Source organism: Pseudomonas sp. BP11-1-1, from assembly GCF_052112105.1.
Taxonomy (GTDB): domain Bacteria; phylum Pseudomonadota; class Gammaproteobacteria; order Pseudomonadales; family Pseudomonadaceae; genus Aquipseudomonas; species Aquipseudomonas alvandae.
This window is the reverse complement of the sequence record NZ_JAUTYU010000003.1, coordinates 631,868-682,083: the sequence shown is the minus strand read 5'-3', so window position 1 is coordinate 682,083 and position 50,216 is coordinate 631,868. Positions and strand designations below refer to the sequence as shown.

Here is a 50,216-nt window from a genome sequence, read left to right as displayed (position 1 = left end):
CCTTCGGCCCGGCGCGAATCGAAACCTTGCTGAACCTGGAAGAAACCCCGCCCACCTGAACCCACAGACTCTTCTGTGGGAACGAGCTTGCTCGCGAATGCGTCGGCACATCTGGCATTGATGCAAGCTGACCCACCACTTTCGCGAGCAGGCTCGCTCCCACAGGGATTTGAGGCGGACTTTTGAACTTTGCAGGCATCGCAGACCCCATGTGGGAGCGAGCTTGCTCGCGATGGCGGCGTGACAGACAGCACATTTTCGACTGACACTGCGCCATCGCTCCCACACAAAAGACGACGCCGGTCATGCACCCCTCGCTCACCTCCCTCGCCCCCTGCGACCTCGACACCCTGCTGCGCAGCCTGCAAGCCATCGCGCCGTTGCTCGATACCCTCTCCGACACCGTGTTTTTCATCAAGGACAATCAAGCCCGCTACGCCTTCGTCAACCAGACCCTCGCCCGGCGTTGCGGCTTCAAGCACTGCAATGACCTTGTGGGCCTCACCGCCGAGCAGGTATTCCCCGAACGCTTCGGCCCGCTGTACACCGAACAGGATCGACGCGTGCTCGCCAGCGGACGGGAGCTGGCCGACCAGCTCGAATTGCACCTTTATTACGGCAACCAGCCGGTGTGGTGCCTGACCCACAAGCTCGCCTTGCGCGAGCCCTCGGGCCGGATCGTTGGCCTGGCCGGGATCTCCCGTGATTTGCAATCGCCACAAGCCAGCCATCCAGCCTTCCAGAAACTGGCGGCGGTGGATGCGCATATCAAGCTGCACTTCGCCCGTCCCATCAGCCTGGCGGAACTCACCGCCATTGCCGGCTTGTCGGTGGCGCAATTGGAGCGGCACTGCAAGCGCATCTTCCAACTCACGCCCCGCCAGATGATTCACAAGGCGCGCCTGGAAGAAGCCTCGCGACTGTTACTGGAACCGGATTTACCCATCACCGAAATCGCCCTGCGCTGCGGCTACACCGATCACAGTGCGTTCAGCCGCCAGTTCCGCGCGCTGACGAGCCTTTCCCCCAGCCAGTACCGAGAAAACCAGCGCTGACGTTGTTCCTTTACAGGGCAGCCTCTCACGCACTGCTCCCATCTGTAACACCGTCATTCTGCCCCGCTCGCCTGGCACCACCGGAGCAGTTCCAACAATCGCCCAATTATCAAAGCCTTACCTGAAACCGAGCTTGCAGCATAAAACAGGCACGTCGATTGCTTATCTAATATCGTATACGAAATCCTCAATACGATATCTCACCGCATTTATTCGACAGCGAGGCCTTTATGAAAAACCGTGCATTAGCCGCAGCCCTCAGCGTTGTCCTCTTTCCCCTGATTGCCCTTCCCGCCCATGCCGACAAGCTCGACGACATCATCGGCTCGGGCAAGCTGCGTTGCGCCGTCACACTGGATTTTCCGCCCATGGGCTTTCGTGATGAAAGCAACAAGCCGGCGGGGTTCGACGTCGACTATTGCAACGACCTGGCGAAAATCCTTGGCGTAGACGCCGAAGTGGTGGAAACACCGTTCTCCGACCGCATCCCCGCGCTGCTTTCCGGCCGCGCCGATGTCATCGTTGCCTCCACGTCCGACACCCTGGAGCGGGCCAAGACCGTCGGCCTGACCGTGCCCTACTTCGCCTTCCAGATGGTGGTATTGACCCGCGACGACACCGGCATCAACAGCTACGCCGACCTCAAGGGCAAGAAACTCGGCAACACCAGCAGCACCTACGAAGCGATCGCCCTGGAGAAGGACCAGAAGAGTTGGGGCAGCGGCAGTTTCCGTGCCTACCAATCCCAGAACGACACACTGCTGGCCGTGGCCCAAGGGCACATCGATGCCACCGTGGTCACCAACACCGTCGCCGCCGCCACCATCAAGTCGGGCAAATACAAGGGGCTGAAAATCGCCGGTAATGCACCTTACGTCATCGACTACGTGTCCCTCGGCGCCAAGCGCAGCGAGTATGGCCTCATCAACTACCTCAACCTGTTCGTCAACCAGCAAGTGCGCACCGGTCGGTACAACGAGCTGTTCGTCAAATGGGTCGGCACGGAAATCCCACCGGCCAACCTGACCGTGCCGCAGGTCTACTACTGAGGAGCGCGGTATGCCAAGCACGCCTATCTGCTTGCAAGGTCGTAGCCTGGTGGAGGGTGCCGCCCAGGGCACCCTGCTGTTCGCTGACGTTGGCCTGAGCTTTTGGGGCGGAGTCGATCCGGCCTCGGGCGAAGTCATCGATCGCCATCACCCCCTCAGCGGCCAGCGCCTTGCGGGTCGGGTGCTGGCGATTCCCAGCGGACGCGGTTCCTGCACCGGCAGCAGCGTGCTGATGGAGCTCATCAGCAACGGCCATGCGCCAGCCGCCCTGGTGCTGGCCGAGGCTGATGAAATCCTTGTTCTGGGCGTGCTGGTGGCCGAGGTGATTTTCCAACGTTCGCTGCCAGTGTTGTGCATCGGCCGCGAGGCATTCGAGGGCTTGCGAGGTCAAGGATTCGCGCGCATCGAGGGAAGTTGCCTGACGTTGTCCGGGCGCCGGCCCAACGATCAATGGTACGCGGCGGATATCCCCTCGCAACCGATAGCACCCTCCACCGTCCGTCTGAACGAACGGGACCAGGCGTTGCTTGACGGTGCATACGGCAAGGCTGCAAAAGTGGCAATGGGAATCGTCCTGCGAATGGCCGAGATCCAGGGCGCCGATGAACTGCTGGACATCACCCAGGCGCACATCGACGGCTGCATCTATACCGGCCCGGCCAGCCTGCGGTTTGCCGAACAGTTGGTGCAGTGGGGGGCGAAAGTGAGCGTGCCCACGACACTCAATTCGATTTCCGTGGACCAACGTCGCTGGCGCGAATTGGGTGTCGACCCGGCATTGGGCGAACCCGCCAGCGCCCTGGGCGACGCTTATATGGCCATGGGCGCGCAGTTGAGCTTCACCTGCGCGCCCTACCTGCTGAACACCGCACCCACCGTCGGCGAGCAGATCGTCTGGGCCGAATCCAACGCAGTGGTCTACGCCAACAGCGTGCTAGGTGCCCGAACGCAGAAGTACCCGGATTTTCTCGACATCTGCATCGCCCTGTGTGGCCGCGCGCCGTTGGCCGGTTGTCATCTCGATGATCAGCGCAAGGCCGGGCTGATCGTCAAAGTCCCCAGGCTCGATTCAATGGATGACAGCTTCTACCCGCTGCTGGGCTATCACATCGGCAGCCTGACGGGCCGACGCATCCCGCTGATCCAGGGGCTGGAAAACACCGCGCCCAACCTCGACGACCTGAAGGCTTTTGGCGCGGCGTTCGCCACCACCAGCGCGGCGCCGCTGTTCCACATCGCCGGGGTGACGCCGGAGGCCATGGACCCGGCCGCGGTGCTGGATCGCGACGCCGTGTTACCCACGGAAACCGTCGACATGGCGGGATTGCTCGCCAGCTGGCGCGAGCTCAACAGCGCCCGGCACAGGCACGTGGACGTGGTGTCCCTGGGCAATCCGCACTTTTCCCTCAGTGAATTCGCCGCCTTGGCAGGATTGTGTGCGGGACGGATCAAACACCCCGACGTGGTCCTCGCGATCACCTGCGGCCGGGCCGTGCTGGAGCAGGCGTGCCAGGCCGGGTACCTGGAGGCGATCCAGGCCTTCGGCGCAACGCTGGTTACCGACACCTGCTGGTGCATGCTGGGCGAGCCGGTGATCCCGCCGGCCGCTACCACCTTGATGACCAACTCCGGCAAATACGCGCACTACGCACCAGGCCTGGTGGGACGTGGCGTGCATTTTGCCAGTTTGGCCGAATGCGTCGAGGCCGCCTGCACCGCCACGGCCAGCGGCGAGCCACCGCAATGGCTGCAACCCTCCGCGGCCAAGGGGAACCCGAGCCATGTTTGACTACACGTTCCAATGGCGCCCGGCGCTACGCGCCCTGCCCGATATGTTCGCCGGCGCCTGGGTCACCTTCGAGACCGCCGCGTTGTCGATGATCTTCGGCGTGCTGATCGCCCTGGTCCTGACGGTGATGCGCCAGGCACGTCATCCGCTGCTACGCGGTGTCGGCAACGGCTGGGTATCGATCGCCCGTAACACGCCGTCGTTGTTCCAGATCTACATCCTCTACTTCGGCCTCGGCTCCCTCGGGCTGCACGTCAGTTCATGGTTCGCCCTGCTGGCGGGCATTACCTTCAACAACGCCGGCTACCTGGCGGAGAACTTTCGCGGCGGCCTCAAGGCCGTGCCGGGCACGCAGATGCGCGCCGCTCGCTCCTTGGGCATGAGCGCGTTCCAGGCCTACCGGATGATCATCGTCCCGCAACTGCTGCGCATCGTTTTCTACCCGCTGACCAACCAGATGGTCTGGGCGGTGCTGATGACGTCCCTCGGCGTGGTGGTCGGCCTGAACAACGACCTCACCGGGGTGACGCAGGAATACAACGTCAAGACATTCCGCACCTTCGAATATTTCGCCCTCGCGGCGGTGCTCTATTACCTGATCGCCAAGCTGATCGTCGGGCTGGCCCGACTGTTGTCCTGGCGCTTGTTTCGTTATTGAGGAGGGCTGGTCATGTTTTCTACAAGCCTTACCGTCAACGACCTGTTGTATCTGCTCGAAGGTGCCTGGGTCACGGTGCAGTTGACCGCCTGGTCGATCCTGCTCGGCACCCTCGCCGGCTTGCTGTTCGGCCTGTTGCGGGCGCTGTTGCCCCGGGCGAGCCTGCCGCTCGCGTGGGTGTTGGATGCGTTTCGCAGCGTGCCGCTGCTGATCCAGTTCGTGCTGTTCAACTCCCTGAAGAGCATCGTCGGCCTGGACCTCAGTGCCTTTGCCGTCGGTTGCATCGTGCTCGGCGTCTACGCCGCCGCGTATTTCACCGAGATCGTCCGGGGCGGCGTGCTGGCGGTGCCGCTGAGCACCCGGCGGGCCAGCCGGTCATTGGGACTGAGCTATTTGCAGGACCTGCGTTTCATCGTCCTGCCGATTGCCACCCGCGTTGCCTTTCCCGGTTGGCTGAACCTGGTCCTCGGGGTGATGAAAGACACCGCGCTGGTGATGTGGATCGGCATCGTCGAGCTGCTGCGGGCTTCGCAAACCATCGTCACGCGTATTCAGGAACCCCTGCTGGTGCTGTGCATCGCGGGCCTCATCTACTACGTCATGAGCCTGGTGGTCGCCCGCCTCGGCGCTCGCCTGGAAAGAAGGTGGCAGGAAAATGATTGAGATCGAAAACGTGCATAAATCCTTCGGCAACCTCGAAGTGGTCAAGGGCGTCAGCCTGACGGTGGACAAGGGCGAGGTCGTGTCGATCATCGGTGGCTCCGGTTCCGGTAAATCGACCCTGCTGATGTGCATCAACGGCCTGGAGCCGATCCAGAAAGGCAGCATCCGCGTAGACGGCGTGGAGGTCCACGACAGCGCCACCGACCTCAACCGGCTGCGGCAGAAAATCGGCATCGTCTTCCAGCAATGGAACGCCTTCCCCCACCTGACCGTGCTGGAAAACGTCATGCTGGCGCCGCGCAAGGTGCTGGGCAAGAGCAAGCAGGACGCCGAGGCGCTGGCGGTCAGGCAGCTCGAGCACGTGGGCCTCGGGGACAAGCTCAAGGCCTTCCCCGGCAAGCTCTCCGGCGGACAGCAGCAGCGCATGGCCATCGCCCGGGCGCTGGCGATGTCGCCGGACTACATGCTGTTCGACGAAGCCACCTCGGCCCTCGATCCGCAACTGGTCGGCGAAGTGCTCGACACCATGCGCATGCTCGCCGAAGACGGCATGACCATGGTCCTGGTGACCCACGAGATCCGCTTCGCCCGGGACGTGTCCGACCGGGTGGCGTTCTTCTGCAATGGGCGGGTCCATGAGATCGGGCCGCCGGACCAAGTGATTGGCAATCCGGTGCAGCCGGAGACGGCGGTGTTCCTTAAATCGGTGAAATAGCCGATGGCCTCATCGCGAGCAAGCTCGCTCCCACACTGTTTCGTGTGCACCACAAAACCCTTTGTGGGAGCGAGCTTGCTCCGGGCGGCGATCCGACGATGAGGCCCAACCAGACAACACAAGGATTTGACCCATGCGCTCATCCAGAATCATCCACATAGTCAGCTGCCACGCCGAAGGCGAAGTCGGCGATGTCATCGTCGGCGGCGTCGCCCCGCCACCCGGTGATACGGTCTGGGACCAGTCCCGCTGGATCGCCCAGGACCAGACCCTGCGCAACTTCGTCCTCAACGAACCCCGGGGCGGGGTGTTCCGCCACGTCAACCTGCTGGTGCCGGCCAAGGACCCGCGGGCACAGATGGCCTGGATCATCATGGAGCCCGCCGACACCCCACCGATGTCCGGCTCCAACTCGCTGTGCGTCGCCACCGTGCTGCTGGACAGCGGCATCCTGCCGATGACCGAACCGCAGACGCGATTGGTCCTGGAGGCCCCGGGCGGCTTGATCGAAGCCGTGGCCGACTGCCGCGACGGCAAGGTGCAACGGGTCGAGATCAAGAACGTCCCGTCGTTTGCCGACCGCCTCGATGCCTGGATCGAAGTCGAGGGCCTGGGCTCGCTGCAAGTGGACACCGCCTATGGTGGCGACAGTTTTGTCATCGTCGACGCCCAGCGCCTGGGCTTTGCCATTCGCCCTGACGAAGCCGCCGACCTGGTGGCCTTGGGACTGAAAATCACCCGGGCCGCCAACGAACAACTGGGCTTCGTTCATCCGCTGAATCCCGACTGGTCGCACATCTCGTTCTGCCAGGTCGCCGCGCCCATTGTCCGGGAGAACGGCATCGCCACCGGGGCCAACGCTGTCGTCATCCAGCCCGGCAAGATCGACCGTTCCCCCACTGGCACCGGTTGCTCGGCACGCATGGCGGTACTGCACGCCAAGGGCCTGATGCAGGTGGGCGAGCGTTTTGTCGGCCGCTCGATCATTGGCTCCGAATTCCACTGCCGGATCGACTCACTGACCGACGTGGCCGGCCGCCCGGCGATCTACCCGTGCATCGCCGGGCGAGCGTGGATCACCGGCACGCACCAATTGCTGCTCGACCCGGCCGATCCATGGCCCCAGGGCTATCGGCTCTCGGATACCTGGCCCGGCGCATGACTTTTACCCACAACCCTCCGTGGCGAGGGGATTTATCCCCGCTGGGCTGCGCAGCAGCCCCCTGGCCCTGACTGACACACCTAATTGCCTATACCGGGGCCGCTTCGCGCCCCAACGGGGCGATGTGACGTTTCGCTAAATCCCCTCGCCACAAACCAAAAGGAGACACCCATGAGCAAACGCATCAACTGGAGCGGCGTATTCCCCGCCGTCACCACCCAATTCAACGATGACTTTTCCATCAACCTGGAAAAAACCCACCAAGTCATTTCCAACGTCATTCGTGATGGCGTGTCGGGCCTGGTGGTCTGCGGCTCGGTGGGGGAAAACACCTCCCTGAGCGCCGAGGAAAAAATCGCCGTGACCGAAGTCGCGGTGGACGCCTCCCGGGGCCGGGTGCCGGTGATCTGCGGCGTGGCCGAGTTCACCAGTGTGCAAGCCGCCAAGGTTGCCAACGCCGTGCGCAAGGTCGGTGTCGACGGCGTGATGCTGATGCCGGCGCTGGTCTACGGCTCCAAGCCGTTCGAGACCGCCGAGCATTTCCGCTACGTCGCCCGGCATGCCGACGTGCCGCTGATGGTCTACAACAACCCGCCGATCTACAAGAACGACGTCACCCCGGACATTCTCATCTCGCTGGCTGATTGCGACAACGTGGTGTGTTTCAAGGATTCGTCCGGCGACACCCGCCGATTTATCGACGTGCGCAATGAAGTCGGCGATCGCTTCGTGCTGTTCGCCGGTCTTGACGATGTGGTGCTCGAAAGCCTGGCCGTGGGCGCCGAAGGTTGGGTGTCTGGCATGTCCAACGTGTTTCCCAAGGAAGGTGAAACCATCTTCCGCCTGGCCCACGCCGGACGTTTCGCCGAAGCCATGCCGATCTACGAATGGCTGATGCCGATCCTGCACCTCGACGCCCGCGCCGACCTGGTGCAGTGCATCAAGCTGTGCGAAGCCATCGCCGGCCGCGGCAGCGCCCTCACCCGCCCACCGCGCCTGGCCCTGCCGGAAGAAGACCGGGTGTATGTGGAGCAGATCATGGCCAAGGCGCTGGCCAACCGGCCGATGCTGCCGGATGTGGGGCTTTAAGCTCGGGCGCAGAGGTTCGGGCATGTAAGAAATCCTGTGGAAGCGAGCTTGCTCGCGATAGCGGTTGTCCAGCTTGCATCCCTATTGGATGTCCCGACGCTATCGCGAGCAAGCTCGCTCCCACATGGGGTTGTGGTGCAAACGCGGGACCAACCGACCAGCAACACGGCGCCATCGCCAGTCTTTGCTACGCTTCCCCCGGCGAAACGACGCGCACGGGAGGCGTCCCATGAATTATTTCCTGGCCCAGGCCCTGAACAACCAATGGGCCAACCACAGGCTGCTGGACGCCTGCGCGCAGTTGAATACGGTGGAATACGAGGCCTACCGCACCAGTTTTTTTCCCTCCATCCAGGCCACGTTGTGCCATATCCTCGAAGTCGACCGTTATTACCTCACCGCCCTGGAAGGTGACGTGGCGGGTCAGGAACAGGATTTTTCCGCGACGCTCGCATTCGCCCAACTCAGGGAAAGCCAGGACCGCACCGACCGGCAGCTGGCGACATTCTGCGAAAACCTGAGGCACGAGGACCTCGCCCGTGCCGTTGATCTGCTGCGCGCCGACGGCCGGGTTCGCGAACGGATCGACCGTTTGCTGCTGCACCTGTTCGAGCACCAGATCCATCACCGCGGCCAGGTCCACACCATGCTCAGCGCCACCCACATCGACCCGCCGCAGCTCGACGAGTTTTTTCTCGATTGCGATCGAGCGTTTCGTCGACAAGAGGAAGCGCTGCTGCAGCTGGATGAAACCCGCGTCTGGCGGGACTATCGAGCCGACTGAAAAAACGAAAAAATGCGATGGTCGCTGCCGACCATCGCCAAATCGCCCACCTCAGGCGCTCTCAGATCCGTGCGGGTGACACGATGATCTTCACGTTGTGTTCCTTGTTGTTCACCAACTCCTCAAAGCCCTGCCCGACGATCTCTTCCAACTGGATACGCCCGGTCACCAGCGGCGAGATGTCCAGGCGTCCATCAGCGATGAAGGCAATCACGTCGGCGAACTCACCGTTGTAGGCCAGCGCGCCAAGCACTTGCTTCTCGGTGGAAACCAGCTCGAAGAAGTTGAATTCGCTGGGCTCTTCGAAGATGCCCACCAACACGCATTTGCCGGCCTTGCGGATCAGGTCGATGGCGAACTTGGCGGTGTGCTTGTTGCCGATGCACTCGAAGCTGACATCGGCGCCCAGACCACCGGTCAGGCGCCGAACCTCAGCCAGGGCGTCACATTCATTCGGATCGAGCACATGGCTGGCCCCGACTTCCAGGGCCTTGGCCTTGCGTGCGCCGGACATCTCCAGAGCAATGACCTGGGCCGCGCCGGCCGCCTTGGCGCACATGATCGTGCACAGGCCGATGGTCCCGGCCCCCACCACGACGACGTTCTGGCCCAACAGGCTGCCCGCTTTTTTCACCGCGTGCATGCCCACCGCCAGCGGTTCGATCAACGCGCCAGCCTCGGCGGGAAAATTGGCTGGCAGTTTGTAGAGCAAATTCGCCGGGACGTTGACCAACTCGGCGAACGCGCCGTTGTTCATCAGCCCGGTAAAGGCCAGGTTCTCGCAAATGTTGTAGAGCCCATGGGTGCAGTAATAGCAGGTGCCGCAATGTTGACAGGCATCGGCGGCCACCGGCTCGCCGACGCTGAAGCCTTCGACGCCCTCGCCCAGCTCGACGATTTCGCCGCAGAACTCATGGCCGAGGATGCACTGGCCCTTGATCCCGGTCAGCGGGTGTGGCGCCTCCACCGGGATGAACACCGGCCCGGCCACGTATTCGTGCAGGTCGGAGCCGCAGATGCCGCACCATTGCACGCGGATCTGCACCCAACCGGCGGGCGGCGATACCGGCAGCGGCACGTCTTCGACGCGGATGTCGTTGCGGCCGTGCCAGACGGCGGCGCGCATGCTGCGGGTCGGCTTGATTGAAACGTTCATAGCGTTGCCTCCAGATATTTTTGTAGGGCGACGGTTCAATCGCCGCCCGCTGGGTCAGTGCTGTCCGATGAATTCAAGGATCAATCGATTGACCTGCTCGGCCGCTTCCATCTGCACCATGTGGCCCTGGCCAGGCAGCACTTCGACCTGGGCACTCAACCCTTCGGCGTGGGCCGCCGGGATGATCGCGTCGTCGCTACCCCAGATGACCAGCGTCGGGACGTGACCGGCCTGCACGACTTCGCGCAGGTCCGCCTGCTGGCGGCCGTCCTTGAACAGGCTCCCTGCCAGTTGGCGCAGGGCCGCGTCCACGCCTTCCAGGCGCTTGTACTTGAGCATGTCGTCGAGCATCTGCCGGTTGACCAGCTCGGCATTCGAGAACAGTTGCACCAGCTGCGGCTTGAGCGCATTGCGGTTGGCCGCGTCGACGAAACCTTGCAAGTAGCTGCCGTTGATCTCCGCACCGAGGCCGGCGCTGCCGATCAAAGTCAGGGAGCGGAACCGTTGCGGCATCAAGCGCGCGGCATTCAGCGACACCGCCCCGCCCATGGAATGCCCCACCACATGAGCCGTGTTGACGTCCAGGTGATCGAGCAACGCCAGCACCACGCCGCTCAGCTCGTCCAGGTCGCCGCGTTGCAGGGCCTTCGACGATTCGCCATGGCCCGGCAGGTCCAGGGCAATCACCCGGCGCCCGGCGGCCAGCGCTTCGTGGTTGAACAGCCAGTTGTTCAGGTCACCGCCAAAACCGTGCACCAGCACCAGCGGCGTACCGCCCTCGCCGCGCTCGAAATAGCGGATCACCCGGCCGTCCACCTCGACTTTCTGTGGTTTCGGGCCACTGTCCTCATCAGCCGCGTCGCCGGGCACGAAGCTGGATTGGAACTGCTCGATGACCGCGTCGATCTCGGCATCGCTGGCCTCGCCTTCGACGACGATGCCGAGCAAGGCGCCAACCGCCAGGGTTTCATCCTGGCGAGCCACTTGCCGGCGCAACACACCGGAAAACGGCGCCTCGACGCTGCTGGAGATCTTGTCGGTCTCGACGTCCATCACCTCATCACCCTTGGTGATGGCCTGGCCCTCCTCCTTGAGCCAGGCATCGACCCGGCCCTCGGTCATCGACAAGCCCCACTTGGGCATGGTCAGGGTAAAAATCTGGCTCATCAGCGCTTGCTCCACTCGATCACGTTGAGCACGGCTTGTTCGATTTTGGCCGCGTCAGGGATGTACAGGTCTTCCAGGGAATCGGAGAACGGCACCGGCGTGTGCGGCGCGGTCACCATTTCGATCGGTGCCTTGAGCGCGCCGAAGGCTTTTTGCGCCACCAGCGCCGAGATGTCGGTGGCCATGGAACAGCGCGGGTTGGCCTCGTCGATCACCACCAGGCGTCCGGTCTTCTCGACACTTTCCAGGATGCTGTCCTCGTCCAGCGGACTGGTGGTGCGCAGGTCGATGACTTCACAATCGATGCCACGTCCGGCCAGGTTGCGCGCCGCATCCATCGCCGTATTGACCAGTCGCCCGTAGGACACCAGGGTCACGTCCTTGCCATCGCGCAGGAAGTTGGCCTCGCCGAACGGCACGGTGTAGAGCTCTTCCGGCACCTCGCCCTGCATGCTGTAGAGCAATTTGTGCTCGCAGAAGATCACCGGGTCGTTGTCGCGGATCGCCTGGATCAACAGGCCCTTGGCGTCGTAGGGCGATGACGGGCAGACCACTTTCAAGCCCGGGATATGCGTCCACAACGAGGTGAGCATTTGTGAATGCTGGGCCGCGGCGCGCAGGCCGGCGCCGACCATGGTGCGGATGACCAGGGGCGTGGAGGCCTTGCCGCCGAACATGTAGCGGAATTTCGCCGCCTGGTTGAGGATCTGGTCCAGGCAGCAGCCGGCGAAGTCGACGAACATCAGTTCGCACACTGGCCGCACGCCGCAGGTGGCGGCGCCGACCGCTGCGCCGACATAACCGATTTCCGACAACGGCGTGTCCAGCACGCGCCCCGGGAATTGATCGTAAAGTCCCTTGGTGACGCCGAGCACGCCGCCCCAGGCATCGTTCTCACCGGGTGCGCCAGCGCCACCGGCCACGTCTTCGCCCATGATGAACACGCTGGAGTCGCGACGCATTTCCTGGGCCAGGGCTTCGTTGATTGCCTGCTGATAGCTGATTTTTCTCGCCATGATGGGATTCTCTCTTGTTGTTTTATAGGGGCGTTCAGGGGTAGCTGACGTAGACATCGGTCAGCAGGTCGGACGCCGCCGGCTTGGGATCGGACTTGGCCTTGTACACGGCGTTTTCAATCAGCATCTCCACTTCCTTGTCGATCTGGTCCAACTGCTCGACCGTGAGCAGCCCGGCCCGGGTGGTACGGTCGCGGAACTGCATCAGGCAGTCCTGGTTTTCGCGGAAATGCTTGACCTCGTCGGGTGCGCGATAGGTCTGGGCGTCGCCCTCGAAATGGCCGTAGTAACGGGTCAGCTTGACCTCGATCAGTGACGGTCCTTCCCCGGCACGGGCGCGTTCGACGGCAGCCCCGGCGGCTTCATGGACGGCGAAGAAGTCGAAGCCATCGACAGTCACGCCGGGCATGCCGAAGCCGGCGGCGCGGTCGGCGATGTGGTCGCAGGCCACCGACCAATTGGAGGCAGTGGCCTCTGCGTAACCATTGTTTTCGGCGATGAACAGGCACGGCAGGTTCCACACCGAGGCCATGTTCATGGCTTCGAACACCGCGCCCTCGTTGGAGCCGCCGTCGCCGAAAAACACCACGGCGACGCTGTCGGTGCCCTTGAGCCGCGCCGCGAGGGCTGCGCCGACCACCAGTGGCGCACCGGCGCCGACGATGCCGTTGGCGCCGAGCATGCCTTTCTCGAAATCGGCGATGTGCATCGAGCCGCCCTTGCCTTGGCAGACCCCGGTTTTCTTGCCGTAGATCTCGGCCATCATCCCGTAGACGTCCACGCCCTTGGCGATGCAATGACCGTGGCCACGGTGGTTGGAGGCGATGCAATCGTCGTCCCCGAGGTGCGCCATGACGCCGGCGGCCGAGGCTTCTTCGCCGGCATACAAGTGGACGAAACCAGGGATTTCGCCTGTGGCGAACTCCACGTGCAGGCGCTCTTCGAAGGCGCGGATGGTGCGCATGACCTGATAGGCGTGCAGCAATTGATCATGGGTGAGCGATGTCGACATTTTTATTCTCCAGGCGTGTCTTCTTGAAGGTTCAAGGGGTGTTGCGGGTGCTTGCGGCCAATGGCCAACAAGCGTTGTTGCGCGGCGTAGGTGAGCACCGCGTTGACGTCGATGCTCAGCGGGCCGCCGGCATCAAGGGTGACCGTGGGCCGGTCATGGGCGTTGAATTCGATTTCCCGCTCGCCGTCCAGGGCCAACGTGCCGGCGGACAGCGATAGACCGTGGGCGACGCCGGGTTCCAAAGGACCGGCGGCGAGCACGCCGCAGCCTTGCAGTAAGCCTGGTGCGAGCGGCACCAGCAGCGCCTCGGGAGATTGCGGGTCCAGGCGCATCCAGGCACCGCCTGGCGCCTGGCGTGACACCGGGAACCACAAGCCGCACAGGGCCGACAGGCCAATGGATTGCGGTTCTGCAAAGGTCACGAAGACTTCGGCGAGGTCCTGCGCCCGGCTGATCGCCCGGGCACCGACGAAGCGCAGCGGCGACACGGCAACGTCCACCAGGGCCACTTCACGCAAGCCACGTGCGGCATCGCAGACCAGCAAGCGCTTGTTGCGGCGCAAACCGATTTCGTCCGGGATGCGGCCGCAGGCGTACAACCCGCCGGCCAGCCCGGCACTGGTGGCTTCGCGTAGCTCGGGGAAGGCATTGTTAGTGCCGGTGGAAAGGGTCAAGAGAGGAATGTCGCCGACTTCGGCGGCGACCGCCTTGTGGGTGCCGTCGCCGCCGAGCACGGCGATCAACGCCACCTCGCGCTCGGCCATCAGCCGCGCGGCGCGACGGGTGTCTTCGACGGTCTGGCGCAGGGTCAGGTCGAGAAATTCCAAGGCCGGCCAGTGGCTGCTGCGGGCCTGGCGGCTGTGGCTGTTCTTCAGCACGGCGGCGGCCATGCCGATCATGTCGGTGGGCATCAGCACCTGTTCGATGCCGGTGGCGCCGAACGCAGCCAGCAGGCGCTGGATCACCGAGACCTTGTCGGTGCTGGAAAACAATCCGGCATTGGCGGTCAGCCGTCGCACGTCGCGGCCCGATGCGGGATTGGCGATGATGCCAACGGTGAGCGGACGGCGGCTCATGGCGCCACCGTGGCGGTAACGATCAACGGGCTTGGCGGGCAAGTCATAGGCACCTCTTTTTATTATTGGAAGCCCAACGGGATGGGTCCAAGGCCTAGAGCAAGGCCGGTGCCAATTGCCGAAAAATCGACGCAAAGCCTCGAGACAGAGCGCTCGCCGCGCTCCATTGGAAGCGTTGCCCACGAGCCCGGTGAGACGCCACATGCCAGCCTGCACGACGAAACCGCGAGACACTGAGACGTCGCGTCTCACCTCGGGGCCTGCGCTCCGTCGGGCTTGTCTGCGCCCGGCGATCAGCGCTTAATGTGCCGACAACGACAAGAAGCTGAACCGGAGGCCCCTATGCTTTCCGCTCACTCCCGGGCGCATGTGGATTGCGTCAGCCGCGTGCTGAAGAACGCCGCCCGACTGCCGCAATTGCCGGTGCCGGACCTGATCCTCGACTCCTGGCGCCGGTCCATGGAGCAACATCATCTGGACCCCGGCTCGCTGCAGGGCCCGCGGATCCTGTCCCACGACGTGCTCAAGCAGTGCCGCGAGCGTTCGGAACTGTTCCTCAATATCGCCAGCGACGAAGTGGCGCGCCTGCATGGCCGGGTGCGCGACGCCGACTATTGCGTGCTACTGACCGATGCCCAGGGCCAGACCATCGATTACCGGGTGGAAACCACCCTTCGCAATGACTGCCGCAAGGCCGGGCTCTACCTGGGCACGTGCTGGTCGGAAGGCGAAGAAGGCACTTGCGGCGTCGCGGCGGTGCTCACGGCCAAGACGGCGGTGACGGTGCACAAGCGCGATCACTTCCGCGCGGCATTCATTGGCCTGACCTGCTCCGCCGCGCCGGTCTTCGATCCACAAGGGGAATTGCTCGGGGTGCTGGACGTCTCGGCGGTGCGTTCGCCGGATGATCGCCGCTCCCAGCACCTGATCCGGCAAATGGTGGTGCAGAGCGCCCGGGAAATCGAACAGGCATTTTTCATGAGCAGCGCCCAGGGTTACTGGGTGCTGCGGGCCCATCGCAACGCCGGGTACGTCGACAGCCAGCCGGATTTCCTGCTGGCCTGGGACGACGATGGCTGCCTGCAAGCGCTGAACCCGGCGGCGCGCCAGTTCTTGATGCAGCGTTACGGCCAGTTGCCTCAGCACATCAGCCAGATCTTCGACGCCCAATTGCTGCACCGCGCCCGCGATGAAAGCCTCTATCCGCTTGATGTCGATTTGCATGGGCGCTTGAGCGCGCCACGGCGCCGGGCCACGCCTCGCCAGCGCGCCGCGATGACGCCGACCGAACTCGATCCACGCCTCGCCGACAGCCTGACCCTGGCGGTGCGGGTCAAGGATCGCAACCTGCCGGTGCTGATCCAGGGCGAGACCGGTTCCGGCAAGGAAGTCTTTGCCCGCCAGTTGCACCAGGGCAGCCAGCGCCGCGACCGGCCTTTCGTGGCCTTGAACTGCGCGGCCATACCGGAAAGCCTGATCGAGAGCGAGTTGTTCGGTTATGTGGCCGGTGCCTTTACCGGCGCTTCGGCCAAGGGTATGCAGGGCCTGTTGCAGCAGGCCGATGGCGGCACGCTGTTCCTCGACGAAATCGGTGACATGCCCCTGGCCTTGCAAACCCGCCTGTTGCGAGTACTCGCCGAAGGCGAAGTGGCGCCGTTGGGGGCCTCACGGCGCAAGGCCGTGGACATCCAGGTGATCTGCGCGACCCACCGCGACCTGGAAACCCTGGTGGCCGCCGGCGAGTTTCGCGAGGACCTGTACTTCCGCCTCGGCGGCGCCCGTTTCCAACTGCCACCCCTGCGCGAACGCACCGACCGATTGGCGTTGATCAATCGCATTCTGGAAGAAGAGTCAGCACTGTGCGGCGGTGCGGTGCACCTGAGCGGCACGGCGCTGGAATGCCTGCTGGGTTATCACTGGCCGGGCAATGTCCGCCAGTTGCGGCATGTGCTGCGCTATGCCTGCGCGGTCTGCGAGGCCAGCGTCATCCAGCTCAGCCACTTGCCCGAGTCATTGCACAGCGCGACTACCGTCGATCATGGGCCGGAGCCCAGCGCCAGTCCTGAACGCCAGGCGTTGCTGGACGCCCTGGTGCGCCATCGCTGGAAACCCACCCCGGCGGCGCGGGCCCTGGGCATTTCCCGGGCAACACTGTATCGACGGGTGCATCAGCATGGCATCGAAATGCCCGGCCGGAGTCCGGGCTGAAGGCTTATCGTCGCGCCAGCTCATGGCGCACGCATTGCTCGTAGTAGGTCTGCTTGACCGCCACCGGCTTTAGCCGCGAAGTGCTGTTGTAGGTCTGTTCGGTAATGCCCAGGGCGGTCATGCGCATCCAGGGCCGCGGAAACTTGCGCACCTGCAACTTCTTGCGTGCCCCGTACAGGCTGACCCCGGACAGCTTCGACGCCTGGGCGCCCGCCGCAATGTCCGAACCCCAGCGACATACTGACTGCTGGTTTGCCGTCAGCGCCCTGGCTTGGGCTTCAAGCGAAACGGCGGCCATGAGCATGGCCGCCGCGATCCAGATAGAAACACGCATAGGTTTGTCGTCCAACTTTCTGAAATGAAAGGAGTTTGACGCCAGTATTAGGAGCAAGGGGCCAGCATTTCCATGCCATTCATCAGCTCATGCGCTTATCTAGAAACGCTTTCACATATATGCATTAACATCATGAAAATTAAGAGTTTCATACAGTCGGTAGGAGCTGGCGAAGCCTGCGATCTTTTGATCTTTCGCTTGGGACTCAAGTGTCTGGAGAAAGATCGCAGCCTCGTTTCACGCCATCTTTTGTGGCGAGGGGATTTAGCGAAACGTCGCACCGCCCCGCTGGGCTGCGCCGCAGCCCCTGGATCCATGGATACACCGAGTTGTCAGGTTTAGGGCCGCTTCGCGACCCAGCGGGGATAAATCCCCTCGCCACAGCAAGCTCCCTCGCCACGGGATCATTGGGCGGATTTTGCCTCTTGCAGCAATTGCTGGATCACCTGCTCCTGCTCGCCATACCGCCCTTCGCCAAAATGGCTGTAGCGCACCTGCCCCTTGGCATCGACGAAGTAATGGGCCGGCCAGTACTGGTTGTTGAAGGCGCGCCAGATTGCATATTGGTTGTCGATGGCCACCGGGTACTGGATGTCCAACTTGCGCACCTGCTCGCGCACGTTGTCGATGATCTTCTCGTAGCCGTATTCCGGGGTGTGGACGCCGATGACCACCAGACCGTCCTTCGCGTATTTCTTCGCCCACTCGTTCACATACGGCAGCGTGTGCTGGCAGTTGATGCAGTCGTAGGTCCAGAAATCCACCAGCACCACCTTGCCCCGCAACGACTCGCTGCCCAGCGGCGGCGAGTTGAGCCATTGCACCGCGCCGTCCAGCGCAGGCATGGCGCCTTGGGATTCGAGCGTTGGCATAGTGCTCGCGCCGGCCTTGCTCACTACATAGTCGATGGCCTTGGGCACGTTCTCCAGCAGGCTTTTTTCCAGGCTGGCCGACTGTTGCGACGATGTCGCGGCCAGTAACCGGTCATCCGCCCCGGTGCCAATTGCCACGGCGGCCAGCAACACCAGCGCCCCGGTGGCGCGGCGCAGCCAGGCGGTGATCGGCAGCGAGAGTTTCAATCGACCGACCAAGCCGCGGCCGGCGAGGATCAAGGTTCCCAGTGACAAGGCGCTGCCCAGGCCGTAGGCGAGCAACAAAAGGCTGGTCTGGGCGCTGGCGCCTTGCAGCATCGCCCCGGTCAGGATCACGCCAAGGACAGGGCCGGCGCACGGCGCCCAGAGCAATCCGGTGGCGACGCCGATCAACACCGACGCCACAGGCCCACTCATCCGCCCGGCGCCGGCATCAAGACGATTGCCCAGGCTGACCAGCGGCCGCGCCAACCAAGTGCCCACCCGGCTGAACATCAGCGAAAAGGCAAACAGCACCATCACCACCAGGGCGACTTGTCGTCCGGCAACGCTGGCACGCAGAACCCATTCGCTGCTGGCCACAGCCAGGCTGGACACGGCGGCGAAGGTCAACACCATGCCTCCCAGCGTCAACAACACCGAGCTGCGCGATTGATTGGCCCGGGCGAACAGGAACGGCACCACGGGAAGAATACAAGGGCTGAGGATCGTCAGGATCCCGCCGAGAAATGCGATCAGAAGCATGGCAACACCTCAAATTAAAGGCTGGCGGAGAACCCGTGGCGAGGGAGCTTGCTCCCGCTGGGCGCGGAGCGCCCCCTTCGTATCTGCCTGACACACCGAATGGTCAGTGCTTTCTTGGAGCCGCTCCGCGACCTAGCGGGAGCAAGCTCCCTCGCCACGAGAAAAGGTCAATTCTGGTTGCTGCAGTTATCTGAAAACTTGCGGTAGTCCAGCTCCTGTTCATGTCCCGCCGAATCCAGGTAGGTCATGCGGGCATTCACTACGCCACAGGCCGGTTGCGGGTCTTCGCTCAGGGACAGCACTTTGCGTACATCCAGGTGGGTGCCATAGCTGTAGGTGTGCGGCTGGACGGTGCTTTCGGCCCGGGCCGACAGGGTGCAGACGTTCAGTACGGCGAACAGGCAGGCGGCGTAGATGGCTTTGGTGTTCATGGCGGTGTCCTCGATTCAATGGATGTTTGTTCAGAGGCAGGTCGTGTTGCCTCGATGGATGCCATTGAATGCCGCCCAGGTATCACGCCTGTATCGAACCGAGTGGCTTTTTGCATCGCTGTGTATCCGCCGCGCGCCAGATACACTGCAATACAAACCGTCCCAGGCCAGGCCGGCTGCTGGCTGTAGACTCACCCACAACAAAACGCCAAGGGGCAGAACACCATGGATCATGTCGATCATGTGTTAATCGTGGATGACGATCGCGAGATCAGGGAATTGGTAGGCAACTACCTGAAAAAGAACGGCCTGCGCACCACCGTCGTGGCGGATGGCCGGCAAATGCGCGCCTTCCTGGATACCACCCCAGTGGACCTGATCGTGCTGGACATCATGATGCCCGGCGACGATGGCCTGGTGTTGTGCCGGGAACTGCGCGCCGGCAAGCACAAGGCCACGCCGGTCTTGATGCTGACCGCTCGCAACGACGAGACCGACCGCATCATCGGCCTGGAAATGGGTGCCGACGATTACCTGGTCAAGCCCTTCGCCGCCCGCGAACTGCTGGCCCGGATCAACGCCGTGCTGCGGCGCACGCGCATGTTGCCGCCCAACCTGGTGGTCACCGAGAGCGGCCGCCTGCTGGCGTTTGGCCGCTGGCGGCTGGATACCACGGCCCGGCACCTGCTGGACAGCGATGGAACCATGGTGGCCTTGAGCGGCGCCGAGTACCGGTTGTTGCGGGTATTCCTCGACCATCCGCAGCGGGTGCTCAACCGCGACCAGTTGCTGAACCTGACCCAGGGCCGCGACGCCGACCTGTTCGACCGCTCCATCGACTTGCTGGTGAGTCGCCTGCGCCAGCGCCTGTTGGACGATGCTCGCGAGCCGGCGTACATCAAGACCGTGCGCAGCGAAGGTTATGTGTTCTCGCTGCCGGTGGAGATCCTCGAGGCCTCGGTATGAGTTTGCCCCTGCGTTGGCCGCGCACCCTCGCCTCGCGCCTGTCGCTGATCTTCCTGATCGGCCTGGTCCTGGCCCAGGGTTTGTCGTTCGGCGTCCAGTACTACGAACGCTACGAAAGCGCCAAGAACACCATGCTCGGCAACCTGGAGACCGACGTCTCGACATCGGTGGCGATCCTTGATCGCCTGCCTGCCGCGGAACGCCCCGCGTGGCTGCCAAAGCTTGCGCGGCGCAACTACGGCTACGTGCTCGACGAAGGCCAGCCTGGCGTGCCGATGCTTCCCGACAACGCGCCGATATCGGTCAGTTCGCTCCAGGAAGCCTTGGGCGAATCCTATGCGCTGACCTTCAACCAGATCCCAGGCCCAAAGATGCACTACCAGGCGCACCTGCGCCTGAAGGACGGCAACCCGCTGACCATCGACGTGCGTCCTGCCATGGCGCCGCTTTCACCTTGGCTGCCGATGGTCTTGCTCGGGCAACTGGCGCTGTTGATCGGCTGCACCTGGCTGGCCGTGCGCATCGCCGTCAGCCCCCTCACCCGACTGGCGCAGGCGGTGGAAACCCTCGACCCCAACGCACATGGCGTACGCCTGGACGAAAAAGGCCCGACCGAAGTGGTGCACGCGGCCAAGGCCTTCAATGCCATGCAGGACCGCATCGCCGCCTATCTGAAGGAGCGCATGCACCTGTTGGCCGCGATTTCCCATGATTTACAGACGCCCATCACCCGCATGAAGCTGCGGGCCGAGTTCATGGACGATGGAATAGAAAAAGACAAGCTCTACAGCGACCTGGGCGAAATGGAGCATCTGGTGCGTGAAGGCGTGGCCTACGCCCGCAGTATCCACGGTGCCACCGAAGCCAGTTGCCGGATCAGCTTGGATGCGTTCCTTGACAGCCTGGTGTTCGACTATCAGGACACCGGGCAGGATGTGCAATTGTCTGGCAAGAACGCCGCCGTCATCGACACCCGCCCCCATGCGTTGCGTCGGGTGCTGGTCAACCTGGTGGACAACGCCTTGAAGTTCGGTGGCGCGGCGCAGATCCAGGTCCGGCCCGCCGCCAACGGGCAATTGGCGATCCAGGTATTGGACCGAGGCCCCGGCATCAGCGAGCCGGAACTGGCCGAAGTGCTCAAGCCGTTCTACCGGGTGGAGAGCTCGCGCAACCGGGAAACCGGCGGCACGGGCCTGGGCCTGGCGATCGCCCAGCAACTGGCGAACGCCATGGGTGGGTCGCTGACCTTGAGCAATCGCGAGGGTGGCGGGTTGTGCGCTGAGTTGCGCTTGGGTTGCGATACGTCCGCCTGAAGCCCACCGAATCCCTTGTGGGAGCGAGCTTGCTCGCGATAGCGGTGGGTCAGACAACATCAATCGACTGACCTGACGCTATCGCGAGCAAGCTCGCTCCCACAGGGTCTTGTGCAAAGGCTCGGTATCGGGTTTGTATATCAGTGTGTCAACCGCCACAGCGCATACACAAACTTGCACACCGCCCCCCTTCCGGACACACCCTGCTTACACCCACTTGAAAGACTCCTCCTATCCCCGGCCACCACGATGCCGGGCCATCCAAGGAGCTTTCCCATGCCTAACGCCACCGCAACGCCGCCTGCTTTCCGTTACCAGGGCTGGTCGCTGTTCAGCCTGCTTGCCGCCCTGGTGCTGCTGATGACCGTAATGATCCTGATCATCAACCCCGACCTGACCGAAGGCGTGCGCAGCGCCATCCGCGCCACTGCCCGTTCATCCTTCGCCCTGTTCCTGCTGGCTTTCACGGCCTCGGCGTTTGCCGTGCTGGTGCCCTCGCCCCTGAGCAAATCCCTGGTGCGCGAGCGGCGCTTCATCGGGTTGGCCTTTGCCTTTTCCCATCTGATCCATGCGGTGCTCATCTACTGGTACGGCCAACTCAACACCGAGTTCTGGCCCGGGCGCACTGCCCTGGGCAACGTGCCCGGCACCGTGGGTTATGTATTTGTCCTGCTACTGGCCCTGACCTCGTTCAAAAGCACTACGCGGCTGATCGGCGCCACGGCCTGGAAGCGCCTGCACACGACCGGCATGTGGGTATTGGCGGCGATCTTTGCCTACTCGAACTTCAAGCGTATTCCAATGAGTGACTGGTACGTGCTGCCGTTCGGCCTGATCTGCGCCGCCACCGCAATCCGCCTGATGGGCAAGCTGGCCCAGGCCAACAAACGCCAATCCCTGCAACGCGCGGCCTGAGCGAAGGAGAACGATCATGTACACGACTGTCTCGAAAACCTTGAACAGCCTGCACCTCAACCTCGATCACGCCGGCTCGTGGCTCGCACCGCTGGGGCTGCGCCTGTTGCTGGCCTGGGAGTTCTTCGAATCCGGCCTGGAAAAATGGAACGGCGAGAACTGGTTCGCCGAGATCCAGTCGGCCTTTCCCTTCCCGTTCAACCATGTGCCGGCCAGTTGGAACTGGGAACTGTCGATGTGGGCGGAACTGATCTGCGCCATCGCCCTGTTGATCGGCCTGGGCACGCGCACCTCGGCGCTGGTGTTGATGGTCGTTACCGTGGTCGCCACCGCAGCCGTGCATTGGCCGGCGGACTGGTCGAGCCTGAGCGAGCTGGCCCAAGGGTACGCGATCACCAACAAGGGTTATGGCAACTTCAAGTTGCCGTTGATTTACCTGGTCGCATTGCTGCCGTTGCTGTTGCAGGGTGCCGGCCAGTTGAGCGTGGATGCGCTGCTCAAGTCGCTGCTCTGGACAAAAAAATCGAAACCTTGAAGGACTCGCGTCGGTCCAGTCCTGTATGAGCCAACGCGCTGCGTATCGCTGTCATGGCGGTCGCAGCGCATCAAGACAGCCCATCAGGACGAGGAACAGACATGAGCATGACCGTCGGTGATTTTCTGGTTGAGCGCCTTTATGAATGGGGCGTACGTCGCATCTACGGCTATCCGGGCGACGGCATCAACGGTGTATTCGGGGCCTTGAATCGGGCCAAGGGCAAGATCCGGTTCATCCAGGCCCGTCACGAAGAAATGGCCGCGTTCATGGCCTGCGCCCATGCCAAGTTCACCGGCGAGCTGGGAGTGTGTATCGCGACGTCTGGCCCTGGGGCGTCGCACCTGATCACCGGCCTGTATGACGCACGCATGGACCACATGCCCGTCCTCGCAATCAGCGGCCAGCAGGCGCGCAACGCGTTGGGTGGGCATTACCAGCAGGAATTGGACCTGGTGAGCCTGTTCAAGGACGTTGCCGGCGCGTTCGTCCAGCAAGCCAGCGCCCCAGCCCAGGTCCGCCACCTGCTCGACCGCGCGGTACGCACGGCGGTGGGCGAGCGCCGAGTCACTGCGCTGATCCTGCCCAACGATCTCCAGGACCTGGAATACACGCCGCCGCCCCACAAGCACGGCACGCTGCATTCCGGGGTCGGCTACCGCAAACCCAAGGTCGTGCCCTACGAGGAAGACCTGCGCCGGGCCGCCGACGTGCTCAATGCCGGCAAGAAAGTCGCCATTCTGGTGGGTGCCGGCGCCCTGCACGCAACGGACGAAGTGATTGCCATCGCCGACAAACTCGGTGCCGGCGTCGCCAAGGCCCTGCTCGGCAAAGCCGTGGTGCCTGACGAATTGCCATGGGTCACCGGCTCCATCGGCCTGCTGGGCACCGAGCCCAGCGACAATCTCATGGCCGGTTGCGACACCTTGATGATGATCGGCTCAGGTTTCCCCTATGCCGAATTCCTGCCCGGCGAGGGCCAGGCGCGTGGTGTGCAGATCGACCTACAGCCCGACATGCTCAGCCTGCGCTACCCCATGGAGGTCAATCTGCAAGGCGACAGCGCCGACACCCTGCGGGCCTTGCTGCCGTTGATCGAAGAAAAGACCGACCGCGCCTGGCGCAAGAAAATCGAAGGCTGGCGGGCGGACTGGGACAAGACCCTGGAAAAACGCGCCCTGGTGTCGGCCAAGCCGATCAATCCGCAACGCGTCACCTACGAGCTGTCCCCCCGACTGCCGGACCGCGCCATCATCACCAGCGACTCCGGTTCGTGCGCCAACTGGTATGCGCGGGACGTCCAGATCCGTCGCGGCATGATGTGCTCGCTTTCCGGCGGACTCGCCTCCATGGGCGCCGCCGTGCCCTACGCCATCGCCGCCAAGTTCTGCCACCCGGATCGTCCGGTCATCGCGCTGGTGGGCGATGGCGCGATGCAAATGAACAACATGGCCGAGCTGATCACCGTCGCCAAGTATTGGCGCACCTGGACCAACACCACCTGGATCTGCGCGGTATTCAACAACCAGGACCTGAACCAGGTGACCTGGGAACAGCGGGTCATGGAAGGCGACCCGAAATTCGAGGCGTCCCAAGACATTCCCGACGTGCCGTATCATCTCTTCGCCGAGTCCATTGGCTTGAAGGGCATCCTCGTCGATCAGGAAAGCGACGTGGCTGCCGCCTGGGAACAGGCCTTCGCCGCCGAACGCCCGGTGCTGATCGAGTTCCGCACCGACCCCGACGTGCCACCCTTGCCGCCGCATATCAAGTTGGAACAGGCGAAGAAATTTGCCTCCACCCTGCTCCATGGCGATCCGAACGAGGGTGGCATTGTCGTCGAGACGGCCAAGCAGGTGCTCGGCGCGTTGCTGCCGGGCCATCGCAAGGACAAAGAGTGATCATGCAGACCCGAGCGAGCCGTTATGAGCTGATTTTGCTGGGAAGCTTCATCGCCCTGTGGGCGTGGCTGGCCATCGCCCCGATGAAACGCAGCGACTGGCTGGCGGAGAACCTGCTGGTCGTCGCGCTGCTGGTGGTTCTGGTGGCGGTCCATCGCCGGTTCAGCTTCTCCCGGCTGTCCGCCTCGCTGGTGTTCGTGTTCCTCTGCATCCACGAGGTCGGTGCCCACTACACCTACGCCAAAGTCCCTTACAACGAATGGTGGCAGGCCCTGACCGGCGGCCCGGCGCTGGACCAACTCCTGGGTTTCCAGCGCAACCAGTTCGACCGGCTGGTGCACTTCAGCTATGGCCTGCTGCTGGCCTACCCGGTGCGCGAGGCGCTGTTGCGGGTCATCCCCGCCCGGGGATTCACCGGTTACTTCCTGGCCTGGAACCTGATCCTGTCGTCCTCGGCCATTTATGAGCTGATCGAATGGATCGGCGGCGCCTACATGGGCGGCGATACCGCCAAGGCATTCGTCGGCGCACAACAAGACCCGTGGGATTCGCAAAAGGACATGGCCCTGGCGGCATTGGCAGCGGGCGTGGCGTTGGTTGCAGCCGCCGGGGTCAATTATTTCCAACAGCGGGACTTTGCCTTGGAATGGGCCCGGCGCGGCAAAGCCAGCACATGAGGGTGATCGCCGGCAAAAAAATGGTGCAACTGGTCAGCAAATTTCTACTTTTATTAAGCTAATCAGACAGTCAGCCGATACAAGGTGAGTGCGGGGTATCTCGCGTTTAGCTGATGGCTTGTTTTTATGATTGAAGATGCTGGCAATGGCTCCACGGTGGCTTCCGGCGAGCGACCAACCCGAAGTTTCACCCGCCGCACCTTTCCGGCCATCATGCTGTTGCTGTTCATCATGTCTGCGCTGGCCATCGCGGTGCTGCTCAACATCACCCAGACCCAGGACGAACAGGCCCGTGAACAGAGCCTGTTCTTTGCCCAGCGGGCCATCGACGGCATGCGTACCGGCATCGGCCGCGACCTGAGCGATTACTCGAAATGGAGCGACGCCTACCGCCACCTGCACTTGGAAGTCGATAAAGACTGGGCCTATGACCAGGAAAACGTCGGCAGCAGCGTGTTCTCGCTTTATGGCTACCAGGCGGTGTTCGTCATTTCCCCTGCTGGCAAGACGGTTTACTCGGTGATCAATGGCGAAATGAGCGAAGTGGCCGCCGACACCTGGCTCACCGGCGACTTGCGGGCAATCGCCAAGAAGGCCAGGGCCGCGGAAAATCGTGACGAGGTGATCGTCGAACTGCTGCATCACGAGGACGCGCCGGCCTTCGTCGCCGTCTCGGCGATTACCACCGGCACCGACAATAGCGTGCGCGAGATTCCCGGCCCGTCCAGCCTGATGCTGTTTGTCAAAGTCCTCGACGCCGGTGCGCTGCAGAACCTGTCCCGGGACTTCGCCCTGCCCGGTGCGCATATCGCCCACACGCCCGGCCCGAAAGACACCGCCCAGGTATTGCTCGACAGCCTGACACGCGAAGCCTTGGCCTGGCACCCTGCTACCCCCGGCAAGGATTTGCGCAAGGTCCTGCTGCCCTTGCTCGGATTGGCGTTGTTGGTCCTCGCGATCATGGCCCTGGCGGTGTTGCGCCATGCGCTGATCATGCTCCGCGCCCAGGAGCGCCAGTACGTCAGTCTCCTGGCCCATCGCAAAGCGCTGGAACGCAGCGAAGAACGTTTCCGGGACATTGCCGAGGTATCGTCCGACTGGCTGTGGGAAGTCGACTCGAACGGAACATTGACCTATTTGTCCGAGCGCTTCGAACAGGTCACCGGGTTCAGCCCCTCCGAGTGGCTGGGCAAACCGCTGCACAGGCTGTTGCACCCTCACAACGGCTCGATCTCGATTGCCCATTGGCTGCTCGGCGGCGCCAACAATGCATGCGCTACGCCGCTCCTGTGCGAATACACCGCCCGCAACCAACGCATACGCACCTGCAAGCTTTCAGTACGAGCCATCGAGGCCGGCGCGCAGGGCTTTCGCGGCACCGCCACCGATATCACCGAAGAGCTGCGGGCGCTGGCGCAGATCAAGCACCTCTCCCTGCACGACCCCCTCACCGGCCTGGCCAACCGCAACCGCTTGTTCGATTGCCTCAGCGAGCACCTGGACCAAGCGCACGGAACGCCGCTGGCGGTCCTGAACCTGGACATGGATAGATTCAAGCCGGTCAACGACTCCCTCGGCCATGCCGTGGGCGACAAGGTGCTGAAGGAAGTTGCCCATATCCTCCAGCAGAACGTGCGCGGCACTGACCTGGTGGCCCGCCTCGGTGGCGATGAATTTGTCATCGTCATGCCCAACCCGGGTGGCGCGAGCGATCTCGACCAACTGTGCGGGCGCCTGATCGAATGCATGCAGCGCCCGATGCACCTGGACGGCAATACGCTGTACCTGGGCATGAGTATCGGCGTCGCCTGGTCGCACCCCGCTGAACAGCGTGCCGAAGAGCTGTTGCGCCAGGCAGACATCGCCTTGTACGCGGCCAAGGCCGCCGGTCGCAATACCTGGCGCGTCTACGAAGAAGCCATGGGCAACGTGGCCCGCGACCGCCGACGCTATGAGCAGCAATTGCGCGATGCAATGCAACAAGACCAGCTTGAATTGCGCTACCTGCCGCGTTTCGACGTGAATGCCGAACAGTTGCATGGCTTCGAAGCCCAGGCCTTCTGGCACCATCCCGAGCGAGGTGAGCTGGGTGGCATCGATTTCATTCCGGTCGCCGAAGCGTCCGGTCAACTGGAAGAACTTGGCAGTTGGATGTTGATCCACGCCTGCGAAGAGGCAACGACCTGGCCCAACGCCCTGAACGTGTCCGTCGCGGTATCGCCGCGCTGGTTCAGCAGCAGTTTCCTCTTCAACCAGGTGCACAAAGCCCTGGAAACGAGCGGCCTGCCTGCCCAGCGCCTGACGCTGGAAGTGGCCGAAGGGGTGCTGCTGACCGATCACAAGACCCTTGCCAATACGTTGCATGCGCTCAAGGCCCTGGGTGTGCGGATCAATATCGACAAGTTCGGCACCAATATTGCGTCTCTACGGGAAGTCCTTGACCAGCCGTTCGATGGCATTCGCTTTGATCGCAATATCCTTGCACAGTTGGGCCTGGAGCATGATCAGGAGGGTGTGCTGGCGATGATTCGGTTGAGCCGCAGCGTCGGGCTGATGGTAACGGCCGAGGGTATCGAGAATGCGCTGCAGTTCAGTCAATTGCGCAGTGTGGCGTGTGATCAGGTGCAAGGGCCGTACTTCGGCGCGGCGTTGGCTCGCTCGGAAATGGCTTCGTTCTTTACCACGCCGCGGTGGCTTTAGCCTTCAGAAAGCTTTTTGTGGGAGCGAGCTTGCTCGCTCCCACAGGGGAAATGCGATCATCAAGTCGGCTCCCAGACCGCCGCGCAAGAACAACCTAGCCCCCCGGACTCTGTCGAAAACTCACCGCCAACCGATTCCAGCTATTGATAGTGCTGATCGCCATAGTCAGGTCCACCAGTTCCTCTTCACTAAAACTGCCACAGGCCAACGTATAGACGTCATCCGGCACCTGGCTCTCAGCCAACAGCGTGACGGCTTCAGTCCAGGCCAGCGCGGCCCGTTCGCGCTCGCTGAAAAAGCCACTGTCGCGCCACACCGCCACCGCAAACAGACGCCGCTCCGTCTCGCCCTGGCGGCGCGCGTCCACCGAGTGCATGTCGGTACAAAAGGCGCAGCCGTTGAGTTGCGAGGCGCGGATCCTGATCAGGTTCAGCAATGCCGGCTCGATGCTCAGGCGACTGGTCAGCGCCTCCAGACCGATCATCGCCCGCATCGCCCCCGGGGATGCGCTGTAGTAATCGAGACGCGGGCTCATGGCGGGCTCCGTAGTGGTTGATAAATCCACGGTAAAACCTTGAGGCCACCCGCGACAGATCCAATCCGTCGATAAACGCCCACGCAACTTCTCTGCTCCGGCGCATTGCGGGTAATCTTGCGGCCTCGGCCCTTGCCGCAATCGATCATCCCAGGAGCCCGCAGGTATGGAACTTCATGTCGTCATCAACGGCCGCAAGGACCTGACGGGCCAGTTGTATCGACAATTGCGCAGCGCCATCGAAAGCGGTCGACTGGCCGCCGGCACGCAACTGCCGCCCAGTCGCCTGCTGGCCGAGCAGTTGGGCATATCGCGCAAGACCGTTTCCGACACCTACGCGCAACTGACCTACGAAAACCTCCTCACCGGCGTCATCGGCAAGGGCACCTATGTCAATGCGCGCCCGGCCAGCATCGTGCGCAAGCAAAGCCATCGCGAGCTCGCCGGCGCCGATGTGGTCGAGACCTGGCGCAACATGCCGGACTTGCTGCGCCATCCTCCACCCGAGAGCGCGCTGCGCTATGACTTCATCGGCGGCGCGACCGGCAAGGGCCAGTTTCCGCTGGATGACTGGCGTCGCTGCACCGCCCATGCCCTGCGCCAGATCGCCAATGCCAAGGGTTTCTACAGCCAGCCCGAGGGCTTGCCGGCGCTGCGCAACGCCATCGCCCGGCACATCGCGTTTTCCCGCGGGGTCAACTGCCAGGACGACGACGTGGTGGTGTGCAACGGGGCGCAACAGGCCCTTGATCTGATTTCCCGGGTACTGACCCGCCCCGGCAGCCTGGTCGCCATGGAAGACCCCGGCTATCCGCCGGCACGCCTGCTGTTCGGTTCCCATGGCGCGACGGTGGCCGGAGTGCCGGTGGATGAGCAAGGCATGTGCGTCGACTTGATTCCGGACGGCACACGGCTGATCTACGTGACGCCGTCACATCAATTCCCCTTGGGCATGCCCATGAGCCAGCCCCGGCGCGAGGCCCTGCTGGCGCGAGCCTATGAACTCGGGGCGATCATTATCGAAGACGACTATGACAGTGAATTCCGCTATGAAGGCCGACCCACCGACTCGTTGCAGAGCATGGACGAGCGCGGGATCGTGGCGTACGTCGGGACCTTTTCCAAGACCTTGCTGCCCGAACTACGTCTCGGCTACGCGATCCTCCCACCGGCGATTCTCGAGGCGGTGATCCTGGCCAAGCGCCTTACCGACCAGCACACCTCCACCCTGCCCCAATGGGCGCTGGCGAAATTCATTGCCGAGGGCTGCCTGCTCAAGCACATCCGCCGCTGCCACGCGCTGTATGCCGGCCGGCGCGAGCGAATCCTGGCGCGCATGGGCGATGACCTGTCACCCTGGTTCGAGGCCGTGCCCACCACGGCGGGTTTCCATATGGCCGTGCTGTGCAAGGTACCGTTCGACCTGCCTTTGGTGATCGAATTGGCGAAGAAAGCCGAAGTCGGGCTCTACAGCCTCGACGGCTTCTTTAACGAGGCGCCGGTGCGTCCAGGCCTGATCCTGGGTTTTGGCGCCATTGAACTGCTCGACATCGATATCGCCCTGGACCGTCTGCGAGACATCCTGCAGCAGGTTGCCTGACCGATTGGACTGGGCGTTTATCCGCCCATTGGCTGTTTTAGCCTTGTCCCGTCGGGCCTATCCTGCTTGGGTGTGATCAGATCCCGTTCGACTTGATTCAGGAGCCAGGACAATGTCTCGCCAAGTGATCAACACCGTTCAAGTGCAGGCCGCCGCCGGGCGCTCGGAAGAGCTGGGCCGGCAGTTGCAGCAAATCGTCGAAACCCTGCGAGCCTTGCCAGGCTGCGACGCCTACATGGTCGACCGCTGCCCTGAAGACAATGAGCGCTGGAACGTCAGCGCCCGCTGGCGATCGGAAGCGGACATGCAGGCCCATTTCAATTGCCCCGAAGTACAGGGCTTCATCAGTTTGATCGAAAGCCGCCTGGCCCGAAGCGTGGACTTCAACAGCTTTCCGGTGATGTGAGTGAGCTCTTCTTTTGCGTGGCGAGGGAGCTTGCTCCCTCGCCACGGTGGTCTACCCATCTTTCAAAAAATTGGACGTTTGTCCCCGGTACCTTGGGGCTTAGGGTGAAGGCGAACTCACTCCACGCCACAAAGGTCCCCCCCATGAAAACCCTCTACCTGATCGCCGCCCTGAGCCTGCTTCCCATTGCCCCGCTCTACGCCCACGAAACCGGGCCGTCGGAGAAGGTCCAGGTGCTGCAAGCGAAGCTGCTGAAAAACCTGCCCGGCAAAAAGGCCATGATGCTGACCGTCGATTATGCGCCGGGCCAGTCGTCCATCGCCCACAAGCACGACGGCACCGCAATGGCCTACGTGCTCGAAGGCGCTATCACATCCCAGGTCAAGGGCGAACCCGCGATCACCTACAAGGCTGGCGAGTTCTGGTACGAAGCCGCCGGTTCCGAGCACCTGGTGTCGAAGAACGCCAGCGCCACCCAACCGGCCAAGCTGCTGGTGTTCATGGTGATGGGCGAGGATGAAGCGGTGTTGATTCCGCTCAAGAACTGACCTTCTTTAGTGGGCTCACAGCAGCAGATTTGTGGGAGCGGGCTTGCTCGCGAAAGCGGACGGTCAGTCAAAAACGATGCTGAACCTAATGACGCCTTCGCGAGCAAGCTCGCTCCCACAGGAGGTGAGCTGCGCGCTTTAGCTGCGGCGGGCATTGACCGCAGGTACCCGCTCCCGCCAAGGCTGGGCCCTTTCCAGTTGGGCGGCCAGGGCGAGCAAGGTGCTTTCCTCGCCGAACCGGCCAGCGAAATGCGCCCCCACCGGCAGGCCGTTGGCGCTCCAGGCCAGCGGTACGGACATCGCCGGTTGCCCGCTGGCATTGAACAGCGCGGTGAATGGCGAATAACTGTGGACGCGCTCGATGAGCTGTTCGAGGCTCATGCAAACGTCGTGCACCTCCAACTCACCAATTAGCACTGGCTCCCGAGTCAGGACCGGGCTGAGGATTACATCGTAGTCCTGCATGAACATCGCGAACCGGCGACCCAAGGCATGGATCCATTCCACGGCGCCGGCATACTGCGCGCCACTGACGTTGCCCTTGTCCCGCAGGATGATCCGGGTGCGCACTTCCAGTTCCTCCGCCTGCACCGCAGCCCCACGCATCTGGCCCAGCACATCGACGTAATGCCGCGTGCTGGCGCCAATGATGGTGAAGACCTGGTCGAGAAATTCCGGCAACGCCACCGGCAGGTTCACCGGCTCGACGCGGTGCCCCAGGCTTTCACACAAGCGGGCGGCCTCGCCCACTGCCTGCAAGCTTGGCGCCGACGTGGCCCAGGGGCTGACGTGCTCGACCAGGGCGATGCGCAGCGGCTTCGGATCACGCTGCACGGCCGTCACATACGCCAGCGCCTGGACCGGCGCGGCATAGGGCGCGCCCAAGTCGATCCCGGCGGTAGCGTCCAGCAGCGCGGCGCTGTCGCGCACCGACAGGGTGATGGCGTGGGGCGTGCCCATACCGGCCCAACCCTCGCCAATCATCGGGCCCGACGGCAGCAGTCCACGGCTGGGCTTGAACCCGAACACGCCACAACACGACGCTGGCACCCGCAACGAACCGCCGCCATCGTTGCCATGGGCGAACGGCACCACCCTGGCCGCCACCAGCGCGGCCGCACCACCGCTGGAACCGCCGGCGCTGCGCTCGGTATTCCACGGGTTGCGCGTAGCGCCAAAACGCACGGACTCGGTGGAATAGGAGGTGCCGAACTCCGGCGACGTGCTGGTGCCCATCACCTGGAAGCCGGCCCGCCTCAACCGCGTGACCAATTCCGATTCAAAATCCGCGCGACAGTCCCCCAGCGAACGGGAACCATTGGTCATCGCCGCGCCCTGGACCGGCGAAAACAGATCCTTGATCAACGTTGGCACGCCAGCGAACAACCCTTGCCCGGCCTCAGGCGAACGCGCCGCCTCCCGTGCCGAATCGTACAGCCGCTCCGCCACTGCATTGAGTTGTGGTTCAACCCGTTCCAGGCGTTCGATGGCGGTCTCCAGCAATTCGCCCGGCTGGACCTCACCGCGCCTGACCCACTCGGCCAGCCCGGTCGCATCTTCTATGTCCATCAATGAGTGAATGTCTTGCAGGCTCATGTTTCAGTTTCCTTGCTTCAGGACGATTGACGAGATTGGGCGATGCGCGCCTGGCCATTACCCCGTGCGCGCAAGCCGACAGCCACCCACAGCAGTGCAGCGGCAAGGCCGGCGAAGGCCAGCCATTGGATCGATTGACGCAAATCACCGGCATAGGCACCGACGAACGCCACCACCAACGGACTGATGAACTGGCCGATATAGAGGAACGAGGTGAACCCACCCAGGCCACGCCCACGGGTGCGGGCGGTCAGGGCATTCATGACGGGCGCCATCACGTTGGGCACCAGCAGCCCGGCTCCCAAGCCTTGGATGAACACCGCCAGCAGCACGGCGTTGTAGCTTTGCGCTCGCACCAACAGGCAGAGACCGAGCCCCATCAGTGCCAACAACAGCGCATTGCAACCGGCGATCCCGAAGCGCCGACGCAACAACGGCCAGCTCAAGGAACCGCCAAGGGTTGCCAGCAGGCTCAAGCCCGCCGACAGTCCGATCATTGTGCTGGACGTCACGCCCAGGCCGACCAGCAGCGTCGGCGCCTGGATCGGCATCACAAACGTCAGGACCATGCCCCACACGATCATCAGGTAGCCCACCAGCAATTGCAGAACCGCGACCTTGGTCGGCGCTGAATCGTCAGCCTGCGGCTCAGTGACCTGCCGCCTCGTCACGGGCGGTTCCCAGAGAATTTTCAGCATGGCGGGCACCAACAGCAACGGCAGCAGATACAGGAGAAACGGCGAGCGCCAGGAGTGTTCCCCCAGTGCCCCGCCGACGACAAAAAACAGCGCCCCGACCAGACCGATCGTCACCACCTGCCGGTTGACGTAGCGCAAGCGTTCCTCGCCGTGCCAATAGTCGGCAATCAACGTGGCGCAACAGGTCATCACCGCCGCCTCGGCACAGCCAAACAGCAACCGCGCGATGACAATGCCGTGCAGGTTGTCGAGCAGCGCGGGCAACGCGCCGAGCAGGGCGTAGAGCAACGTGGCGATCACCAGCAGTGCCTTGCGCCCGATCCGGTCGGCCAACCAGCCGGCAAGCGGCGCGCAAAGGGCAATCGCCAACGCCGGCCCGGTGATCGCCAACGGCACCAGCAGATCGGCGCGAGGCTCAAGGGGGCCGAACTCGGCGCCCAACCGGGGAAGAATGGGCGTGACCATCACCGAACCCATGATCGTCAGGCTGCTGCCCAGCATCAGCACCCACCCTTCACGCCGGCCAACCGCCTGGCGCGGCGCAGCCGTTGAAACGGAACTTGATTGCTTCATGGCGAGCCCCTTAGAAACTGTGGGAAATGCGCAACGCGGTGGTGTAGCCTTCGGCGCGGTTTCGCGCATCGAACTCCTTGTACACATGCAGCCAGACCGGCGGCATGCCCGGCTTGAAGTAGCCCACCGCAGGACCTGCCGCCATCACCCGTGCCCGATTGCCCGCCTCCAGGCCCGGGGCATCGTCGTCGGTGAACTGGCGGTAGTAGTAGCCGCCCACACCCAGCGTCCAGGGGCCGACATGCTGGCCCACGGCAAATTCGTGGCGGTACTCGACGCCGTTCTTGTAGTCGGTCGCGTGGTTGCGCGTGTTGACGTCGACTTCGAAACTGGAAGACACCTCGAAGCCCGTGTCAGAGAGATAGGTCGCGTTGAGAATCGGCGAGAAGGTCCAATGATTGAGACCCGGCGAGATCAGCCGATCCTCGTCGTAATCACCGGTCGGCGCCTGGATCTGCAACTGGGCGTTGACGAACAGGTTCGGCGACAGCGTCCACTGCAGGATCACCGGCAATACTTGAATGTCCGCCAGGCGAAATGGATCGGCCTCCAGGTCCAGCGGACCGCCCGGGGTCTGCACCCGCATCGACGCGTCGATCTTGAAGAACGGCACCACCGCGCCATAGCCGTACTTGGCGCCAAGCACGGTGTAATCGGTCATGTGCAGGTAGGCGGCGGCGATGGACAGCACGTCGAGGGAGAGGTTGTTGTCCTGCGCGCGGCCGTGGCGATCCTTTTGCACGTTGGCCGAATAGAACGCCGTGCGCAGCCCGACAGTCCCGAAGGGGGTGGCGGGCGGCATCATGCCAGCGCCGAAATCATAGACCCCGATCGCGGTGGTCGGCGCGCCGTTTTCGGTGCCGTTGGCCACGGCGCTGGCGCCGATCAGTCCCAAAGCGAACCACGCAAGGCGCTGCTGATTGTTGTTTTTTTTCTGACTCATCGAATGCCCCATCCCATCTGTGTGGTGTTGGGGTCATCCTAGGGAGCGGGAGCGCCAGCCGTTATCCGTTTTCAGCACAGATGTGTGCGACGCAGGGTTTGCGAAGGGGTTTCGCCAAACAGGGTCCGATAATCACTGGCGAATCGGCTCAGGTGCCAGAAGCCCCAGCGCGCCGCCACTTCTTGCACGCCTTGGGTGCCGAGGCGCAGTTCGCGGCGCACGGCATTGAGGCGCAGCGCACGCAAATAGGCCACCGGGTTGATGCCGAGGGTTTCCTGGAAGCAATACTGCAATTTGCGGCGGCTGGCACCGATGTGGTTGCACAGATCCAGGATCGACAGCGGCTCGTCGACATGGGCCAGGGCATATTCCCGAGCCCGGTCGACCATGCGCTTGCGGGCCGTCGGGGGCAGCGGCGGTGCCTCGTCCGGCGCCACCAGTTCGAGGAAATGCAGCATCACCGTGTCGCGCAGGCCACGACGGATCGACTCGTGGCCCAACAATGACGCACGTCCCTGCCCGCCCCCTTCCAGCTCATCGAACAAGGCGGCCAGTTCAGCCGGCAAGGTTGAATCGCCGAGACGGTAACACTTGGGAAGATCGGTAATTCGAAAGGCGCTGCCCTGGCGTTCCAGCAGGTGCTCCAACGCCTGCTCTTCGACCGCGACACCGAGCAGGTCCAGATGCTGCGGCGTACGCAGGTCCGGCAGGTTCCGGCCGCACGCGACCATCAGGCTGGGCTCGACAATCGGGTGTCCGGAACAGAACACCGGGCCGTCGGCGCTCAGCGGCACGCTGAAAGTGATCGCACCCTCCCACGCCATGCCACGCTTGGTCATGGCCTGGTTAGAGCGGTCGCGCACCAACTGCATCCACTCCGAGCGAAACTCGATCAGTTCGCCCTCGAAGTGTCCCGGCGTCAACTGGTCGTAGCTGACTTGCCATCCGCCCATGTTCCGCGCGTGTTCGTCGATGTCACCGGTGCGAAACCGATTGATCGGCTGCGTCGGCAGTGCATCCGCCATATCGTCGTTCATTAACCCGACCTTCGAGATTTCCAGGGTTCATGATCGAAGATCAGGCAAGTTCCATTCCGCCCGGCAGGCCGCTTGCTCGATTGTGCCGAAAACGGCTAATCAACTGCCGGCGCCGCCGTGGGCCTCTTCGAAGAAATAGTCCTTCCAGCTGCCGGCCTTGTTTTTCAGCACACCCAATTCCTGCAGCTTCTCGGCATAGATGTAGGTGCGTTGCGGCACGACGGTAAAGTCGATTTCCGGGTCGTTGACGATGCTCTCCACCAGGGGCAGCGGCAGCTTGGATTGCTCGACCCGGATGTAGGTCTGGGCGGCAGCGGCTTTATCAGTCTTGATGAGGGTTTGTGCTTCGACAAGCGCGTCATAGAACGCCTTGTAGGTCTTCGGATTTTCGTCGTGGAATTTTTCCGTGGTGTAGAGCACGTTGAACGTCGCCGGCCCGCCGAGCACGTCATAGGAACTGAGGACTTTGTGCACGTTGGGGCTCTGCAGCGCCTGGTACTGGAACGGCGGGCTGGAAAAGTGCGAATTGATTTCCGACTGGCCCGCGATCAGCGCGGCCGTGGCGTCCGGATGCGGGAGGCTGACCGAGATGTCGTCGAATTTCTTGTAGTGGTCGTTGCCGAATGCCTTGGCCGTCTCGATCTGCAACGTGCGCGACTGGAACCCGACCCCGGCTGCCGGCACCGCGATCCGGTCCTTGTCGGTGAAGTCCTTGAGCGTCTTGATCGCCGGGTTGTTGGTCAGCAGGTAGTTGGGCATCGAGCCCAGCGAGGCGATGGCCTTGACGTTCTGCTTGCCCCGGGTCCGATCCCAGATCGTCAGCATCGGCGGCACCCCCGCCGACACCACGTCGAGGGCGCCGGTGAGCAGGGCCTCGTTCATCGCGGTCGCACCGGAAATGCTGTTCCAGTCCACCTTGATCTCTATGCCCTGGGCCTTGCCTTGTTTCTCGATGAGCTGCTGGTCGCGCACGACGTCGAGGATCAAATAACCGATGCCGAATTGCTGGGCGATGCTGATCTTGCCTTCCGCGTGGGCCAAGGGCCCCGTCAGCAAGCTTGCCGCCAAGGAAACAAGTAATACGGGACGCTTGAACACCATGACCGGGGCCTCTTGAGAATGAAGTCTGGCGCCAACTCTAAAGCTATAAAAAACAATATTTAAATACCTATATAGCATATGCATATCACTCGCAGATGCAGTGCGACCAACTTGACAATAGGCAGGCAGAGGATTAATCAGCCAGAGGCACCCGGCGCTGCGATGCGCACCGCCTCCCTTCTATTGCGCCAGAACCGAGCCGACGCGACCATGAACGAAATGACCCATGACATTCGCATCGCCGCCGAGCCGATGTCCCAACCTCGCGCGCTGGTCTTCCTCGCTTATCCGCAGATGGGACTGCTCGACCTGACTGGCGCCCAGACGGTTTTCTGGGCGGCCACCAAAGCCATGGCTGAACGCGGCCTGCCTGGTTATCGAATGCACACCGCGAGCCTGGACGGCGGGCTGATGCCCACCGCCGAAGGCCTGGTCGTTGCCACCTCTTCCCTGCGCGAGTTCGACGACGTCAGCGTCGACACGCTGATCGTGCCGGGCGCCCCGGACATCCGTCAGGCAATGATTGATTGTGTCGAGCTGGTGGACTGGCTGCGCGCCGCCTCGACCAAGGCCCGGCGCACGGCATCGGTGTGCAGCGGGACTTTCCTCATGGCCCAGGCCGGTTTGCTGGATGGTCGCCGCGCCGCCACGCACTGGGCCATGTGCGAGATGCTCAAGAGCGGCTTCCCGTTGATCGAAGTCGACCTCGACGCCATTTTCATCCAGCAGGACAAAGTCTGGACCTCGGCGGGCGTCAGCGCTGGCATCGACATGGCCCTGGCGCTGGTCGAAGCCGACTGCGGCCGCGACGTTGCGCTGCAAGTGGCGCGGGAACTGGTGGTGTTTCTCAAGCGACCTGGTGGGCAAGCGCAGTTCAGCCAGTTGTTGTTGGCGCAGACCCAGGACAGCGCCGGGTTCGATGAATTGCACGGGTGGCTCGCCGATCACCTGGACGAGGCCGACCTGACCATCGAGCGACTGGCTCGCCAGGCGCGCATGAGCCCGCGCAACTTTGCCCGGGTCTACAAGCGCCAGACCGGAAGAACCCCAGCCAAGGCCATCGAGATGTTCCGCCTGGAAGCCGCGCGAAGAATGCTGGAGGACTCCGAGCGCAACATCGACCAGATCGCCCGTACCTGCGGCTTTGGTGATGAAGAACGGATGCGCCATACGTTCCAGCGCCACCTGTCGATTTCACCCCGCGAGTACCGCAACCGTTTTTCCCGTTGAGGCGGACGGCGCCGTCCCTTCACGCCACGCGTCGTGCTTGAGGGCGTGAGTCGGACACCTCGGCAAGAAACGCGCAGCACCGGGAGCGCAACCAACGCTCCCCCGGATCATTATGGGAAGTGCCGCGCCAGACCATCGTCAGCTCACGTTCTGGCAGCTGAAATGGCGCCGCCTCCGCCCGCAAGCCCGTCGCCATCGCCATGGCCCGGGCGACATAGTCCGGCACGATGGCGATCATGTCGCTGCCGGCCAGCAACCTCGGCAACGCGCTGAACTGTGGCACCGTCAGTACCACCCGCCGATGCCGACCCGCCAGGCTCAACGCCCGGTCCGAATCATCGATCACGTGCCCCATGGACGAAACCACCGCGTGGGGCCGGCGGCAGAACTCATCCAAGGACAATTCGCCGGGAAGCGAATCGGCCCGCAACAGCATGGGCCGGATCGGTCGCAAAGCCTTGCGCCGGGCGTTGGCCGGCAGTTCCAGGGTGTGGCTGATCCCGACGGTGATCTCGCCGCACGCCAGCAACTGGCACATCTGCCATTGATCGGCGCGGCGCACCACCAGCGTCGTGCCGGGCGCTTCGATACGCAGGCGGTGCAACAGGTCTGGGAGCAAGGCGTATTCGACGTCATCGGACAGGCCAATGTGGAACGTGGCGTCGCTAGTGGCGGGGTCGAACGCCTGGCAGCGACTCAACGCGGCGGCGATTCCGTCCAGCGCCGGGGACAGGTTGGAAAAGATTTCCTCTGCCCGCGAGGTCGGCTCCATGACCCGGCCCGCGCGGATGAACAGGGGGTCATCGAACATCAGGCGCAAACGCGCCAGGGCGGCACTGATGGTCGGTTGACCGAGGAACAGTTTCTCGCTGACTCGGGTGACGTTTCGCTCGTGCATCATGGTTTCGAAGACAACCAGCAGATTGATGTCAGCACGACGCAGGTCATTTCTGTTCATCATGGTAGCCATTCCAGGCACAAGGCCAATGATTCAAGGAAAGTCGCACCCGGGACGTCTTGCAGGGCCGACGGCGGCAGAGTGCTTGAAGGTTACGCCAGGGCCCAGCGCGCGTCTGTTGTACCGGAGGACGCCCCACCCACGCTTTGGGTCGAGTCATCGATACCTGGGTATGTGGGGATGACTGCCAGGGTTGGCAGGATTTCAGGGTTTTATGTCCTACCCCAGGCCGAGGGCAACTTTTAAGATCAGGACCGATGCCCTGTTTCCTCCGTCGCCGGGGGTTGGATCAGCCAAAAAAAGGCCTGCAGCGTGCCCACACCCGCCATGATGTTCAAGAACGTCTACCAAAGCCTGCGGCACAACCCTTGCCCGAAGACGTCGACGCCCTCGATGGGCATCAGCACCCACCCGCTGGTCAATGCCCTGGGCTGGGCCGTCGGCCTGGTGGTGGCCTGCGGGATTGTCATCATCAACTCCGAAACCCATTCCGACCTGGCGCCGACGCTGCTCTACATCACCTTGCTGCTGATGGCGGCGAATCTTTTTTCCATCAACCTGGTGATCACTGTCGCCCTGATGTGCATGTTCCTGCTGACGGCGATGTTCCTGTACAACGGCGGCTATCACCGCTGGGACTCAACCACGGGTTTCTTTCGCTGCCTGACGGCCCTGTCGGCCATCGCGTTCCTGGCACTGCGCAGCAAGCAGGCCTCGGACAGCCTGCGGCATCACCAGGCGTACCTGATCGAGGCCCAGGCCCAACTGGCCCACGCCACCCGGTTGACCTCCCTGGGCGAAATGGCCGCCTCCATCGCCCATGAAGTGAACCAGCCGCTGACGGCCATCACCAGCAGCGGCGAGGCCTGTCGCCGCTGGCTGGAACGCCCGGTTCCCGACCTCAAGGAAGCCCTCGACTCGCTGGACCGGATCGTCGCCAACGCCCGCCGTGCCAGCGAGGTCATCAATCGTACCCGGGCGATGGCCCGCAAATGCGACCCCCTGCGCCGGCCCGAGTGCCTGGAGCCGATCGTCAGGGAATCGCTGGACCTGGTGCGCCACCAGTTGGCCCAGCACAAAGTCAGCGTGAAGCTGGAACTCGCGACGACGCCCAGCCACGTCAGCGTCGACCGGGTGCAGTTGCAGCAGGTGATCATCAACCTGATCAGCAATGCGTGCCACGCCATGGAGACGGTCCAGGTGCGGGAGCGGATCCTTTTTGTGCGCACCTGGACCCAAGGGCGCGAGGTGCTGCTGGAGGTGGTGGACCAAGGCATTGGCATCACCGCCGAGGCGCTGCCGTCATTGTTCAATCCGTTTTTCACCACCAAGGCAAACGGCTTGGGCATCGGCCTGTCCATCTGCCGCTCCATCATCGACTTCCATGACGGCAGGATCTGGGCCACCAGCGAGGCGGGCCGAGGCACTTCCTTCAGGTTTTCGCTGCCATTGATTTCCAACGCCTGACTTGTCCCGGACGCCGCCCATGAACCCAAGCCACGCCCCACGCCCTGCGCTCGCCCATGAACCCATCGTCTACGTGGTCGATGACGATGCCTCGCTGCGCGACGCCCTTCGCAGCCTGCTGCGTTCCATTGGCCTGCGTGTCGAGCTGTTCGACTCGGTGGCGGAGTTCATGGGCCATCCGCGTCTCGACACGCCCAGTTGCCTGCTTCTCGACGTGCGTCTTCGTGGCACCAGCGGGTTGGATTTCCAGCAGCAATTGGCGCGCGCCGACATTCATTTGCCGATCGTATTCATGACCGGCTATGGCGACATCGCCATGACGGTACGGGCGATGAAGGCCGGCGCGGTGGATTTCCTGACCAAGCCGTTTCGCGAACAGGACCTGATCGATGCGGTGTCCCTCGCCCACCAGCGTGACCGGCTGCGCCGGGAAACCGAGCGCAACCAGCAAGCGCTCCATGAACGCCACGCCACCCTCACCGCCCGGGAACGCCAGGTGATGCAACTGGCCGCGTCGGGGCTGATGAACAAGCAGATCGCCGGGCAGATCGGCTTGAGCGAGATCACCGTCAAGATCCACCGTGGCCAGGCCATGCGCAAAATGGGCGCGCGTTCATTTGCCGACCTGGTGCGCATGGCCCAGGCCCTGGAACCTGTCGGCGACCGTTGAACGTTCATACCCACGTATACTAGCCGCGGCTTTTGGACAGCGTATCGTGCAGTGACTAGGTCGCCTTCATGGCCACCTGACATTACTGCCAGGTTTCGAAATGTCCGACACCGCAATTGTTTCAGTTATCGATGACGATGAATCGGTTCGAGTTGCATTGGATGGTTTGCTGCGCTCCCACGGTTATCACGTCAAGACTTACCCCAGCGCCGTGGATTTCTTGTCTTCGGCTGGATTTGAAAATACGGCGTGCTTGCTGTCGGACATTCAAATGCCGGGGATGACCGGAATCCAACTGTGCGATGAACTCTGTGCCCGTGGCATCGAGATTCCGCTTATCTTCATCACGGGCTTGCCCGCTGTGCCGCCGCTGGCCAGGCCGGGTTCCTGCGGTCCGGTGGCGGTGTTTCCGAAGCCGTTCGATTGTGGGGAGTTGATGGCTTGTATTGAATCGGTGATGCAAGGGTTGGCGTGAGGACCTGCCTTTGTGGGAGCGAGCTTGCTCGCGAAGAGGCCGGCACATCCAACATCTCTATCGGCTGTAAAACCGCCATCGCGAGCAAGCTCGCTCCCACATTTGGATTTTTTGTAGCCAAAGCAGAGATGTACACAACAGCCCTTTGTGGGAGCGGGCTTGCTCGCGAAGAGACCTGTGCGTGCAACTAAAAATCCACGGTAGCCGAAACCAGATAAGTCCGAGGCGTCGCCAAGGTCAGCCCCGGTTCACTGTCATCCGAAGCCCCCGCCGAACTCCAATATCGCTTGTCCGCAACGTTCTCGATATTCGCCCGCAAGGTGATCTTCTTCTCATCCACCTTGAAGGCATACCGCGCCCCAACGTCGAAACGCTCCCAGGAATCGATCTCCTTGGTATTGGATGGGTCCAGGTACTGCGAACTGGAATAGATCCCTCGGCTGGTCAATGTCAGCCCCTGCACCGTCGGCACATCCCACTCCGCGCCGAGGTTGACGTTGTATTCCGGCGTCGCCGGCGCCCGGTTGCCGTCGAAGGCGGGGTTGGTGGTGTCGGTCAGTTCGCTGTCGATGTACATCACGCCGCCAAGCAGGCGCACGCCTTTGAGCGGTTCGCCGAACACGTTCAGTTCCACGCCGGTGTTCTCACGCTTGCCGTTCGGGCCGAAGTCATTGGTCGTGGCGTCCGTGGCATAGGCCGGCTGTTTGATGCGAAACACCGCGGCGGTGACGGCGAGCGCGCCGGCATCGTACTTGGCGCCGAATTCGACCTGGCGGCTGATGAACGGCGGGAAGATCTCGTCACGGTTATCGGCTGACGTCGGCGCGATCTTGCCCTGGCTCAGGCCTTCCATGTAATTGGCATAAAGGGACAATCTGTCGGTCGCCTTGAACAGGATCCCACCCGATGGCGAGATTTTTTCTTCGTCGTAGGCCGTGCGGCCTTTGATGCCATCGGACCAGTCGTCCACCTCCACGCGCTGCCAGCGGGCGCCGAGGGTCAGCAGCAGGCGGTCATCGAAGAAACCCAGAGTGTCGGACAGCGCGACGCCGCTGAAGTGGTTCTCGGTATAGACCTTCGGATCGGGACGTGTGGGGACGTTTGGCGTCGGTGTCTGCACCGGGTTGTACAGGTTGCTTCGGCCATTGGCGTAACGGGCGCCGCCGTTTTCGAAATCCATATAGAAATAGCTGGCGGCCAGGTTCAGCTCATGGCTCACCGGCCCGGTGTGGAACCAGTTGCGCACGCCGGCGTTGGCAGTACGGACATTCTCATCGCGGGTAAAGTCGCGGGGCGACACGGTGAAGTCGCCAGCGGCGTTGCTGACCGACACGTTGTGCCGAAGGAAATCGTGGTTGCTCTTGCGGGCTCCCGCCCCGCCATAAAGCATGACGGAGTCGCTGACATCGTACTCGGCGTTCACCGCGCCGAAGGTGTCTTCGGTACGCGCCTTGGTCCAGTGCTGGGCGTAGTTGCGACGCACGTCGCTGGCGTGGGGAATCGGCGCCGCGGCCGCCACCTGGACGCGCTCCTGGGGCGCATCGGTATCACGTTCGGTGTGGCCGATGTCGGTCGAAAGGCGCAAGCGCTCACCACGGAAATCCAGGCCCAGCACCGCCATCTCGCGATCGACGCTTTGATGATCCCAGTCGGTATCGCCGGACTGTTTCACCCCGTTGAAACGGACACCGAACTGGTTGTCCTCGCCGAAACGACGACCAACGTCCACGGCAGCGCCGGGTTGGCTGTCGGAGGCGTAGCTGCCCGTGATAGAGGTGATCGGCTGGTCGGTGGCGCGCTTGGGCACCACGTTGATCCCACCGCCGACGCTGCCACGCGGCGAGATTCCGTTGATGAGCTGGGTCGGCCCCTTGAGGATGTCGACGCGATCGGCCATTTCCATGTCGATCGTGTAAGTCGGCAAGATGCCGTAGAGGCCGTTGTAGGCGACGTCGCTGTTGAACAGGCTCAACCCACGGATGGTGAATTGTTCATAGCGGCCACCCGCCGGGTTGGTGGCGCGCACCGAAGGGTCGCTGGCGACCAAGTCGCCCAAGGTCCGGGCCTGCAAGTTCTTCACCGTCTCGCCGGTGTAGGTGGTCATGCTGAACGGCGTTTCCATGAAGTCCCGCGAACCGAGCAACCCCTGTGAACCACGACGGGCGACCTGACCGCCGGCGTAGGGTTCGTCGCTCGCCGAACCGCTGGTGCCGAGAATCGAGGTAGGAGCCAGTTGCAGGCTGCTGCCTTCGGGCGCCGGGACCAGGATGTAGGCCTGCTCCCCGACTGCTTGCAATTGCAGGCCAGAACCTTGCAGCAACCGCGCAAAGCCCTCCTGCACGGCAAAATCGCCAGCAAGCCCGGCGCTGTCGCGACCGCTGACCAGGGCTGGATCCACCGACAGGTTGACCCCCGCCAGCCCAGCGAAGCGGGTCAGTGCCGAACCGAGGCTGCCGGCCGGCACCTGATAGCTGCGCCGGGCGCTTTCTTCTGCCTGGCTGGGCGAGATGAATAACGGACTGGTACTCAGGCTCAGCAGCAAGCCCAGCTTCAACAAGGGATGGCCCAACAGCGGACGCCAGCCAGCAACGGCCGGGCGCAAGTGCAAAGGTGTGACTGCGGACATGGGAGAACGCTCTCGTTTTCTGTTCAGTTGCCAGGAATGACAAGCGAGACAAAAAAAGGGGACAGGCTTCAGGCGATGTTTTTTCGCCGCGTCAAGGTGACCCAGTAACGGGTGCGCATCTGCACCTCCAGGCGCAGGCTGGCCGAAAGCAACGCGAGAATGCGATCGGTGTTGTCCAGGCGGAAGCTGCCGGTGACACGAAGCGATTCCAGGGTTTCGTCCCAGCGCAACACGCCCGGACGATAACGGTCCAGTTCACGGAGGAAATCCCCAAGGGGCTGGTCTTGCGCCACGAGCAAACCCTCACGCCAACCCAACTGTGCGACGTCGAACCTGTCGACTGGCCCCGCGCCAGAGGCTTGCAGGTCGATTTGCTGCCCCGCTTCCAGCGTCACCGCTGGGCCGCGTAACGGTTGTAGCAATACCGAGCCGCTGAGCACCGAGGCATGACAGCTGCGCTCATCCAGGCGGATACACGCTTCGCTTCGATCGATCGTGATGACGCCGTACGGCCCTTGCACCGCCAAAGGCGTGGTTCCGCTGACCCTGAGGGAAATCTCTCCGCGCACCAGCACCAGGCGACGGGCCTTGAGGTCCAGGTCCACGGCGCTGTCGGTGTTCAACTGCAAGCTGCTGCCATCGGCCAAGGTCCAACGGCGTTGCTCACCGGTGGCGGTGTGCAGGTCGGCGCGCCAGACGTCCAGTGGCAATTCGCGGCCCAACAGCCAGGCCGTTGGCACCAGGGCGGCGACGCCCAGTGCGCGCTTGAGCACGGCGCGGCGGGCCAGCGCCGGACGATCAAGGGTGGCCATGCCCAACGAAGGCGGCACCCCGGCGAATCGCTGGCGCAGTTGCTGGGCTTTCTGCCACGCGGCCTCGTGCTCCGCGTTGCTGTCGCGCCAGCGTTGCAGCGCGACGTGGTCGACGCCCTCCTCGCCGGATTCGATCATCGCCAGCCACCGGGCTGCCGCACGGGCCACTTCGCGGGCCTCGGGCGTCGGCGCCTGGCGAGTCAAAGGTCCACCAGCAGGCAATGCTCATAAGCCTGGGCCATGTAGCGCTTGACGGTGCGCTCGGACACCTGCAGGCGCTCGGCGATGTCCCGGTAGCCCAGCCCTTCGAGCTGGCTCCACAGGAATGCCCTGCGCACCAGCGGCGGCAGGCCGTCGAGCAGTTCATCCAGGGCGTGCAGGGTTTCGAGCAGCAGCCAACGTTGTTCCGGCGACGGTGCACAGGCTTCAGGCAGGTTCGCCAACGCGTCGAGATAGGCTTGTTCCAGGTTGCGGCGGGTATAGAAGTTGCTCAACAGCCGCTTCCCCACCGTCAGCAGGTACGCGCGCGGCTCTTGCAGGTCGGCCAATGGCTGGGCACTGGACAACACACGCAGGAACGTATCCTGGCGCAGGTCGGCGGCATCCCAGGCGTTTCCCATGCGACGCCGCAGCCAACCTTCGAGCCATCCGCCGTGATCGCGGTATAACGCATGCAGGGCGTGCTCCGCCGGCTTTGCTGCATCAAGCATGTGAGGAAGCCCTGGACTAGAATGTCGTGAATGAGACTGATTCTAATTAATATCCGCGGGCTATTCCAAGGCTTTAATACGGGAATGTATGAAACCGGCGCCCTGGATCACCAGGGCGCCGCCGATCTCAATGGCTGGCGTGGAGTGTCTTCGGCACTTCAGGCATGGCCGACGAGTGATGGTTGATGATCTTCCATTGCCCGTCGAGTCGCTCGTAGAGGAAGGTGTAGCGCGCCTGGACTTCGCGCTTGGTACCGTCCGCCTGGGTCAGGGTGAAGGTATAGACTCCGCTGTCCATCGCAGCGTCCGGCCCAAGGTGACGGATTTCCCGGTAATTGATCACGCCCACCGGCTTGCCGGTCAGGAAGTGCGCAAAGTAATCCTGGATCTGCTCAGGTGTGCTGCGCACCTTGTTGGACACAGTCGGTTGCAATATCGCGTCCGGCGCGTAGAGCGCTGTCACGGCACTGGCGCTGCCGGTTTGCAGTGCCGCGTTCCAACGGTCGAACAACCCGGCAATCTCCCGGTCGGTTTGCTTCTGCGGTTGCTCGGCGACGGTGCGGTATACGAACGGCACTGTTTCCACGGCCTGGACAAATGGCGCGGCCAGCAGGAAAAAAGCGGCGATGGCACAGGTTTTCATTTTCATCGTTGTGGTCCTTTGGGTTTCAATGGCCACACTTTGCCGATTCACCCGGCGCTCGCCATCGGCCAACCGGTGCTGATCGCCTATGCCATTCGGCAGATAGGCTGAGTGCCGATCGCAAGGTCTAATGACGCCATCCGAACCAGGCCACTTCCCGTCCATGCTGGAGTTTCTCATGCAAAGCCCACCCCACGACCCCGGCAGTGCCCTGGCGATCCGTAGCCAATACCGCCAGTCGCAAAGTCGCGCGGCACGCCTGGGCCTGTTGTTGGGCACCGGCCATGAGTTGACCCGCCTGCCATTGGTGCAGATGCGCCAGCGGGCGGTGCAGCGAGCGTGCGCATTCGTCGCCATGGACCATGGCCTGTTGCTGGAGTGGACGCCGGAATCCACGCTGCAAACCGTTGCCAGCCACGGTAGTGCCGAGGGGCTCGGCCTGCTCGCGAACCTGGCGCAGCCCTCGGCGCCCGAACCGCAATGGTTGGACTGCCCCGGCAAAGCCCTGGCGCAGGTCTTGCGCGTGCCGTTGCGAGGGGCCGACGGCATCGTGTTTGGTGCCCTGCTGCTGGGCAACAGCGTGCCTTTGGGCGCCCCCGACAACGAAGACATCGAATCCCTGCAATTGCTCGCGACGCTGCTGGCGGCACACCTGGAGAACAGCCGCCTGCTCCAGGCGCTGCAAGCCCGGGAGCGGACGATGTCCGAGCTGGTCCATCGGCTGTTCAGCGCCCAGGAAGACGAACGCAAGCGCGTGGCGTATGACCTTCATGACGGCCTGGCGCAGAACCTCGCCGGGCTGCACCAGCGTCTGCAAGGCTTCGCCGGGCGCTGCCCGCCAATGCCGTCGGCGCTGGACAACGAGCTCCAGGCCATCCTCGACCTGGCCCAGCGCTGCGTCGGCGAGAGTCGGCAATTGATTGGCGGCCTTCGCCCCCATGTGCTGGACGATTTCGGCTTGTACAGCGCCATCGACAAGGAAGCCGATCGCCTGCGCGAGGCCGGGCTAATGGTGGACTGGGCCGAGCACAATGCCGTGCGACTGCCGGCAAACATTGAGATCGCCCTGTTCCGCATCGCCCAGGAAGGCATCAACAACATCCTCAAGCATGCCCGAGCCCGGCAGGTATGCCTGGGCTTGGCGGTGCATGACAGGCGGGCCACGTTGCGGGTCGAGGACGATGGCCGTGGCTTTGCCCTCGAACTGCCCATCGAAAGCCGTGGCTCCAGCCACCTGGGCCTGGCGGCGATGCAGGAACGCGCCAGCCTGCTCGGTGGCCATCTGGACTGTCGCAGCGAACCCGATGGCGGCACTCGTTTGTCGGCCAGCGTGCCGCTGTCCACCCAAGGAGCTCATTCATGAAGCATCCCCTGCGCCTGCTATTGGCCGATGATCACGAAGTCACCCGCACCGGTTTCATTTCCATGCTGGCCGGCATCGAGGGGTTCGAAGTGGTCGGCCAGGCCTGCGACGGCCAGGAGGCACTCGACCTGTGCGAGCGGTTGCAACCGGACATCGCCATCCTCGATATCCGCATGCCGGTGCTCAACGGCCTCGGTGCGGCGCGCATCCTCAAGCAACGCCAGCCACAGATCAAAGTGATCGTCTTCACCATGGACGACAGCCCCGACCACCTCGAGGCCGCCATCACAGCGGGTGCCGTCGGCTATTTGCTCAAGGATGCCAGCCGTGCCGAGATGCTCGATGCGCTGAAACGGGTCGCCCAGGGCGAGGAGGCCCTGAACAGCGCGGTCAGCGCCCGCCTCTTGCGGCGCATGGCCGAGCGCGGCGCGAGCGGTGCGCCACAGGTCCAGGCCCTGACGACACGGGAGCGACAAGTGCTCGGCCTGGTCGCCAGTGGGTTCAGCAACCGTGAGATTGGTGAAAAACTCGGCATCGCCCCCGGCACTGCGAAAGCCCACGTGGAGCGGGTCATCGGCAAGCTTGGCGCCGCCGACCGGACCCAGGCCGCGGTACGCGGTGTCGCCCTTGGGCTGGTCGCGCAGCCTTCCGGACAATGGCCATGAGGTTTCTCGCCGCCCGCCGTTGGGCCAACCTGCCCTTGCGCGGCAAGGCCTTGGTGGTGATCTCCCTACCGCTGGTGGTCTTGCTGCTGTCCCTGGTGCTGATCTACATCACCGAGCGCCAGACCGCCCGCGCCGAAGAAGATGTACGACGGGTGCTGCTGGTACAGGGCGACATCCAGGCAGTGCACACCTTGCTGGCCGAAGCGGCCGCCAGCGTGCGTGGCTATCTGCTGACCCGCCGCGAAGATTTCCTGCCCGGCTATGAACAGGCCACGCCCAAGATCCAGGCCGCGCTGCAACGCCTGGATCACAATATCCGCGACGCCAGGATGCGCGAGCACCTCAAGACCATCACGCCGCTGATCGCCGAGAAACTCAAGGGGCTGGTTGCCCTGCGCACGGGCAAGGGTGATGACACCGCAACCATCACCGCGATCCTGATCGAAAACAAACAGGTCCTCGACGTGTTGCGCGAACAGATCAGCGCCATGCGCATACGCGAAGACGCCCTGCTCGCCGAACGCAGCGCCGCCGCCTCGGCCACGCGCATGCGCCTGTTGTTCGCCACCCTGCTGGCGGCGGTGTGCGGACTGTTTGGCGCCATCGTCGCGGTGCTGTTCCTGTCCAAGGGCATCGTTGCCCGGGTCCAGAAGGTGCAAGGCAACGCCCAACGCCTGGCGCTCGGCCAACCACTGTTGCCACAGCCGCCGGAGCGGGATGAAATCGGCCAATTGGGCACCCGCCTGGTGGAGGCCGGGCAGTTGCTCGCCGAGCGCGAGCGCGCCTTGCGCGATAACGAAGAACGCCTGCGGCTGATCATCGACGGTGTGAAGGACTATGGAATTTTCGCCCTGGACGCCCAGGGCCACGTCATCACGTGGAATGTCGGCGCCGAACGGATCAAGGGCTATACCGAGCAGGAAGTGCTCGGCCGGCATTTCTCGCTGTTCTACCTGGCCGAAGAATGCCCGGCGCACCCGGACATGGCGTTACTCGAGGCCACCCGCGACGGCCATTACATGGAAGAAGGCTGGCGATGCCGCAAGGACGGCAGTCGCTTCTGGGCCAGCGTGGTGATCACCGCGCAATACGACAGCACCGGCGCCCTGCGCGGCTTCTCGAAAATCACCCGCGACATTACCGACCGGCGTGCCGCCGAGATCGCCCTGCGCACGGCCCGTGAAGAAGCCGAGAGCGCCAGTCGCGCCAAGAGTGAGTTCCTGTCGCGCATGAGCCATGAACTGCGCACACCGTTGAATTCCATCCTGGGTTTCGCGCAACTGCTGGACATGGATTCCGTTGCCGGCCAGCGTCCCCACGTCAGTCATATCCTGCGGGCCGGCCAGCATTTGCTGGCGTTGATCAATGAAGTGCTCGACATCGCCCGGATCGAAGCGGGCCGCTTGCCGCTGAACATCGAGCCGATCGGATTGCCGGCGGTGCTGCACGAGGCGTTGACCCTGGTGTCGCCAATGGCCGCCGACGCCGGCATCCACCTGGCCGAGCTCCCCTTGCTGCCCGACGGCAGCGGCGTGCTTGCCGACCGCCAGCGCCTGGTCCAGGTGCTGCTGAA

46 protein-coding genes and 1 pseudogene (1 of these 47 cut by a window edge) are annotated in these 50,216 nt (G+C 63.2%); 27 read left to right on the top strand and 20 right to left on the bottom strand.

The window, feature by feature from the left end:
* Positions 1-307 (bottom strand): annotated as a pseudogene (locus Q7C33_RS09635) (hypothetical protein); the annotation flags it as partial.
* Here Q7C33_RS09635 and Q7C33_RS09630 point away from each other — a divergent pair.
* The 9 genes from Q7C33_RS09630 (at position 306) to Q7C33_RS09590 (ending at position 8,964) form a co-directional block, all read left to right on the top strand.
* Entirely contained in the window at positions 306-1,055 is a 750-nt protein-coding gene (locus tag Q7C33_RS09630) for an AraC family transcriptional regulator (protein ID WP_198796438.1), read from the top strand. The pseudogene Q7C33_RS09635 and the gene Q7C33_RS09630 overlap by 2 nt on opposite strands.
* Positions 1,056-1,285: 230 nt before the next feature.
* On the top strand, positions 1,286-2,104 hold the full coding sequence (locus Q7C33_RS09625) for an ABC transporter substrate-binding protein (RefSeq protein ID WP_030140726.1): 819 nt from the start codon (positions 1,286-1,288) through the stop codon (positions 2,102-2,104).
* Between the two features lie 10 nt (positions 2,105-2,114).
* Complete coding sequence (lhpI, locus tag Q7C33_RS09620) at positions 2,115-3,893, top strand: cis-3-hydroxy-L-proline dehydratase (RefSeq protein ID WP_407683292.1); 1,779 nt, start codon at positions 2,115-2,117, stop codon at positions 3,891-3,893.
* Positions 3,886-4,551, top strand: a complete 666-nt coding sequence (locus Q7C33_RS09615) for an amino acid ABC transporter permease (RefSeq protein WP_030140724.1) — start codon at positions 3,886-3,888, stop codon at positions 4,549-4,551. The genes lhpI and Q7C33_RS09615 overlap by 8 nt, the downstream gene beginning before the upstream one ends.
* A 12-nt stretch (positions 4,552-4,563) precedes the next feature.
* Positions 4,564-5,214, top strand: coding sequence for an amino acid ABC transporter permease (locus Q7C33_RS09610; protein WP_198796435.1), 651 nt, complete (start codon positions 4,564-4,566; stop codon positions 5,212-5,214).
* The gene (locus tag Q7C33_RS09605; RefSeq protein WP_030140722.1) at positions 5,207-5,929 is read left to right on the top strand and encodes an amino acid ABC transporter ATP-binding protein; all 723 of its coding nucleotides are present in this window, start codon (positions 5,207-5,209) and stop codon (positions 5,927-5,929) included. Before Q7C33_RS09610 ends, Q7C33_RS09605 begins: the two co-directional genes overlap by 8 nt.
* A gap of 133 nt (positions 5,930-6,062) precedes the next feature.
* On the top strand, positions 6,063-7,091 hold the full coding sequence (locus Q7C33_RS09600; protein ID WP_198796434.1) for a trans-3-hydroxy-L-proline dehydratase: 1,029 nt from the start codon (positions 6,063-6,065) through the stop codon (positions 7,089-7,091).
* Between the two features lie 171 nt (positions 7,092-7,262).
* Positions 7,263-8,180: a dihydrodipicolinate synthase family protein gene (locus Q7C33_RS09595; protein ID WP_030140720.1), complete on the top strand. Its 918-nt coding sequence runs from the start codon at positions 7,263-7,265 to the stop codon at positions 8,178-8,180.
* A gap of 229 nt (positions 8,181-8,409) precedes the next feature.
* Complete coding sequence (locus Q7C33_RS09590) at positions 8,410-8,964, top strand: DinB family protein (RefSeq protein WP_030140719.1); 555 nt, start codon at positions 8,410-8,412, stop codon at positions 8,962-8,964.
* A 61-nt stretch (positions 8,965-9,025) separates the two neighbouring features.
* Here Q7C33_RS09590 and Q7C33_RS09585 read toward each other — a convergent pair whose 3' ends face one another.
* The 5 genes from Q7C33_RS09585 to Q7C33_RS09565 form a co-directional block, all read right to left on the bottom strand.
* Complete coding sequence (locus Q7C33_RS09585; protein ID WP_236010302.1) at positions 9,026-10,090, bottom strand: 2,3-butanediol dehydrogenase; 1,065 nt, start codon at positions 10,088-10,090, stop codon at positions 9,026-9,028.
* An 84-nt stretch (positions 10,091-10,174) separates the two neighbouring features.
* Positions 10,175-11,287, bottom strand: a complete 1,113-nt coding sequence (locus Q7C33_RS09580; RefSeq protein ID WP_030140717.1) for an acetoin dehydrogenase dihydrolipoyllysine-residue acetyltransferase subunit — start codon at positions 11,285-11,287, stop codon at positions 10,175-10,177.
* A complete protein-coding gene (locus tag Q7C33_RS09575; protein ID WP_039588736.1) occupies positions 11,287-12,303 on the bottom strand; it encodes an alpha-ketoacid dehydrogenase subunit beta in 1,017 nt (338 codons plus the stop codon). The genes Q7C33_RS09580 and Q7C33_RS09575 overlap by 1 nt, the downstream gene beginning before the upstream one ends.
* A 34-nt stretch (positions 12,304-12,337) precedes the next feature.
* Positions 12,338-13,315, bottom strand: a complete 978-nt coding sequence (locus tag Q7C33_RS09570) for a thiamine pyrophosphate-dependent dehydrogenase E1 component subunit alpha (RefSeq protein ID WP_030140715.1) — start codon at positions 13,313-13,315, stop codon at positions 12,338-12,340.
* Positions 13,316-13,317: 2 nt separating this feature from the next.
* Positions 13,318-14,391, bottom strand: a complete 1,074-nt coding sequence (locus Q7C33_RS09565) for an ATP-NAD kinase family protein (RefSeq protein ID WP_407683304.1) — start codon at positions 14,389-14,391, stop codon at positions 13,318-13,320.
* A 342-nt stretch (positions 14,392-14,733) separates the two neighbouring features.
* Between Q7C33_RS09565 and Q7C33_RS09560 the strand changes: the two genes are divergently transcribed.
* On the top strand, positions 14,734-16,599 hold the full coding sequence (locus tag Q7C33_RS09560; protein WP_407683291.1) for a sigma-54-dependent Fis family transcriptional regulator: 1,866 nt from the start codon (positions 14,734-14,736) through the stop codon (positions 16,597-16,599).
* A 4-nt stretch (positions 16,600-16,603) separates the two neighbouring features.
* Here the strand turns inward: Q7C33_RS09560 and Q7C33_RS09555 are convergent, their stop codons facing one another.
* The 3 genes from Q7C33_RS09555 to Q7C33_RS09545 all read right to left on the bottom strand — a co-directional run bounded on the left by Q7C33_RS09555 (position 16,604) and on the right by Q7C33_RS09545 (position 18,980).
* Positions 16,604-16,897, bottom strand: a complete 294-nt coding sequence (locus tag Q7C33_RS09555) for a hypothetical protein (protein WP_407683303.1) — start codon at positions 16,895-16,897, stop codon at positions 16,604-16,606.
* A 440-nt stretch (positions 16,898-17,337) separates the two neighbouring features.
* Positions 17,338-18,549, bottom strand: a complete 1,212-nt coding sequence (locus tag Q7C33_RS09550; RefSeq protein WP_407683290.1) for a cytochrome c biogenesis protein DipZ — start codon at positions 18,547-18,549, stop codon at positions 17,338-17,340.
* 167 nt (positions 18,550-18,716) lie between these two features.
* The gene (locus Q7C33_RS09545; protein WP_407683289.1) at positions 18,717-18,980 is read right to left on the bottom strand and encodes a DUF2790 domain-containing protein; all 264 of its coding nucleotides are present in this window, start codon (positions 18,978-18,980) and stop codon (positions 18,717-18,719) included.
* 225 nt (positions 18,981-19,205) lie between these two features.
* Here Q7C33_RS09545 and Q7C33_RS09540 point away from each other — a divergent pair, with 225 nt between their 5' ends.
* The 7 genes from Q7C33_RS09540 (at position 19,206) to Q7C33_RS09510 (ending at position 27,987) form a co-directional block, all read left to right on the top strand.
* Positions 19,206-19,946: a response regulator gene (locus Q7C33_RS09540; RefSeq protein ID WP_030140709.1), complete on the top strand. Its 741-nt coding sequence runs from the start codon at positions 19,206-19,208 to the stop codon at positions 19,944-19,946.
* The gene (locus Q7C33_RS09535; RefSeq protein WP_407683288.1) at positions 19,943-21,259 is read left to right on the top strand and encodes an ATP-binding protein; all 1,317 of its coding nucleotides are present in this window, start codon (positions 19,943-19,945) and stop codon (positions 21,257-21,259) included. The genes Q7C33_RS09540 and Q7C33_RS09535 overlap by 4 nt, the downstream gene beginning before the upstream one ends.
* 276 nt (positions 21,260-21,535) lie before the next feature.
* Positions 21,536-22,174 carry a ferric reductase-like transmembrane domain-containing protein gene (locus Q7C33_RS09530; RefSeq protein WP_030140707.1) on the top strand — a complete coding sequence of 213 codons (639 nt, stop codon included), beginning with the start codon at positions 21,536-21,538 and terminating at the stop codon, positions 22,172-22,174.
* A gap of 16 nt (positions 22,175-22,190) precedes the next feature.
* Positions 22,191-22,709, top strand: coding sequence for an HvfX family Cu-binding RiPP maturation protein (locus tag Q7C33_RS09525; RefSeq protein ID WP_407683287.1), 519 nt, complete (start codon positions 22,191-22,193; stop codon positions 22,707-22,709).
* A gap of 101 nt (positions 22,710-22,810) precedes the next feature.
* On the top strand, positions 22,811-24,610 hold the full coding sequence (locus Q7C33_RS09520; RefSeq protein ID WP_407683286.1) for a thiamine pyrophosphate-requiring protein: 1,800 nt from the start codon (positions 22,811-22,813) through the stop codon (positions 24,608-24,610).
* 2 nt (positions 24,611-24,612) lie between these two features.
* On the top strand, positions 24,613-25,287 hold the full coding sequence (locus Q7C33_RS09515) for a DUF2238 domain-containing protein (protein ID WP_030140704.1): 675 nt from the start codon (positions 24,613-24,615) through the stop codon (positions 25,285-25,287).
* A 126-nt stretch (positions 25,288-25,413) separates the two neighbouring features.
* Positions 25,414-27,987 carry a bifunctional diguanylate cyclase/phosphodiesterase gene (locus tag Q7C33_RS09510; RefSeq protein WP_407683285.1) on the top strand — a complete coding sequence of 858 codons (2,574 nt, stop codon included), beginning with the start codon at positions 25,414-25,416 and terminating at the stop codon, positions 27,985-27,987.
* A gap of 94 nt (positions 27,988-28,081) precedes the next feature.
* Here the strand turns inward: Q7C33_RS09510 and Q7C33_RS09505 are convergent, their stop codons facing one another.
* The gene (locus tag Q7C33_RS09505; RefSeq protein WP_198796426.1) at positions 28,082-28,522 is read right to left on the bottom strand and encodes a carboxymuconolactone decarboxylase family protein; all 441 of its coding nucleotides are present in this window, start codon (positions 28,520-28,522) and stop codon (positions 28,082-28,084) included.
* A gap of 166 nt (positions 28,523-28,688) precedes the next feature.
* On the opposite strand from Q7C33_RS09505, the gene pdxR reads away from it, so the two are divergent.
* The 3 genes from pdxR to Q7C33_RS09490 all read left to right on the top strand — a co-directional run bounded on the left by pdxR (position 28,689) and on the right by Q7C33_RS09490 (position 31,076).
* Positions 28,689-30,122: a MocR-like pyridoxine biosynthesis transcription factor PdxR gene (pdxR, locus tag Q7C33_RS09500; protein ID WP_407683284.1), complete on the top strand. Its 1,434-nt coding sequence runs from the start codon at positions 28,689-28,691 to the stop codon at positions 30,120-30,122.
* 112 nt (positions 30,123-30,234) lie between these two features.
* Positions 30,235-30,528 carry a putative quinol monooxygenase gene (locus Q7C33_RS09495; protein ID WP_407683283.1) on the top strand — a complete coding sequence of 98 codons (294 nt, stop codon included), beginning with the start codon at positions 30,235-30,237 and terminating at the stop codon, positions 30,526-30,528.
* A gap of 143 nt (positions 30,529-30,671) precedes the next feature.
* Positions 30,672-31,076 (top strand): cupin domain-containing protein, encoded by a 405-nt coding sequence (locus Q7C33_RS09490; RefSeq protein WP_407683282.1) that lies wholly within the window; start codon positions 30,672-30,674, stop codon positions 31,074-31,076.
* A 138-nt stretch (positions 31,077-31,214) separates the two neighbouring features.
* On the opposite strand, the gene Q7C33_RS09485 is transcribed toward Q7C33_RS09490, so the two are convergent.
* From Q7C33_RS09485 to Q7C33_RS09465, 5 genes are all read right to left on the bottom strand, one after another.
* Complete coding sequence (locus Q7C33_RS09485; RefSeq protein WP_407683281.1) at positions 31,215-32,672, bottom strand: amidase; 1,458 nt, start codon at positions 32,670-32,672, stop codon at positions 31,215-31,217.
* A 17-nt stretch (positions 32,673-32,689) separates the two neighbouring features.
* Positions 32,690-33,943 carry an MFS transporter gene (locus Q7C33_RS09480; RefSeq protein WP_323155974.1) on the bottom strand — a complete coding sequence of 418 codons (1,254 nt, stop codon included), beginning with the start codon at positions 33,941-33,943 and terminating at the stop codon, positions 32,690-32,692.
* Between the two features lie 10 nt (positions 33,944-33,953).
* Entirely contained in the window at positions 33,954-34,886 is a 933-nt protein-coding gene (locus Q7C33_RS09475; protein ID WP_407683280.1) for a SphA family protein, read from the bottom strand.
* A gap of 71 nt (positions 34,887-34,957) precedes the next feature.
* Positions 34,958-35,923: a helix-turn-helix domain-containing protein gene (locus Q7C33_RS09470; protein ID WP_198796423.1), complete on the bottom strand. Its 966-nt coding sequence runs from the start codon at positions 35,921-35,923 to the stop codon at positions 34,958-34,960.
* Between the two features lie 99 nt (positions 35,924-36,022).
* Positions 36,023-37,024, bottom strand: a complete 1,002-nt coding sequence (locus tag Q7C33_RS09465) for an ABC transporter substrate-binding protein (protein WP_407683279.1) — start codon at positions 37,022-37,024, stop codon at positions 36,023-36,025.
* A gap of 210 nt (positions 37,025-37,234) precedes the next feature.
* Here Q7C33_RS09465 and Q7C33_RS09460 point away from each other — a divergent pair, with 210 nt between their 5' ends.
* Entirely contained in the window at positions 37,235-38,254 is a 1,020-nt protein-coding gene (locus Q7C33_RS09460) for a GlxA family transcriptional regulator (RefSeq protein WP_407683302.1), read from the top strand.
* 19 nt (positions 38,255-38,273) lie between these two features.
* Here the strand turns inward: Q7C33_RS09460 and Q7C33_RS09455 are convergent, their stop codons facing one another.
* Positions 38,274-39,215, bottom strand: coding sequence for a LysR family transcriptional regulator (locus tag Q7C33_RS09455; RefSeq protein ID WP_407683278.1), 942 nt, complete (start codon positions 39,213-39,215; stop codon positions 38,274-38,276).
* Between the two features lie 390 nt (positions 39,216-39,605).
* Between Q7C33_RS09455 and Q7C33_RS09450 the strand changes: the two genes are divergently transcribed.
* The 3 genes from Q7C33_RS09450 to Q7C33_RS09440 all read left to right on the top strand — a co-directional run bounded on the left by Q7C33_RS09450 (position 39,606) and on the right by Q7C33_RS09440 (position 41,824).
* Complete coding sequence (locus Q7C33_RS09450; protein ID WP_407683301.1) at positions 39,606-40,679, top strand: sensor histidine kinase; 1,074 nt, start codon at positions 39,606-39,608, stop codon at positions 40,677-40,679.
* Positions 40,680-40,698: 19 nt separating this feature from the next.
* Positions 40,699-41,349, top strand: coding sequence for a response regulator transcription factor (locus tag Q7C33_RS09445; protein WP_407683277.1), 651 nt, complete (start codon positions 40,699-40,701; stop codon positions 41,347-41,349).
* A gap of 100 nt (positions 41,350-41,449) precedes the next feature.
* Positions 41,450-41,824, top strand: coding sequence for a response regulator transcription factor (locus Q7C33_RS09440; protein ID WP_198796420.1), 375 nt, complete (start codon positions 41,450-41,452; stop codon positions 41,822-41,824).
* A 187-nt stretch (positions 41,825-42,011) separates the two neighbouring features.
* Here Q7C33_RS09440 and Q7C33_RS09435 read toward each other — a convergent pair whose 3' ends face one another.
* From Q7C33_RS09435 to Q7C33_RS09420, 4 genes are all read right to left on the bottom strand, one after another.
* Complete coding sequence (locus Q7C33_RS09435; protein ID WP_407683276.1) at positions 42,012-44,450, bottom strand: TonB-dependent siderophore receptor; 2,439 nt, start codon at positions 44,448-44,450, stop codon at positions 42,012-42,014.
* A gap of 68 nt (positions 44,451-44,518) precedes the next feature.
* Positions 44,519-45,466, bottom strand: a complete 948-nt coding sequence (locus Q7C33_RS09430) for a FecR domain-containing protein (protein ID WP_407683275.1) — start codon at positions 45,464-45,466, stop codon at positions 44,519-44,521.
* Positions 45,463-45,972 (bottom strand): sigma-70 family RNA polymerase sigma factor, encoded by a 510-nt coding sequence (locus Q7C33_RS09425; protein WP_030140686.1) that lies wholly within the window; start codon positions 45,970-45,972, stop codon positions 45,463-45,465. Before Q7C33_RS09425 ends, Q7C33_RS09430 begins: the two co-directional genes overlap by 4 nt.
* 127 nt (positions 45,973-46,099) lie before the next feature.
* Complete coding sequence (locus Q7C33_RS09420) at positions 46,100-46,621, bottom strand: SgcJ/EcaC family oxidoreductase (protein ID WP_030140685.1); 522 nt, start codon at positions 46,619-46,621, stop codon at positions 46,100-46,102.
* 172 nt (positions 46,622-46,793) lie between these two features.
* Between Q7C33_RS09420 and Q7C33_RS09415 the strand changes: the two genes are divergently transcribed.
* The 3 genes in view from Q7C33_RS09415 to Q7C33_RS09405 are tightly spaced (each overlapping or abutting the next) and all read left to right on the top strand, a layout consistent with a single transcriptional unit that may run on beyond the window.
* On the top strand, positions 46,794-47,978 hold the full coding sequence (locus Q7C33_RS09415; protein ID WP_407683274.1) for a sensor histidine kinase: 1,185 nt from the start codon (positions 46,794-46,796) through the stop codon (positions 47,976-47,978).
* Positions 47,975-48,643, top strand: a complete 669-nt coding sequence (locus tag Q7C33_RS09410) for a response regulator (RefSeq protein ID WP_030140683.1) — start codon at positions 47,975-47,977, stop codon at positions 48,641-48,643. The genes Q7C33_RS09415 and Q7C33_RS09410 overlap by 4 nt, the downstream gene beginning before the upstream one ends.
* Positions 48,640-50,216, top strand: the 5' portion of a protein-coding gene (locus Q7C33_RS09405) for an ATP-binding protein (RefSeq protein WP_407683273.1). 736 nt of this gene lie beyond the right edge of the window; the window shows 1,577 of its 2,313 coding nt (coding positions 1-1,577); the start codon lies at positions 48,640-48,642; the stop codon falls past the right edge of the window. The genes Q7C33_RS09410 and Q7C33_RS09405 overlap by 4 nt, the downstream gene beginning before the upstream one ends.

Excerpts from the sequence above, each read along its gene's own strand:
- Q7C33_RS09615 (WP_030140724.1), top strand. The coding sequence starts at position 3,886 with ATGTTTGACTACACGTTCCAATGGCGCCCGGCGCTACGCGCCCTGCCC.
- Q7C33_RS09425 (WP_030140686.1), bottom strand. The coding sequence starts at position 45,972 with ATGCTTGATGCAGCAAAGCCGGCGGAGCACGCCCTGCATGCGTTATAC.
- Q7C33_RS09470 (WP_198796423.1), bottom strand. The coding sequence starts at position 35,923 with ATGAACGACGATATGGCGGATGCACTGCCGACGCAGCCGATCAATCGG.
- Q7C33_RS09435 (WP_407683276.1), bottom strand. The coding sequence starts at position 44,450 with ATGTCCGCAGTCACACCTTTGCACTTGCGCCCGGCCGTTGCTGGCTGG.
- Q7C33_RS09580 (WP_030140717.1), bottom strand. The coding sequence starts at position 11,287 with ATGAGCCAGATTTTTACCCTGACCATGCCCAAGTGGGGCTTGTCGATG.
- Q7C33_RS09415 (WP_407683274.1), top strand. The coding sequence starts at position 46,794 with ATGCAAAGCCCACCCCACGACCCCGGCAGTGCCCTGGCGATCCGTAGC.
- Q7C33_RS09510 (WP_407683285.1), top strand. The coding sequence starts at position 25,414 with ATGATTGAAGATGCTGGCAATGGCTCCACGGTGGCTTCCGGCGAGCGA.
- Q7C33_RS09490 (WP_407683282.1), top strand. The coding sequence starts at position 30,672 with ATGAAAACCCTCTACCTGATCGCCGCCCTGAGCCTGCTTCCCATTGCC.
- Q7C33_RS09575 (WP_039588736.1), bottom strand. The coding sequence starts at position 12,303 with ATGGCGAGAAAAATCAGCTATCAGCAGGCAATCAACGAAGCCCTGGCC.
- Q7C33_RS09525 (WP_407683287.1), top strand. The coding sequence starts at position 22,191 with ATGTACACGACTGTCTCGAAAACCTTGAACAGCCTGCACCTCAACCTC.
- Q7C33_RS09600 (WP_198796434.1), top strand. The coding sequence starts at position 6,063 with ATGCGCTCATCCAGAATCATCCACATAGTCAGCTGCCACGCCGAAGGC.
- Q7C33_RS09535 (WP_407683288.1), top strand. The coding sequence starts at position 19,943 with ATGAGTTTGCCCCTGCGTTGGCCGCGCACCCTCGCCTCGCGCCTGTCG.
- Q7C33_RS09585 (WP_236010302.1), bottom strand. The coding sequence starts at position 10,090 with ATGCGCGCCGCCGTCTGGCACGGCCGCAACGACATCCGCGTCGAAGAC.
- Q7C33_RS09505 (WP_198796426.1), bottom strand. The coding sequence starts at position 28,522 with ATGAGCCCGCGTCTCGATTACTACAGCGCATCCCCGGGGGCGATGCGG.
- Q7C33_RS09445 (WP_407683277.1), top strand. The coding sequence starts at position 40,699 with ATGAACCCAAGCCACGCCCCACGCCCTGCGCTCGCCCATGAACCCATC.
- Q7C33_RS09460 (WP_407683302.1), top strand. The coding sequence starts at position 37,235 with ATGAACGAAATGACCCATGACATTCGCATCGCCGCCGAGCCGATGTCC.
- Q7C33_RS09495 (WP_407683283.1), top strand. The coding sequence starts at position 30,235 with ATGTCTCGCCAAGTGATCAACACCGTTCAAGTGCAGGCCGCCGCCGGG.
- Q7C33_RS09485 (WP_407683281.1), bottom strand. The coding sequence starts at position 32,672 with ATGAGCCTGCAAGACATTCACTCATTGATGGACATAGAAGATGCGACC.
- Q7C33_RS09545 (WP_407683289.1), bottom strand. The coding sequence starts at position 18,980 with ATGAACACCAAAGCCATCTACGCCGCCTGCCTGTTCGCCGTACTGAAC.
- Q7C33_RS09475 (WP_407683280.1), bottom strand. The coding sequence starts at position 34,886 with ATGAGTCAGAAAAAAAACAACAATCAGCAGCGCCTTGCGTGGTTCGCT.
- Q7C33_RS09480 (WP_323155974.1), bottom strand. The coding sequence starts at position 33,943 with ATGAAGCAATCAAGTTCCGTTTCAACGGCTGCGCCGCGCCAGGCGGTT.
- lhpI (WP_407683292.1), top strand. The coding sequence starts at position 2,115 with ATGCCAAGCACGCCTATCTGCTTGCAAGGTCGTAGCCTGGTGGAGGGT.
- Q7C33_RS09550 (WP_407683290.1), bottom strand. The coding sequence starts at position 18,549 with ATGCTTCTGATCGCATTTCTCGGCGGGATCCTGACGATCCTCAGCCCT.
- Q7C33_RS09560 (WP_407683291.1), top strand. The coding sequence starts at position 14,734 with ATGCTTTCCGCTCACTCCCGGGCGCATGTGGATTGCGTCAGCCGCGTG.
- Q7C33_RS09520 (WP_407683286.1), top strand. The coding sequence starts at position 22,811 with ATGAGCATGACCGTCGGTGATTTTCTGGTTGAGCGCCTTTATGAATGG.
- Q7C33_RS09515 (WP_030140704.1), top strand. The coding sequence starts at position 24,613 with ATGCAGACCCGAGCGAGCCGTTATGAGCTGATTTTGCTGGGAAGCTTC.
- Q7C33_RS09530 (WP_030140707.1), top strand. The coding sequence starts at position 21,536 with ATGCCTAACGCCACCGCAACGCCGCCTGCTTTCCGTTACCAGGGCTGG.
- Q7C33_RS09410 (WP_030140683.1), top strand. The coding sequence starts at position 47,975 with ATGAAGCATCCCCTGCGCCTGCTATTGGCCGATGATCACGAAGTCACC.
- Q7C33_RS09555 (WP_407683303.1), bottom strand. The coding sequence starts at position 16,897 with ATGGCCGCCGTTTCGCTTGAAGCCCAAGCCAGGGCGCTGACGGCAAAC.
- Q7C33_RS09625 (WP_030140726.1), top strand. The coding sequence starts at position 1,286 with ATGAAAAACCGTGCATTAGCCGCAGCCCTCAGCGTTGTCCTCTTTCCC.
- Q7C33_RS09605 (WP_030140722.1), top strand. The coding sequence starts at position 5,207 with ATGATTGAGATCGAAAACGTGCATAAATCCTTCGGCAACCTCGAAGTG.
- Q7C33_RS09595 (WP_030140720.1), top strand. The coding sequence starts at position 7,263 with ATGAGCAAACGCATCAACTGGAGCGGCGTATTCCCCGCCGTCACCACC.
- Q7C33_RS09440 (WP_198796420.1), top strand. The coding sequence starts at position 41,450 with ATGTCCGACACCGCAATTGTTTCAGTTATCGATGACGATGAATCGGTT.
- Q7C33_RS09565 (WP_407683304.1), bottom strand. The coding sequence starts at position 14,391 with ATGAGCCGCCGTCCGCTCACCGTTGGCATCATCGCCAATCCCGCATCG.
- Q7C33_RS09455 (WP_407683278.1), bottom strand. The coding sequence starts at position 39,215 with ATGATGAACAGAAATGACCTGCGTCGTGCTGACATCAATCTGCTGGTT.
- Q7C33_RS09630 (WP_198796438.1), top strand. The coding sequence starts at position 306 with ATGCACCCCTCGCTCACCTCCCTCGCCCCCTGCGACCTCGACACCCTG.
- Q7C33_RS09450 (WP_407683301.1), top strand. The coding sequence starts at position 39,606 with ATGGGCATCAGCACCCACCCGCTGGTCAATGCCCTGGGCTGGGCCGTC.
- Q7C33_RS09590 (WP_030140719.1), top strand. The coding sequence starts at position 8,410 with ATGAATTATTTCCTGGCCCAGGCCCTGAACAACCAATGGGCCAACCAC.
- pdxR (WP_407683284.1), top strand. The coding sequence starts at position 28,689 with ATGGAACTTCATGTCGTCATCAACGGCCGCAAGGACCTGACGGGCCAG.
- Q7C33_RS09540 (WP_030140709.1), top strand. The coding sequence starts at position 19,206 with ATGGATCATGTCGATCATGTGTTAATCGTGGATGACGATCGCGAGATC.
- Q7C33_RS09420 (WP_030140685.1), bottom strand. The coding sequence starts at position 46,621 with ATGAAAATGAAAACCTGTGCCATCGCCGCTTTTTTCCTGCTGGCCGCG.
- Q7C33_RS09610 (WP_198796435.1), top strand. The coding sequence starts at position 4,564 with ATGTTTTCTACAAGCCTTACCGTCAACGACCTGTTGTATCTGCTCGAA.
- Q7C33_RS09465 (WP_407683279.1), bottom strand. The coding sequence starts at position 37,024 with ATGGTGTTCAAGCGTCCCGTATTACTTGTTTCCTTGGCGGCAAGCTTG.
- Q7C33_RS09570 (WP_030140715.1), bottom strand. The coding sequence starts at position 13,315 with ATGTCGACATCGCTCACCCATGATCAATTGCTGCACGCCTATCAGGTC.